Source organism: Paenibacillus sp. UMB7766-LJ446 (genome assembly GCF_030226665.1).
Taxonomy (GTDB): domain Bacteria; phylum Bacillota; class Bacilli; order Paenibacillales; family Paenibacillaceae; genus Paenibacillus; species Paenibacillus vandeheii.
In genome coordinates this window covers 173,015-230,685 of the sequence record NZ_JASOYM010000011.1, presented here as the reverse complement: position 1 = coordinate 230,685, position 57,671 = coordinate 173,015, and the positions used below count along the sequence as shown (strand labels likewise).

At 40.1% G+C, this 57,671-nt stretch carries 55 protein-coding genes (1 of these 55 cut by a window edge); 49 read left to right on the top strand and 6 right to left on the bottom strand.

Annotated elements, in window-relative coordinates; translation table 11 throughout:
• The first annotated feature begins 15 nt into the window (after positions 1-15).
• The 8 genes from QP794_RS24440 to QP794_RS24405 all read left to right on the top strand — a co-directional run bounded on the left by QP794_RS24440 (position 16) and on the right by QP794_RS24405 (position 13,419).
• Positions 16-1,146 carry a conjugal transfer protein gene (locus tag QP794_RS24440; RefSeq protein ID WP_285079347.1) on the top strand — a complete coding sequence of 377 codons (1,131 nt, stop codon included), beginning with the start codon at positions 16-18 and terminating at the stop codon, positions 1,144-1,146.
• Between the two features lie 21 nt (positions 1,147-1,167).
• Complete coding sequence (locus QP794_RS24435) at positions 1,168-1,479, top strand: hypothetical protein (protein WP_285079346.1); 312 nt, start codon at positions 1,168-1,170, stop codon at positions 1,477-1,479.
• A gap of 3 nt (positions 1,480-1,482) precedes the next feature.
• Positions 1,483-1,902, top strand: coding sequence for a TcpE family conjugal transfer membrane protein (locus QP794_RS24430; RefSeq protein ID WP_285079344.1), 420 nt, complete (start codon positions 1,483-1,485; stop codon positions 1,900-1,902).
• Positions 1,903-1,919: 17 nt separating this feature from the next.
• A complete protein-coding gene (locus QP794_RS24425; protein WP_285079343.1) occupies positions 1,920-4,562 on the top strand; it encodes an ATP-binding protein in 2,643 nt (880 codons plus the stop codon).
• Positions 4,534-7,233 carry a CD3337/EF1877 family mobilome membrane protein gene (locus QP794_RS24420; RefSeq protein WP_285079342.1) on the top strand — a complete coding sequence of 900 codons (2,700 nt, stop codon included), beginning with the start codon at positions 4,534-4,536 and terminating at the stop codon, positions 7,231-7,233. Before QP794_RS24425 ends, QP794_RS24420 begins: the two co-directional genes overlap by 29 nt.
• Before the next feature lie 17 nt (positions 7,234-7,250).
• On the top strand, positions 7,251-9,017 hold the full coding sequence (locus tag QP794_RS24415) for a glucosaminidase domain-containing protein (RefSeq protein ID WP_285079341.1): 1,767 nt from the start codon (positions 7,251-7,253) through the stop codon (positions 9,015-9,017).
• Positions 9,017-9,445 (top strand): hypothetical protein, encoded by a 429-nt coding sequence (locus tag QP794_RS24410; protein ID WP_285079340.1) that lies wholly within the window; start codon positions 9,017-9,019, stop codon positions 9,443-9,445. Before QP794_RS24415 ends, QP794_RS24410 begins: the two co-directional genes overlap by 1 nt.
• Before the next feature lie 212 nt (positions 9,446-9,657).
• Entirely contained in the window at positions 9,658-13,419 is a 3,762-nt protein-coding gene (locus QP794_RS24405; RefSeq protein ID WP_285079338.1) for a hypothetical protein, read from the top strand.
• 139 nt (positions 13,420-13,558) lie between these two features.
• Here the strand turns inward: QP794_RS24405 and QP794_RS24400 are convergent, their stop codons facing one another.
• Positions 13,559-14,098 carry a hypothetical protein gene (locus QP794_RS24400; protein ID WP_285079337.1) on the bottom strand — a complete coding sequence of 180 codons (540 nt, stop codon included), beginning with the start codon at positions 14,096-14,098 and terminating at the stop codon, positions 13,559-13,561.
• Positions 14,099-14,404: 306 nt separating this feature from the next.
• Between QP794_RS24400 and QP794_RS24395 the strand changes: the two genes are divergently transcribed.
• From QP794_RS24395 to QP794_RS24320, 16 genes are all read left to right on the top strand, one after another.
• Positions 14,405-17,350, top strand: a complete 2,946-nt coding sequence (locus QP794_RS24395) for a hypothetical protein (RefSeq protein ID WP_285079335.1) — start codon at positions 14,405-14,407, stop codon at positions 17,348-17,350.
• A gap of 13 nt (positions 17,351-17,363) precedes the next feature.
• Positions 17,364-17,822 (top strand): L,D-transpeptidase, encoded by a 459-nt coding sequence (locus QP794_RS24390; RefSeq protein ID WP_285079334.1) that lies wholly within the window; start codon positions 17,364-17,366, stop codon positions 17,820-17,822.
• A 373-nt stretch (positions 17,823-18,195) separates the two neighbouring features.
• Complete coding sequence (locus tag QP794_RS24385; protein ID WP_285079378.1) at positions 18,196-18,561, top strand: DUF4258 domain-containing protein; 366 nt, start codon at positions 18,196-18,198, stop codon at positions 18,559-18,561.
• 118 nt (positions 18,562-18,679) lie between these two features.
• Entirely contained in the window at positions 18,680-18,913 is a 234-nt protein-coding gene (locus QP794_RS24380; protein ID WP_285079333.1) for a hypothetical protein, read from the top strand.
• An 83-nt stretch (positions 18,914-18,996) separates the two neighbouring features.
• Positions 18,997-19,275 carry a hypothetical protein gene (locus QP794_RS24375; RefSeq protein ID WP_285079332.1) on the top strand — a complete coding sequence of 93 codons (279 nt, stop codon included), beginning with the start codon at positions 18,997-18,999 and terminating at the stop codon, positions 19,273-19,275.
• Entirely contained in the window at positions 19,275-19,613 is a 339-nt protein-coding gene (locus QP794_RS24370; RefSeq protein WP_285079328.1) for a hypothetical protein, read from the top strand. The genes QP794_RS24375 and QP794_RS24370 overlap by 1 nt, the downstream gene beginning before the upstream one ends.
• Before the next feature lie 5 nt (positions 19,614-19,618).
• The gene (locus QP794_RS24365; RefSeq protein ID WP_285079326.1) at positions 19,619-20,179 is read left to right on the top strand and encodes a hypothetical protein; all 561 of its coding nucleotides are present in this window, start codon (positions 19,619-19,621) and stop codon (positions 20,177-20,179) included.
• Positions 20,180-20,470: 291 nt separating this feature from the next.
• Positions 20,471-20,656, top strand: a complete 186-nt coding sequence (locus QP794_RS24360; RefSeq protein WP_285079324.1) for a hypothetical protein — start codon at positions 20,471-20,473, stop codon at positions 20,654-20,656.
• A gap of 301 nt (positions 20,657-20,957) precedes the next feature.
• The gene (locus tag QP794_RS24355; protein ID WP_285079322.1) at positions 20,958-22,319 is read left to right on the top strand and encodes a hypothetical protein; all 1,362 of its coding nucleotides are present in this window, start codon (positions 20,958-20,960) and stop codon (positions 22,317-22,319) included.
• A 64-nt stretch (positions 22,320-22,383) separates the two neighbouring features.
• Positions 22,384-22,899 carry a hypothetical protein gene (locus tag QP794_RS24350; protein ID WP_285079321.1) on the top strand — a complete coding sequence of 172 codons (516 nt, stop codon included), beginning with the start codon at positions 22,384-22,386 and terminating at the stop codon, positions 22,897-22,899.
• A 620-nt stretch (positions 22,900-23,519) separates the two neighbouring features.
• On the top strand, positions 23,520-23,987 hold the full coding sequence (locus tag QP794_RS24345; RefSeq protein ID WP_285079319.1) for a BC1872 family protein: 468 nt from the start codon (positions 23,520-23,522) through the stop codon (positions 23,985-23,987).
• Between the two features lie 292 nt (positions 23,988-24,279).
• Positions 24,280-25,098 (top strand): type II toxin-antitoxin system SpoIISA family toxin, encoded by an 819-nt coding sequence (locus QP794_RS24340; protein ID WP_285079318.1) that lies wholly within the window; start codon positions 24,280-24,282, stop codon positions 25,096-25,098.
• An 850-nt stretch (positions 25,099-25,948) separates the two neighbouring features.
• A complete protein-coding gene (locus QP794_RS24335) occupies positions 25,949-26,980 on the top strand; it encodes a nucleotidyltransferase domain-containing protein (protein ID WP_285079317.1) in 1,032 nt (343 codons plus the stop codon).
• 17 nt (positions 26,981-26,997) lie between these two features.
• Positions 26,998-28,809 carry a ThiF family adenylyltransferase gene (locus tag QP794_RS24330; RefSeq protein ID WP_285079316.1) on the top strand — a complete coding sequence of 604 codons (1,812 nt, stop codon included), beginning with the start codon at positions 26,998-27,000 and terminating at the stop codon, positions 28,807-28,809.
• A 1-nt stretch (position 28,810) separates the two neighbouring features.
• Positions 28,811-29,323, top strand: a complete 513-nt coding sequence (locus tag QP794_RS24325; RefSeq protein ID WP_285079315.1) for a Mov34/MPN/PAD-1 family protein — start codon at positions 28,811-28,813, stop codon at positions 29,321-29,323.
• Positions 29,324-29,342: 19 nt separating this feature from the next.
• Positions 29,343-30,446, top strand: a complete 1,104-nt coding sequence (locus QP794_RS24320; RefSeq protein WP_285079314.1) for an SAVED domain-containing protein — start codon at positions 29,343-29,345, stop codon at positions 30,444-30,446.
• Between the two features lie 214 nt (positions 30,447-30,660).
• On the opposite strand, the gene QP794_RS24315 is transcribed toward QP794_RS24320, so the two are convergent.
• From QP794_RS24315 to QP794_RS24305, 3 genes are read right to left on the bottom strand one after another with little or no spacing between them, the layout of a single operon-like run.
• A complete protein-coding gene (locus QP794_RS24315; protein ID WP_285079313.1) occupies positions 30,661-31,029 on the bottom strand; it encodes a hypothetical protein in 369 nt (122 codons plus the stop codon).
• Positions 31,010-31,465, bottom strand: a complete 456-nt coding sequence (locus tag QP794_RS24310; RefSeq protein ID WP_285079312.1) for a fascin domain-containing protein — start codon at positions 31,463-31,465, stop codon at positions 31,010-31,012. Before QP794_RS24310 ends, QP794_RS24315 begins: the two co-directional genes overlap by 20 nt.
• Entirely contained in the window at positions 31,438-32,181 is a 744-nt protein-coding gene (locus QP794_RS24305; protein ID WP_285079310.1) for a fascin domain-containing protein, read from the bottom strand. The genes QP794_RS24310 and QP794_RS24305 overlap by 28 nt, the downstream gene beginning before the upstream one ends.
• Before the next feature lie 226 nt (positions 32,182-32,407).
• Between QP794_RS24305 and QP794_RS24300 the strand changes: the two genes are divergently transcribed.
• From QP794_RS24300 to QP794_RS24230, 16 genes are all read left to right on the top strand, one after another.
• On the top strand, positions 32,408-33,538 hold the full coding sequence (locus QP794_RS24300) for an AlbA family DNA-binding domain-containing protein (RefSeq protein ID WP_285079309.1): 1,131 nt from the start codon (positions 32,408-32,410) through the stop codon (positions 33,536-33,538).
• Between the two features lie 249 nt (positions 33,539-33,787).
• Positions 33,788-34,621 carry a hypothetical protein gene (locus tag QP794_RS24295; protein WP_285079308.1) on the top strand — a complete coding sequence of 278 codons (834 nt, stop codon included), beginning with the start codon at positions 33,788-33,790 and terminating at the stop codon, positions 34,619-34,621.
• 222 nt (positions 34,622-34,843) lie between these two features.
• Complete coding sequence (locus tag QP794_RS24290) at positions 34,844-35,674, top strand: DNA adenine methylase (protein ID WP_285079307.1); 831 nt, start codon at positions 34,844-34,846, stop codon at positions 35,672-35,674.
• Between the two features lie 33 nt (positions 35,675-35,707).
• The gene (locus tag QP794_RS24285) at positions 35,708-36,118 is read left to right on the top strand and encodes a hypothetical protein (RefSeq protein ID WP_285079306.1); all 411 of its coding nucleotides are present in this window, start codon (positions 35,708-35,710) and stop codon (positions 36,116-36,118) included.
• 357 nt (positions 36,119-36,475) lie between these two features.
• Positions 36,476-38,209 (top strand): DNA cytosine methyltransferase, encoded by a 1,734-nt coding sequence (locus QP794_RS24280; protein ID WP_483311951.1) that lies wholly within the window; start codon positions 36,476-36,478, stop codon positions 38,207-38,209.
• 11 nt (positions 38,210-38,220) lie between these two features.
• Entirely contained in the window at positions 38,221-39,282 is a 1,062-nt protein-coding gene (locus tag QP794_RS24275; protein ID WP_285079305.1) for a hypothetical protein, read from the top strand.
• Between the two features lie 92 nt (positions 39,283-39,374).
• Complete coding sequence (locus QP794_RS24270; protein WP_285079304.1) at positions 39,375-40,793, top strand: DNA cytosine methyltransferase; 1,419 nt, start codon at positions 39,375-39,377, stop codon at positions 40,791-40,793.
• A 373-nt stretch (positions 40,794-41,166) separates the two neighbouring features.
• The gene (locus QP794_RS24265; protein ID WP_285079303.1) at positions 41,167-41,598 is read left to right on the top strand and encodes a hypothetical protein; all 432 of its coding nucleotides are present in this window, start codon (positions 41,167-41,169) and stop codon (positions 41,596-41,598) included.
• Between the two features lie 361 nt (positions 41,599-41,959).
• Positions 41,960-42,172 (top strand): hypothetical protein, encoded by a 213-nt coding sequence (locus tag QP794_RS24260; RefSeq protein WP_285079302.1) that lies wholly within the window; start codon positions 41,960-41,962, stop codon positions 42,170-42,172.
• A 196-nt stretch (positions 42,173-42,368) separates the two neighbouring features.
• Complete coding sequence (locus tag QP794_RS24255) at positions 42,369-42,950, top strand: hypothetical protein (RefSeq protein WP_285079300.1); 582 nt, start codon at positions 42,369-42,371, stop codon at positions 42,948-42,950.
• 217 nt (positions 42,951-43,167) lie between these two features.
• Positions 43,168-44,079: a DNA/RNA non-specific endonuclease gene (locus tag QP794_RS24250; RefSeq protein ID WP_285079299.1), complete on the top strand. Its 912-nt coding sequence runs from the start codon at positions 43,168-43,170 to the stop codon at positions 44,077-44,079.
• A gap of 231 nt (positions 44,080-44,310) precedes the next feature.
• The gene (locus QP794_RS24245) at positions 44,311-45,495 is read left to right on the top strand and encodes a tyrosine-type recombinase/integrase (RefSeq protein WP_285079298.1); all 1,185 of its coding nucleotides are present in this window, start codon (positions 44,311-44,313) and stop codon (positions 45,493-45,495) included.
• Between the two features lie 24 nt (positions 45,496-45,519).
• Positions 45,520-45,756 (top strand): hypothetical protein, encoded by a 237-nt coding sequence (locus tag QP794_RS33240; protein WP_350338895.1) that lies wholly within the window; start codon positions 45,520-45,522, stop codon positions 45,754-45,756.
• A gap of 27 nt (positions 45,757-45,783) precedes the next feature.
• Complete coding sequence (locus QP794_RS24240) at positions 45,784-47,658, top strand: tyrosine-type recombinase/integrase (protein ID WP_350338894.1); 1,875 nt, start codon at positions 45,784-45,786, stop codon at positions 47,656-47,658.
• Entirely contained in the window at positions 47,651-48,046 is a 396-nt protein-coding gene (locus QP794_RS24235) for a DUF6262 family protein (RefSeq protein WP_285079297.1), read from the top strand. The genes QP794_RS24240 and QP794_RS24235 overlap by 8 nt, the downstream gene beginning before the upstream one ends.
• A gap of 216 nt (positions 48,047-48,262) precedes the next feature.
• Positions 48,263-48,625 (top strand): hypothetical protein, encoded by a 363-nt coding sequence (locus QP794_RS24230; RefSeq protein ID WP_285079296.1) that lies wholly within the window; start codon positions 48,263-48,265, stop codon positions 48,623-48,625.
• A gap of 155 nt (positions 48,626-48,780) precedes the next feature.
• Here the strand turns inward: QP794_RS24230 and QP794_RS24225 are convergent, their stop codons facing one another.
• Positions 48,781-49,275: an arsinothricin resistance N-acetyltransferase ArsN1 family A gene (locus QP794_RS24225; protein ID WP_285079376.1), complete on the bottom strand. Its 495-nt coding sequence runs from the start codon at positions 49,273-49,275 to the stop codon at positions 48,781-48,783.
• 154 nt (positions 49,276-49,429) lie between these two features.
• Here QP794_RS24225 and QP794_RS24220 point away from each other — a divergent pair, with 154 nt between their 5' ends.
• The 9 genes from QP794_RS24220 (at position 49,430) to QP794_RS24180 (ending at position 56,687) form a co-directional block, all read left to right on the top strand.
• Complete coding sequence (locus tag QP794_RS24220; RefSeq protein WP_029881702.1) at positions 49,430-49,858, top strand: MarR family winged helix-turn-helix transcriptional regulator; 429 nt, start codon at positions 49,430-49,432, stop codon at positions 49,856-49,858.
• A 64-nt stretch (positions 49,859-49,922) separates the two neighbouring features.
• On the top strand, positions 49,923-51,335 hold the full coding sequence (locus QP794_RS24215) for an NAD(P)-binding domain-containing protein (RefSeq protein ID WP_285079295.1): 1,413 nt from the start codon (positions 49,923-49,925) through the stop codon (positions 51,333-51,335).
• Positions 51,336-51,411: 76 nt separating this feature from the next.
• Positions 51,412-52,440: a flavin-containing monooxygenase gene (locus QP794_RS24210; RefSeq protein ID WP_285079375.1), complete on the top strand. Its 1,029-nt coding sequence runs from the start codon at positions 51,412-51,414 to the stop codon at positions 52,438-52,440.
• A 28-nt stretch (positions 52,441-52,468) separates the two neighbouring features.
• On the top strand, positions 52,469-52,696 hold the full coding sequence (locus QP794_RS24205) for a hypothetical protein (RefSeq protein WP_285079294.1): 228 nt from the start codon (positions 52,469-52,471) through the stop codon (positions 52,694-52,696).
• Positions 52,697-52,828: 132 nt separating this feature from the next.
• Entirely contained in the window at positions 52,829-53,158 is a 330-nt protein-coding gene (locus tag QP794_RS24200; RefSeq protein ID WP_285079293.1) for an ArsR/SmtB family transcription factor, read from the top strand.
• Positions 53,155-54,591, top strand: a complete 1,437-nt coding sequence (locus QP794_RS24195) for an arsenic transporter (protein ID WP_285079292.1) — start codon at positions 53,155-53,157, stop codon at positions 54,589-54,591. The genes QP794_RS24200 and QP794_RS24195 overlap by 4 nt, the downstream gene beginning before the upstream one ends.
• Before the next feature lie 2 nt (positions 54,592-54,593).
• Complete coding sequence (arsC, locus tag QP794_RS24190) at positions 54,594-55,019, top strand: arsenate reductase (thioredoxin) (RefSeq protein WP_024634603.1); 426 nt, start codon at positions 54,594-54,596, stop codon at positions 55,017-55,019.
• Between the two features lies 1 nt (position 55,020).
• Complete coding sequence (locus tag QP794_RS24185) at positions 55,021-55,458, top strand: protein-tyrosine phosphatase family protein (RefSeq protein WP_285079291.1); 438 nt, start codon at positions 55,021-55,023, stop codon at positions 55,456-55,458.
• A gap of 374 nt (positions 55,459-55,832) precedes the next feature.
• On the top strand, positions 55,833-56,687 hold the full coding sequence (locus QP794_RS24180) for a cupredoxin domain-containing protein (protein WP_285079290.1): 855 nt from the start codon (positions 55,833-55,835) through the stop codon (positions 56,685-56,687).
• Positions 56,688-56,954: 267 nt separating this feature from the next.
• Here the strand turns inward: QP794_RS24180 and QP794_RS24175 are convergent, their stop codons facing one another.
• Positions 56,955-57,671: the end of a heavy metal translocating P-type ATPase gene (locus QP794_RS24175; RefSeq protein ID WP_285079289.1), read on the bottom strand. It continues 1,413 nt past the right edge of the window; only the last 717 of its 2,130 coding nucleotides appear in the window; its start codon lies beyond the right edge, outside the window; it ends in the stop codon at positions 56,955-56,957.

Below are 57,671 nucleotides of genomic sequence, written 5' to 3'. Positions count from 1 at the left end.
GAGTGGGGTGTTCCTTTGGGATTCCTGTCAAAAAAACCATCAAAACTAGATGGAGAACAAGGAAATGAAGAAAGCATAAAAAAACAGCGTAAGTTTGAAAAAGGTTTGAAACCTAAGTCGCCAAAAAGAATTGCAGGTAAGCGATTCGTTCGTTACCTATTCTGGACGTTCTTATTATTCCTCATCATAAAAGGTGCAGTGTCCTATGCTAAGGGAACTCAAATAATTCAAGAGGTCACAAATATAGGAACAAACCAAACAATTGTTGAGGACAGTCTCAAAGGCTTTGCAAGTGACTTTGCAACCGAATATTTTACATGGACAGTTAACAACGTTAATGATCGAGCAGAACGTCTTCAGCGTTTTATTAGTGGGATCGATCAGGATGCTGGCTTGAAAGGCTATGATATTAAAGGTTCATCCAATGTTCTTTCCGTCGAGATCTATGACACAGCACAGATTAGTGACACACAGTATGAAGTTACACTAAACGTTAGACGTGAAGTGGATATGGATTCATTGCAAGAAGCTCAGTCCCCCAAAGATAAAAAAGGTAGTGTAATCAAAAAAACCTACATGGTTGTACCTGTAACTGTGTCCCCCTCAGGATATGTAATCCAGTCTCACCCGCGTTTCATTGGAAATCAACTAAAAGGTGCGTCTGACTCCATAACACCAGGGGAATTGAATACGAATGTTGACCTCATTAATCAATCAACCGAATTAGCAACTAACGTACTTCAAGCTTACTTTGCTGGAAATGTTAATCAGCTTAAGTATTTCTACGAAGACAGTGCTAACGCGCCTGCGAGCTTGAGTCAAAGTGACTTTACATTGAACAAAATCGAAAATGTTTCCCTTTATAATATGCCAAGTAGTGACGTCAGTCCTGAGCATATTCGTATGGAGACATCCGTTTTGGTTCAAAACGACATTGGAGAAGTTTTTACAAACCGTTGGATTCTTAATGTCTTGAATAAAGGGGATCGGCTTTATGTATTGTCCATTGGGGAGCCTAAACAAGAATCATTAGAATCTACCGAAGTGATAGACATTAATCCTCAACAACAAACAAATGATGAGAAATCTAGTGAAGAGATCTCTACATCGGAAGAAAATGATTCATCCACTACTTCAACAGAATAACTGAGAGGAGTAATTTACTTTATGCGTTTAAACAAGTTTATAAACAAATCCTTGCTGATTCGGGTTTCTCTTATGGTCTTTACTGGAATATTGATTGCTTTACCTGCATTTGCTGCCAAAGATCCTGGTGTCGAGGCTAACTCTTGGATCGTTCGAAATATCGGTGCTCTAATACCTGGTGTCATTATTATTGGGGCTGTCATATTCCTAGTTACTCGTGACTGGATGAAAGCTTTGAGTTTCTTTGGCTTGGTGCTGTTAGTTGCGGTGATTTCTGATTGGGAAGCAATGAAAGGTTTTGCCAAATCTCTCTGGTCCACCATCTTTGGTTGAGATATGAGTAATAAAAAAGAAAATCCTAGGATCACCGTATCTAACTATTCAAAAATTTGGACACTAGATTGGGTGATCTATGCCATTGAGGGAAAGAAACTGCCGCTACCAGCTAATCTTCGTATTGTGGGAATCTTTTTTGCATGTCTAATCTTTTGGGCTGTATTGGGAAAAATATTATTTTTTATTCCCGGTGTTTATACCTATGCCTTCCTACCTGGCGTATCCGCTTGGATTATCGCTAAACAAAAGCTCGACGGTAAGGCCCCACATAAATGGCTATTGGGCATGATTCTCTATTGGATGCGCCCGAAACATTTACATAGGTACCGTAAAGTTGAGCACAATCACCGGTATGTTTACAAAACCAGAATCACATACCGTCGCAATAGAAGAGAGAGCGAAACTACGCTCTCTTCTTAAATAAGGAGGACGACCCATTGTCCACGCTTGGAAGAGTGCAGAAAAAAACAAACAAAATCAATGTTGAGTTCCCGATCGCCTACTTCGAAGGAAACCTCATTTTTAATCATAACAAAGAAGTCTGGGCTATCTACGAACTGAACTCCTATATCTACGATCATCTCAGTGACCAGCAAAAACTAGATCGACTCTTAACACAAACAGCTTCACTAAACATGCTCACAGACCGATTCCATATCCTTTGGCTACCCAAGACCCATGATATTCATGAACATCATGAAAACCTCAGAAATAAAAGGGTATCCGGTCCACTAAAAAGCAGAGCGCTTGGAATCATTGATATGATGGAAGATTATCTTATTGGAAATTACAATGCCGTTGATGGAGCAAACAACGCCGACTACAAAGCATACCTAGTTGTCTATCTTCCTAGCAGCGATAGTAAAGATTTGGCCGAAGAACTGGGTACACTCGCCATTGAACTTAAAAAGTTCGTCCTAAATCCAAAGAGAGCTATTGAGAATTTTGCAGGTTTAAACGATCCTGAAATTTTTGAACATGAATACTTAAGTTATCAATCCAAGGAACGACAGATTTTCGAACGACTATCTCGTCGATTAAAGATTAAGCGAGGTACAGAAGCAACAACAGAATGGCTGATCCGTCGGAATTTCTGGTGGGGAATTGCCGAACCTCCAATGCGTTCAACCGAAAAGGATCCTTGGTCTCCAAAAAAGACGAAAGGTATGAAGCAGGGAAAACGATCTTTCTTATATGACTCGCGACAAGTTCTTACCCTCACCGAGGCTGACATCGATACCAGTCATCCGCGGCGTATAACGATGACACAACTTCATGAGGGTATCGATAAATCCATTCACCATGCGTACCTTTCACTGTCAGATTTACCGGAAAACATGGATATGCCGGGGAGCGAATGGCTCTATAGTGCAGCAACCCTCCCATTCCCAGTATCTATGAGTATCAAGGTAGACATTCTGGAAGCAAGAGACGCGCTTAAGAAATTGAGCCGTAAGCGAATGGACATAGACAACCAGGTGAAAAACATCCATGAAGCACGAGCTACAGTTCCAGTAGATCTTCAAGAAAAACAAGAAAATGCCATGTATCTGGAAGATGAATACAAGAAACGTAAGAATCCTACCTTCATCACCCAAGTTACCTATGGGCTCTATCATACTGACCTTGAATTGTTAAAGAGTAACGTCTCCATATTGACGGACCACTACCGTGATTTCGGAAATATACAGGTTGAACTACCCAGCGGCGATCAATGGCTGTTGTTTAACGACTTCATACCGGGTTCCCCTAAATATGTCACCGACTATATACATCGGATCCCCCCAGAATTCTTAGCTGCAGGCATGGTGGGAGCTACACAGGAACTTGGTGATGGTAAAGGACTATACATTGGTACAACCGGTTCATTGGAACATCCCGTATATTTGGACCCGGCTAACGCCAGTCAAGAAAACCGAAGTCCTAGTATGACCGTTACAGGTACATTAGGGGGCGGTAAGTCTGTTACTGCAAACCTACTTGGATATCAGAATGCGATTCTGGGGGGCAAAACGCTCATTTTTGACCCGAAAGGGGAGAGATCCAACTGGCCTGACGATCTACCGGAGCTTGCCGGTCAAATCCAAGTTGCCACCCTATCTACAGAAAAAGAAGACATGGGTAAACTTGATCCATTCGTCATGCTTGACGATATTGAAACGGCTAAAGAGGCAGCTGTCGAAATTTTGGCATACCTGTCTTCTACGAAAACGAACTCTGTGGAGTATAGCTATATCTCCCAAGCTGTGAATATTGTGGCCAAAGAGCCCGATCCCTATCTCGCAAAAACCATATCCGTCCTTTACGGAATGGGTGCTACTAAACCCCAGGCTATGATTCTGGCTGAGATATTAGAAAGCTTCGAGACCCTTTCATTTGCGAAATTGTTGTTTGGGACCGGGGGAGAATCTACGATCAAAATGGATTACTCCATCAACATTATTCAAATTCAAAACCTCAAATTGCCCTCTCCTGAAAAAGCCCAAGAGAACTACTCCTTGGCTGAAAAAATGAGTGTGGCATTGATGTTTGCGATTGCCCGATTCACCCACAAGTTCATATATCATGATACCTCCATCTTCAAATTTGTCTTAATGGATGAAGCGTGGGCCTTGCTGGGAACCGAAGCGGGTAAAGCATTGGCGGATACTATTGTCCGTACCGGCCGAAGCCTCAATGGTGGTGCCGTGTTCATTACTCAAAATGCCACGGATGTTGCTGGAGATCTGGCAGGGAATATCGGTGTCAAGTTTGCATTTCGTGACCAAGACAGCGACAAAATTAAAAACACTCTTGCCTATTTCGGCTTAGAAGCTACTCAGCAGAACATTGATATGATACGAAATCTAGAAAATGGCCAGTGTTTGATGCAGGACCTTTACGGGCGTATTGGTCTAGTCCACATTGATGTCGTATTCCAGCACTTGTTTGATTGCTTCGATACCCGTCCTCATGCCAAAGAGGAAGAGCAAGCTCAGGAAGAAAACGCCAATGTGCTGCAGCGTTTCCAAAATTATTATGATGAAGAGTACGGTGAGGAGGAAGCAGTCATTGAGGAGGAACAAAAAGTTAAAGCGTAGCTTTACGTGGCTTCATCACCCGAAATGGCTCTCCTTGGGGATGGCTTTAATCATCCTGTTCACCAGCTTGCTAAACAGTAACGTTGTAATGGCAGATTCGTTGGATGAAATGATTCCCCAAGATAGTCAATCAGAAGCCAATTATAACAAGTATGGTGTATCACACTACTCTTTCCAAACCGTTGCAAAGGACCGTCATTTTTGGCAAGTCGGTGCGAAAGCACAGGATGGGATAGTCCGTGCTTTTGATGCCATGTTGTCCATGGTTTTCTTGGCCAATGTAATGATTGCCAAATTTACGAACTACGTTATCCGAGAAGCTTTCACCTTTAGCTTTATGGACGAGCTAATTGATGCGATCGGGGAAATGATTCAGAACATTACCGGTATAAAGAATGGCATGATTACTTCCGGGAGCTTCTGGGACACCATGGGTGGCATGCTCGTCATGATCACAGTAGGGTACATTCTTTATCTTATGGCTCGTGGACGTATTATCGATGGTTTTTCCCAAGCCGTCAGCTTTGTCTTAGCGCTATTAGTATCCATCGCATTCTTTTCTCAAGCAGCGACGTTTCTAAAATTCTCGAATAGCCTAGTTACTTCCATAGGAGATTCCATTTATGTTTCTCTTGCAAAAACCACCGGATTAAAAACGAATGCTCAAGATGGGGTTACCATCATTTCCGAGCAGGTATGGGAAGAGCTCGTATTACGTCCATACACAATGCTTCAGTTCGATGACAGCAAAATCGGAGAGAAAGACCCTCAACTCCTGGATAAAGTGCTCACGACTGCAGCATTTTCAGATGAACGTGAGGAAGCGCTAAAAGAAGCTGTAACCAAGTATCCCAAAGTGGAACAGGAACGTTCGGCCTCGCAAGCCATTATTGTTCTGTTTAACTTGCTCTTTTCAATCGTTATATTAGGTCTTTTCTCGTTTTGGGCCATATCCACCGTATTTATGCGCCTTAAGACACTTATTCATGCCGCCATAATGTCTATCACTCTACTAGCCTCGTTGCTTCCTGGTAGAGAGGCAGGTGTATCCGTTCTTCGAACTCAGTTCATTAAATTGATTGGTACCCTCATTATGACGGCTATGACAATGATCTTCTTACACTTCTCATTGGTATTTGGCCATTTGGTATACGAAATTGTTGCTGTGAAAAGCAATAAAGGCTGGTTTGCCGGCATGTTTATGGAAGCCATCGCCATCTTTATGGTATTTAAATACCGATCTGAAATTAATGGTGTGTTTAGTAGAGCAGCTGGTGTTATTCCTCAGATGCCAAAACAAAAATCGACTGTACTGGATAGCGTGCAACGGAACATTACCCGTTCTATCTATAACGGTGCAACAAACAAAGTAACAGGAATGTTTAATCGTAGGGAACATGAGGGGGTACCCCGATCCTTTAACCCAAGTTCTATTACCCGGGCCGACAACAACCTCAATGATGCAACATCTGCCAGTATGATGCTGCGTTACCAGCGTGAAAAACAAGCTGCAGAAGACGTTGCTGTAGAAAATGGTGAACCGGTTCAATACACGCCATTCGTGAACAAAGTCAATGAAAACCTTAGGAATGGAACAACTAACCCGTTCCGCGGGATGGACAAGGAATGGAAAGATGAAAAAACGCGGCTGAAGGAGATTAAGGACGATGGTGGGGATGTCAAACAAGCCATCTTGTCCCAAGGTGTTCGCGAAGATATGAATGATCAAGAGGTGGCAGCCACGGTATATGGCAATGAGAATGCCATTCGTAAGGCATCCACATTTATGGTTCAACGTCCGCAACGTGCCGTGGATCAGATGCAAAGGGTCAAATCGTTAAATCGAAACCGCAAATTGCAAACGGCCGTCGACGATTTTTGTATGATCCAACTGTTTGATCGGTACAAAGTAGAATACAAGCAAGCGGTAGATACCTCTAATATGACGGACCAACCGGTCCAACATACCGACTTTGTGAAAGAAATGAATGCTAGATTCAAAGAATCTGGTTTAAGCACGAATCAAAAGATCAACGATACGATGCTACTCCGGTCTGGGAGAGTTTCTATTGCTTCCAAATTCGAAGGAATGGAAGAATTCAAAACTTACAAAATGCAATTACTGCAAGCTAATGAAGCATTCCGGAAAGTTAACGTGCCTCAAGAAGGCATTGTTGCTCCTGGACCACAAGTCCGTGTGGCTGCTCCAGCCAATCCGAAGACCATTCTGAAGTCTTTACCACCAATGCCGAATAGCCAGATTCAGGCGACAGCACAGACGATGGAGCAGAAGGCCGCCGTATTACTGAATGTAAAACATTCAGTAGAGACACATTTTGCCCCAAAATCACTCAATTTCAATAACCAGGAATTGAAAGCAAAAATGGATGACTCTGTAGGTAGGCTCAAAGCAGGCATGCGGCCAGAGGATGTAAAAATCAACGTCGACGCTGAAACCAACCAGCGCGTAGCCGTTAAACTTAAAGGGAAGATCTCTACAGAAGTTACGGACGGGCTCCAAGGCGAACTTAAACATTTGAAAACAATGCAAAGGGCGAGAACTGCACCCGTTAACTCGACAGTAGAGAATGTTTCACAACAGATCCAACGAAAAGCTCGCTCAGCACGTACACAATCACTGAAAGCTAAACCATCCGGAGACGAGAGCTAATTTGATGTTTAAGGGAAGTGATTATCCTGACACCTGATACTACTCCTTCGCCTGGCGCAGGCGAAATGCTCAAAGAGCACATTAAGCAGCAGGTCAAAAACAAAGTCAATAAGAAAGCGAAGGAGATCATTGGTAAAACCTTGCTTAAATCCCCCGTGTTTTGGGGGATTATTCTCGGTGTTCTCGCATTCTTTTTAATCTTTTATACCCTAGCTGCAGCTGTTTCATCCGCACAAGAGGTTGCTGAGGAAACCCAGATTTTCGAGGGTATTCTTCCTCCAACCATATACGTACGAAATTTCGAGCAATCGATTACCAGTGATTTTGGGAAGCGCACACACCCCGTAACCGGAGTTGTTGAGTCATTCCATCAAGGAATTGATATCGGTATCCCGGTAGGAACTCCCGTCACCAACTCCTTCGATGGAATCGTGACTAAGGTTAGTTACCCCCGGACCACTGACCCGGATTCCACACAGAATGCTGGCATTTACGTGACCGTGGAAAGCACCAACCCTGAAATTGGGATGAGCAGCCGATACCTTCACCTTAGTAATGCACTTGTCACCACAGGACAACATGTTCGAGCAGGCGACATTATTGGTTTATCGGGTAACACAGGAAGATCCACCGGCCCTCACCTTCATTTTGAAATGATGCCGCAAGGGGAAGAGGCGATTGATCCTAAACCTTATGTGATGTTAATGTCCAAGGTAACGGAGACGGCAAGTATAGAAGCATTTGATATAGCAAAAAAAATCAAGTGGACAAACGAGAACACAGAAGGTTCGGATTTTGTTTCTAACAAAATGATGTACATCAGTAATGTGTATATGACCAGTGCAGCTCCAGGGTTTAGCGATCAGGCAACGACATACATTCGTGAACTTGTATCGGGAGGCACCAACGTTCTCGAGATTCTTGCACCTGATGGAAGTACCATTGAACCGGAAGAATCTCCTCCTGTTCAATTACCACCTGAAATTGGAGGTATGACCAACCCCTTCTTCATTTCTTACGCGGCTGCTGCCCAGGAAGAGGAACGGCGTAGTGGTGTGCCAGCCAGTATTACACTTGCTCAAGCAGCTTTGGAATCGGGATACGGGAAGAGAGCTATATGCAATAATATGTTTGGCATAAAAGCGAATAGTAGCTGGAAAGGGGCTACCTGTATGGCTACAACCCATGAGGAAATTGGCGGTGTAAGCGTGCAGATTCAAGCTAAATTTAGAGCATACAGTAGTCCTGCAGAGTCATTTGCCGATCATTCGAATTTCCTTCTGAAAAATAGCCGATACAAAAGGGCGTTACAGATGGAGAATCCTTTTGACTTCGCAAATGAACTGCAACGTGCAGGATATGCTACTGATAGTCAATATGCCAACAAATTGAAATCGATCATGATCGGCCAGAATCTAATCGCTTTAGATATGAACCGAGGTGTTGATCCAGTCACCGGGGAACCGTATGCAAGTAATCCATTCGGGAGTGGGCCAAGCTCGGGTTTAGTAGACTCGATTACGATCACATTTGGGTTAAGACAATACTACGGAACTCCTGCAACGCTAGGGAATTCAGACAGTCCTTTTAGAGACCCGGACAACGGAAATACGATTGTCAATTTGGAAAATTATAATCGTGTGGTAAACTTGGGATATGGGGATTTAAATCCTCCTAGAATCTATATGAAAGACATTCCGGAGGCTATAAGCGTCACTGTTAATTCATCCGATAAGGATGCTTTACTCGTAACTAATGTCCAGTATATAAAGGGGAAATACTGATGAGATCACAAACGGTCGATTTAAACTTTAATTTCTTCATGATGAACTTTGAGATTACATTCAACGGAGTCCGTGCCTGGTTAGAAATGGCCGGCCATCCCATGACAGATATAGAGCTGTTTCAATTGCTACTGTCCCCCGAACAACTCACAGAATCGGATGAGTCTGAAATTCTTCGTACGCTTATTTATCGGTATGAAGATGTTTTCTTTCAAGCCAATCGTCTCTCCATGAATGAAGATGTAGATGTACCGGTTACCGATACGGATGAACCCTTGCATCAATTGCTACTTCGCATACTCCAATACAAGACCCTTCACGGTGAGCAAAATGCACTTATTGAACTATATTTAATACTACAAAATGATAAAATTTCAGATGCCCCTTTGTATCCTTCACTACATGATTACTTCGGACTTCATTTATGATAATCGGAAGAGCCCCTAAAAAGGGGCTTTTTTGTTTCAACGGCATCAGATAAATGAATTATAATTCATTTATGATTCGAAGCTGAAAAGAGATTTTACAAGTTAATTCTAGTAATTATTATGCAACATTAATGGTTTTAATTAGGTGTTTATTGAAGTCTTATTTAGTATACTTGTCTTAAATTAGAACTTTAAAGAAGGAGAGATCACTTTTGAATTCTAGATTACTGGTTGATGCAACTGATTTAGTCCAATGGGCAGATAGACGCGACTCGCAATCTGTACTCCCTCAGCTTATTCGGAGTTTAATACTCTCAAGTAGTGACCATATTGAAAAGATTAGTTTTGCTGCAGGGGAAGGAGTAAGCCTAGGAGGTTGGGATGGCGTTACTATTGCGGAGGAAAGTGATAGTTTTGTCCCAAAAGGTACAACGGTGTGGGAAATGGGTGTAAACAGATCCGTCAAAGGAAAAGCGGATGACGATTATGAGAAACGAAGTCAGAATCCTTTATATATGATTCCCGCACAAACAACCTATATTTTTATCACACCAAGGCGATGGAGGGATAAAGAAATATGGACTGTCGAGAGGAAGAAAGAAGGAATTTGGAAGGACATACTAGTCTATGATGCTGATGATCTCGAAACATGGTTAAGACAAAACCCTACTGTTCATGTTTGGTTATCTATACTTTTGGGTAAGCACCCCCAGAATTGTACAGATTTGAATAGTTATTGGACAGATTGGTCAGAGGAAACTCAACCTAACATCTCACCAGAGATGGTTTTAGCTGGACGTGAGCATATAAAAACAGAAATAGTACATTGGCTAAAAAATGCACATGCCCCACTTAGAATACAAGCAGATACACGTGATGAAGCTATAGCTGTATTTGCTGCCTCCATTAGTCTACTTCCCAAAGTTGAAAAGGATTTTAATCTAACAAAGGCAATAGTTGTAAACACTCCAGAGGCGTGGACCTATCTATCATCTTCACAAAATCAACTAATACTTATTCCTGCATTTGATTCCGAAGGTTTAAGTCGTGCAATTAGGAACGGCCATCACATCATGATACCTTTGGGACGATCAGATAGTACAACGTCAGACACTATACAGATCCCTCGTCTTTCACGTGATAGAGTGACATCCATTCTTATCGACAAGGGATTAGATGAGCACCAATCACGTGAACTTGGACTTTTAGCTCGAAGAGGACTTACTACATTCCGTCGACGCACGGCGCTTAGTCCAGAGATCAGGCAGCCTTTATGGGCCCGGCCAGGTGAAGCGCGATCTTTGGTTCCACTTTTATTAGCAGGTGCTTGGAACGAAACAAAAGATGGTGATAAAGAGAGCCTTAATGAGTTAGCACAATGTCCATATGATGAGCTTAATGAAGTGCTAGTAAGATGGGCAAACGAGTCCGATCCTCCTATACGTCGTATAGGTCACGCATGGTACGTAATTTCAAAGGAGGATGCATGGTCACTTTTGATTCGTTCTATTACACCAGCTGATATTGATAAATTTAGAACCGTGGCTATTAAGGTTCTTAGCACAAGTGACCCTGCGTTTGAACTGCCTGTTGAGGAGCAATGGATGGCAGGGATCCTTGGTTATAACGCCAACTACTCAGGACTTTTTATACGCAATATAGCAGATACACTAGCATTTATGGGGTCAAGGGAAGATACTTTTCATAATGGTATTATCTCGTTGAGAGTTACTGCCTCCAATATTATTTATGAATTATTTAGTAATTTGAAGGGGAATTGGCGAGCATGGTCTACATTATCTTCTGTTCTCCCACTTCTAGCAGAAGCAGCACCGGCTCAGTTTCTTGAAGCACTGGAAAATGAAGTACTTAATGAGGATTCAATTTTAAAACTATTCAATGATCAAAAGGACTCTCGGTTTGGTTCTTCTCCACATACTGGGTTACTTTGGGCACTGGAGACACTCGCATGGAATCCAGAACACCTTGGTAGGGTCGCTTTTTTATTAGCTAGGCTAAGTAGAATAGATCCTGGTGGAAAATTATCCAATCGGCCTAATAATAGCCTTCGTGAGATATTTTTGACTTGGAATCCCAAAACTTCTGCTTCTATCGACCAGCGTATACAAATCTTAGAGATGATTATACAAAGAGAGCCGACCGTTGGCTGGGAATTATTATGCAGGTTACTACCAGAGTTTCATGGAGTTGGACGCAGCACGACCAAACCAAAATGGAGGGACTGGGCTCCAGATCAAAGGAGAGATGTCTTAATAGCAGAGTATGACAGAATGACACATGAGATTGTAAAGATTTTATTAGCAGAAGTAGGGGAGTCCGGTGAACGTTGGAATGAAATCATTCAATCTTTACCAATGTTACCTTTAGAGGACTTTGAACTTGTATTAGACGAACTTAATAGACTAGGTGATACTGGCATCGGTTCAGAAGATAAAGGGCTTATATGGAACTCACTCAGAAAAATAATATCAAAACATCGTTCATTTCCAGATGCAGACTGGGCTCTTCCTGCAAATTTTGTAGACCGTATAGAGGAAACTTTTAATAAATTCGAACCAGTCGAAACCTCCTCTCGTTTTAGTTGGCTCTTTAGCAATTCACCTGAATTGCCAGAGGGGCGTGAGAGGGAATGGGAAGAACGTTTGCAAAAGCTTCATGAAGCAAGAACATCTGCATTGACTAGTATTTATGAAAGAGGTGGAATTAAGGAAATTATTCACCTCTTAAATAATGTAGAGCAACCCTATCAGTTTGGTTCAACACTTGGGGAACTCCGCCTGATTGAAGAGGAAGAGGATAATCTTCTTTTAGAATACTTGGACTCTGCTGATAACAAACTGGCTCAATTTGCTCGTGGATATATGCTAGGTAGTATCAAGTGTCTTGGAAGTAGTTGGGCTCTAAAAAAATTGGAAATTCACAACAATTGGGAAGCGAATAAAAAAGCAGAGATTCTAATGTTCCTACCTGCTAATGAGAGTACTTGGAGTTTGCTCGGCAAACTAGGTGACGAGGTTGAAAAAAAATACTGGTCGCTAGTCTCTCCATATTCTATAAATGAGAAAGACTTAGAAACAGCCGTTACTAAGTATATACAATATGAATTGCTATTTTTGGCAATTGAATTACTAGCTCTTCAAAAAGAATATGCCAAACCTAATCAAATAACCGAGGCCTTGACAAAACTTCTCTCTCTATCTCCAAACGACAATTTACCATCCAATTCGTTCTCTTACCATATTTCTGAGTTGTTTAGTAAACTTGAGAGTTGTGAAGATATTGACGAGGGAGAATTAGCATCATTGGAGTGGGCATACTTACCTGTTCTAGATCAATATGGCCATACTCCTAAGCTTCTTCATCGCGAACTATCCCGTAACTCAAATTTTTTCTCAGAAGTAATATCGCTGGTTTATAACTCAGAAAATGAGGAGTTAAAAGAACCTACCGCCGGAGAGCTTCAGCGTGCATCACAAGGTGAAGACCTCTTAAAATCATGGCGTACTTTACCAGGATTAAAGGAAGATAATTCTGTTAATAAACAAGAGTTATTTGATTGGGCAAGCAACTCTCTTCAAGCGACTTTTGAATCCGGAAGAGGTAAGTATGGGGCTAGGTATATTGGTGAAATCTTAAGTGCATCTATTGTGGGAGAGGATGGAGGATGGCCTCACGAAGCTGTTCGGGATGTAATTGAACAATTTAGCAATAAAGATCTTGAATTAGCGTTTACTAGAGAATTGTATAACAGTAGGGGAGTTGTTACTAAACAGGTAAATGAGGGAGGGTTACAGGAAAAGAAACTTGCCGATAAATACAATGAGTACGCAAAAATTTCTGGTTCACGTTGGCCACGGACAACTGCACTACTCCGTTCTATCGCTGAAACATACAACAGAGAGGCTCAACAGGAAGATATGAGTGCCGAATTAAGAGAAGATTTAGATAACTAATGAATTATTAGGCCCGAGGTTAACTTGGGCCTTTTTATTTCCACAGGAATAAAGACTCGCAAGAGATCAAACGACTGGTATATTAATAAGCTTCCTAACTCATTTAAAGTTCTTTCCACCTTTCGACCCCGAAAACTGCTTATTTATCTTTATCTATACGCTTTTTACTCTTTTGACTTTTTTGTTCACGTTCTAATATCTTTGGCTCATAGAAGGTACGCATCACAATTTCATGAACCTTTATGTACCTACCCGTACTTTTTATCAGACCCATTTCCTCAAAAACCTTTAACTTTCCTAAATGGCGATCCTGTTTAATGGTCCCTGGACGTAGTCCCCACTTTGGCTCAGCTTCGTTTGTTACCATTACTTTGTCCATTGCTGACAAACAATTCGTACAGAGGGTCATATGAGTCGGCCGCATTCTGTTGTATTGATAATTCAACATCACTGGCTCCTCATGTTCCTTAATCCAGTTATTACACTCCGTACATTGCTTTTCCGTCTTCAAGAAGGTGAACCGTTCGAGCCGAAAACGTAAATCATTCAACTGGTGATTCAATAAGCTCTGCACTATATAGTTAATTTCTGACGGGAGATTTTCACTAATTTTTTTATAATCCTCGATGGTTCCTTCAAGATCATCAATCTTTTTCCGCATATCTTCAACGATGGACAATTTGATTCCTCCAAAACACTAATAATAGACTAATTCGTACTTTATTATATACTAATTCGGCTATTTATTTCATTCGGACACTTAAATATGTTCCTGGTGGGTGAGATAGTTCATGAAATTAATCGTTTATAACCTTTTTTCACACGGAGAAGTTAAACCCCACACTCCCTCTCAATAAACCCTTAGTAACAAGAGCCCTTTTAAATATTGATTCTATCCGTCAAGCCTCCTCAATTTATACAAAAGGTGCATAAGTAAAGAGTATTTAGGGAAAGTCTATCAATAATTGCGAATGGAGGGTGTATCATGATACTGAGTGAATTGGAAAATGTATTGAGATCCGGAATAAATGGGACGGATTTTACTTTACCTGTACGCGAGGAACTAAATTCAATTGCAATACCTAATGACCTTCAATTTCTTGATTTGCACGGGGTAACTTTAAGCGAAGCTTCACTTGAAGTATTCAACGAGAAAAGTATTGTTATTCGTGGATCCAGACAATTGGATATGGGTTCAGTCACCGTAACGCTCGAGTTTTTTCTTATAAATGATTCCCCTCAAATGACTTGTACCGTGAAATTTCTAACCGGATGGAACCCTTCTGGACTCTCATCCTGGCTAAACCACAGCCTATCACTAATACAAGCTTCCTTCACTCTAAATGATATTATTTTTGTGTTCGCTTCGGAAAATTCTTCTCCAGTACCTTCAGACATATCTAAAATTGCTCCTCAACTTGCCAGTCTTGATAAGGGAAGTCATCTGTTTGCTTCCTTAGACATCAACGGTGGGGTATTTTCAACTATTCAAAATTTCCTTGGAAATCTAACACCACTGTATTTCTTTGTACCTTGGACATCAAATGAATTCAATGGACCTATAGAAGCGCTCTTGCCATTTGAACTCCCATCTTCAGGCATAGTTAGGTTTGTAAACCCAAAAGTGAAAATCGGTTCAGACAACTTTGGAATTGAATTGCAACTTCAATTGGCAATGCAACAAGATATTTTATTACTTTCTGGAGGTAGTTCAGTTCATTCAGATAGTAATGTTTCATTTGAATTTTTGTTGATTGGTGTTCAAAAACCTGGTCAAACACCCTCAGAATCGTCAGAATGGGCAGATCCTTTCGGGTTTAACGGCTTTACCATCCGGAAATTTGGAGCACGAATTGAAGCAGGTAATCAAGGAACTGAATTAAGCATTTCCGGAGAAATTATGTTGGGAAATGAAGGAGATCCAGACACGATCATTCTTGCTGCAGGTGCAAGTTTTTTAATCGGGCAGGCTCCTAAAGCGCTAATGGCATCTATTCGAGAAGGATCTGATTCACCGGAAGGATTCCCACTATCTCGGTTTGTGGAATATTTCACGCGACTACCTGTCGGTAACTTTGTTCTTCTTCAACAAATTCGTATTCGAGAACTGAGCTTCTATATCGTCTCAGATCCAGAGGGCTTTAGCCCACCAACAGAACCAGAAAAAACATACTTTGGACTTGCTATGAAAGCGTCTGTTTCGTTGTTTGGTATTTCCTGTAAGGCCGCTTTAGAGTTCCAACAAAACAAGGGCTTGAAGGTAGAAGGTGAACTTGGAATCATTGAACTTGGGGAAGTCCTTCGGATTACAGATCATTCCGGTACGAGAGGACCCATTTTTATCGTTGATACAACTCAACCTAATGAAGCAACCGAAAATAACGGTTATGTGTACCTTTCAGCAACGGTATCGCTATTCGGTATATCTCAGGGAGTACTGATAAAAGCACTCGAGGATAGCTTTGTGTGTGTGCTTGACTTCAAGGTTGCTGGCATTTCAGATTTTCAATTTGCGTGCAAACTTAATAGTACAGAAAGCTTTGAAGGGAGGGCTAGCTTCTTCTTTGATTTCAGTTCACAAACAATTGAAATCAGGGCTTATGATCAGGTTGTTGCCTCTTTAAACTTAGGTTTCCATGTAATTGCGGATATGGCTGTTTCTATGAATCAACAGGCATTTTCTCTAGATCTCAGAGCGGGACTTAGGCTAATGGGTATTCCAGATATATCTATATCCCTAAACTACAATAGGCCTATTCCCAGCTTAACTACACTTCCTGAGGCAGTCCTGGATTCCATTCAAAAGCAGGCCGAGGAGGTATTCCTTACATCATTCAGGGATCCTAAAATACTCTTAGGACTTGCCGCAAATGGTACTCTTCAATTAGCCAGGGAGGCTGGTGATCTAATTAAAAACGTGTATAACAAATCTTTTGAGGAAGCAGCAAAGTTATTTCTTGATGTGGGGCTTGATTTAGAACAAACAACAACCGCCTTCGTCGAAGTATTTAAAATCGACCCTGCTGCTTTGGGCCAGAAACTAAAAGATATAGGGTATCCAATCCAAAAAATCGCCACTATCTGGCAGAAAGCTTCTAACAAGACTTCAGACCAGATGGTTCATGATATTCTAAATTTGGGTTTTCCATTTTTCGAAGCTGCGACTGCATTAAGAAGTCTAAATGTCGATCCTGATTTTTTCGGCAATGTGTTAGGTGAGCTCGATTTCACCGCTGAGGACATTGTGTCAGGTCTCAGAATTATGAACTGGCCTGGAAATAATGATGATGCTATCACTTTAAAGTTAAAACAATTGGAAAGACCAGCTCTAGAGATTGCTGAGGCATTTAAGAATCGGCTTGGCCTTGATGAAATAGAAGTTGGTAGAAAGCTAAAATCAGCTGATTTTAAGCTAGAGGATATTGCTAATGCACTTGTACGGGCTTGGGATATCGTTCCGGATAATATGTGGCGAATTTTATGGCAGTGTCAATATGACATACCGAGTATTAGTAAGGGCATTCAAATTGCGGCTATTTTCGATTTCCATAAAAGAGGAATACAAGATCTTGACCTATCTTTAACCCTTAACGCTGTGGGTAAAGCCTTAAAACAATACTATAATAATATGGATGATATTACCATTGGTATTGATAGTGCCTTTGATGTCCCTCGTGAAAGACTTGCCGTATTATTTCATGAGATTGGATTTCCAGATGATGCGATAGCTTTACAAGCCCGCCTAAAATGGAATTGGAACGCCCAGCATGTTTTCGATATATTTACGCAGCATATGGAAATCAATCCATCTGTTCTGGGGGAGATTTTGACTAAAGCCGATTTCCCAGACCGAAATTCAATATCAATGGGAGATGCACAAAGAACTTTAGGTGATATTATTTCGAGAGGTGGTGATATCCTTGGACTATAATTATCGAATATACGTGGAATTTCCGAAAGAACGCAACACTAAAGGACAACTAAAACTTACAGACTTTTCTGGCACATTGAAGTGGGGACCGGTAGACGCGCTTGGTCGTGGATCGAATTGTGAAGAGAACGGCAAAAATCATTCCAACTGGATGAACAAATATGCAGATATCCCTACTGGAGAATATGAGACTTCAATCGCAGATGCTGAGCCAGGCACTACATTCGGACCCAATAAAAGGGTTTCTCTTCACCCCGCTTTGAATGGAAATGCAAAACTTGCAGAAGAGGCAGGTCGAGATCAAATAATGATCCATGGCGGAGAGTTGGCAAAAGATCCTTCCACCCCATGGTATCCACTTAAACCGACATACGGATGTATCCGGCTCTTTGATACCGATCAAGAACAATTGATTAAGGAGATTGAGAAGCTTGGCGGTGGAAAAGGTATTATTACCATTACCGATGTGTGACCAGAAACATTTGGTAAATCAACAGGTTAGGGATAACTATTATCCCTAACCCCCCACAACCTCAATTAGATAGTATTATAATTGAATTATAAATATAATCCCCATCTAAATTCAGTGCAAATTCTAGACATAATTCTCTTCTCCTATTGTCGATTGTTTCCAATTCCTTTATACTGTGAATATTACGATTAACGATTAATTTTCTCGGCTGAAGTATTCAGCTGCAGACGGAGAATGTTGTCTACCAGACAACTCATAGAAAATTGCCTTGGAGTAAATAAGAGTATGGCTATTCGGTCATGCCTTTTTTAACATCCAGGGCTTTTTTGCGTTCATAAAAAATACTACCTAGGGGGCTACAGCATTGGATCACATGCAAAAATTTTGGTTGGATGAAATGGAACGAATTCTTAAAGGCGTTAATAAAATTGATGGGTACATCACAACGATTTCTCCTCACTATATCAATGACCGTTTAAACAATCCGGCTTATCCTAATCGGATCTATGACGAACTTGATATTGTATGGGCAATCGCTCATGGAAAAATCGTTGAAGGTTATGATTCAGGGGAAAAGGGTAGAAATCCTGAGCCTGAGCGAACCGTAATGGGGCCGGCTACATCCGGAGATTGGATTGTCATCATTGTGCTGATGAAAACAGATAAACGCTTCATCGTAAAAACAGTTTATCCTGTGAACAACAACCCAAGATATACGAAGTACATACCAGGGTCTTAGAAAACCTAACTCCTGGTAAAACCTTTGGAGAAAATGAAGTCTCATGATAAAATAAAGGTCATAGGAGGGATGCTGAATGAGCTCTCAATGTGACCGGTGTAAAAAGGAGATTATACAAATGACAACAACAAGCGAGCGCCCATTTAACGGTGGGACATTAATTGTTACGGATGTGCCTGTAACAAAATGTGGTTGTGAAGAAGAGGTGCCTCTTGCCGATAGTGCGTTGATGGCTGGCTATGCCAGAATGCTGACTACGCACAACATCGTCGGTAATGTTACCGTATCCCTGAACGAAATTGCGAAGAATTTTTCGCTTCAGGATTTCTTGCCACGTAACGCTGCTTTGTAGAACGTCAATTGAATCTGGAGATTAAAGGATACTGCCTGCGGCAGTGTCCTTTTTTTATTGCCTAAAAACAGGAGGGATCCCACGTGATCATTAAAAGAATCGATATCAGATTGAACGGAGAAAATCTCTTTGGCGGTCTAGCTTTCGTCAAGTTTGAGGAAGAGGACACGGAGCTTTGCTTTGATTTCGATGTGGTTATCCGTAATGGACTGCTCGTGATCGTTGGTAAACAAAAAAAGATTCCGGAGAAGACAATTACTCAATTGGAAAAACAATTGAAAGTGTTATTCCGAAAAAAGAAAGTCCCTCGCACCATCGGCTCATACACATTCAAGGCGCCAACAGTAAAGGAGGCCATCTGATGCGTAGCATCCAGAAAAAGGTCTGTCTGGTGGTCAATATGGGCGATTTCGAACGGCATATGGGGGAGAATCTTACCCTGGCTAAACAACATGGCCAGCAAGTGTTCACCCTAACCGGCGATGGAATGGCAGATATCGAAGAAGCCCCACGAGTACCGGTAAACATCATGAAATTGACGACACCGGAACTTCAAATATGGTCTTCCTTGATTAATGAACAGATAGTTGAACTTGGTATTCGCTCTGAAGATATGGTCATTTTCGCAGTTGGTCAATCATTTCGAGGGATTCTCCCGATCGGAACCATGATCAACCATGACCTGCGAATTGGAGCGTGAAACAGATGCGAATTCGAACTATTGCATTCAAATGGCATGTGGAAGCTCCAATCGGAGCCGTGGAAGCTGTTATTCGTCAGCTTGGATTTCAGCTAAAAAAACAATCTTGGGAGAGAAAAGTAGGGGGGCATGTCTTGGCCATCGAGCATCGTGCTCGCATGAGTAGTTCAGAACGATCCTATTTCTGGCTACGTTTCTACCAGCCTGCTTCATCTGCAGACAAGACATTAGTCAGTAGAGCTTTATCGGAGTGGTTCTATGCCATGAATGGGCATTTTGTTACAACAGTCAACTGGTTCCAAGTGGCCTTTGACACAGAACCGATTCGTACCGTTCATGGCTACAAACAAAGTTCCAACAGTAGCATATGGACCAAAGTAGATAAGGATTCAACTTGCTTTAGTGTATATCCCCTTTACGATTACTTTCTCTTCGAAGTAAGAAACCTGGATATCCGCAACGGCATCCGTCACCAACTTTATGCCAAGTGGTTGGACGAAGTTGAATTCAACATCCAAGGAAACGAGAAAACAGATGATCAGATTGGCTTTAATCTCGTAGGTTAGAGAGCAATTTACATGAAGGAGTGGGTTATGATGGCAATGTCCGAGGTTGAACATGGAAACATTCTAACATATGTGAGCAACTTACCTTCGGATATCAAAGACAACATCATCCAGTGCATGAATAAATGGACTAATGGGGAACAAGCATATGGATACATTCATCCTGTACAGGTTTGCAGCAATCTACTAGCTTTACAAACCAGAATGCCTTTTCTCAGCGACCAACAGACCATGGATCTGACGATCCTGAAAATGCACTTACAACATAAGATTCAGTAGGAGGATTCAATAATGAGCAAATACTTGGGACAGTTAGTAACCGTTTTTTCGGGAATGAACGGAGCAGAATTGGCTAAAGGGAGAGTCGTCGCATTTACAGAAGGAACTCATACCCTATATGTGATGAACCCTCAAACAGGACATGAAACTTCCATAATGATTCAGGAAGATACCCTGGTGAAGGTTTTGACGAACTAATCACATGCCAGCCGCGTACTTGCGTCTAAAAATACATTAAATCAGAGGAGGGAGTCCTTCTGCCGAGCAATTGAGGCAGATGCCTCCTCGGTTTGGGCGATAAACAATGAACATGAACAACATTCGAATGATGAGATTACAATACCAGGCTGCGCGCCGTAAAAAGCTACTGTCTTATACGGTGATTGGTCGTATCCTTTCTCGGAGTTAGTTGACTGTTATTCATCATGGAGCTTAAGAAAGGGTCTCGATTTAACCGGGGCTCTTTCTTTGTATTTAAAGAACAAAAGGAGACTGTCATATGAAATTACTTCGCATCGTTATCAAGGGATATAAGAATTACGTCAACCATACCATGGATCATGTCTCGGACCCGATTACGTATTCAAAGGAGATTTGTGAAGCGATCGTGTGGGCTGTAAAAGGCTGTGATTTGCAGGGACGAACCAGAACAAAAAAAGAATTTCAGTGGAATACAAATGAAACCTGTGTAGAAACAACCTGGATGATCCGTGAAATACCTGTAACGATTATGCGTTCAGTGTCTCCGCGAAAGTCTCATCTCAAGGTGGACGACTCGTTGGTTACGCAGAACGATGTGGATAAGTTATTCGGTCCTTCCGATTTATTCTTATCTATTTTCGTCCCAGGTTTTTTCGTTCAATGTTCCCCCAAACGGCAGCGTGCCACCCTTATGTCCTTATTACCGAAGGCTGATGGTGCAAACGTTCTGCAGCTTATGGATCCTCAGCAGCGAGAATGGATTACTAACCATTCTGATCCCGGAGTACATCTGCAGGATCTGAGGACGGAATACCAGGAATGGGAGGAATATATACAGGACCGCCAATCCCAAATTAAAAAGTTGCGAGTAGCAAGCCATTTAAACAATCAAGATTGTATAACAGAACTTGCTGCACTAAAAGACAACCTTCAAACGACTATTGCGAAAAGTGGGCCGAGTAAGCCTGACTGTTTGATGGAATGGGAAGAGGAGCTGAAGAAGTTAGGGGACAGATATCGGAGTGAACATGCTCAGTGGCATAAACTCTATTCTTGGCGCCCTATACAACATCAGGACATGGAAAAACGAATTCGTGTACTGCAGGAGAAAAAGAACTCGTGTCAAGACTTGCTCAATGCCGGGAAACAGCTTAGGAAAGACATTGAGCGGGTGCGCCGACAACATGGAGAAGATCTCTCCTGTTTTGCCAAAGAGAAAGCAGAAGAGATCAAACATCTCGAAAAAGAAATTCACCGGCTACAATCAAAGCAGGCGATGCATGAAAGTGCCCAACGGGCTCAAAAAAAACTTCCCGAACTGGAGGAAAAGCTCCACGAGGCACATGAGGAACTTGCACATCTTCGTATTCAAATTGAAGCCTACGAAACGTTTTTTTGGAGATATGCAGAATTTCAAGTTAGTTCAGCCAACAAGATTATGAATTTAGCTGAAATTAAGATACAAAAGCGGAAGTTACGCGGTGAAACGGTGTTCCAGTACAAATTATTGTACGAAAGAAGAGATTATGATTTTACATTGTCTGATCTCACACAAATTTCCCAAGAGCTTTCCCGTTTGGAGCAAAATAATGTGGGCTTCCACTACCCGGTATTCAACCTGGTAGAACCAGCTCAACATGTTAAAAATATCATAGCGTAAGTAGATTATAGGGATAGTAGCCTCCAGCCGCTGTCCCTATTTCTATTACAAAGGAGGAAATAAGATGGAATTATTATTGGTGAGTGTTACCGCGGTGATTGTGTTTGTTTTGGCAATCATCCTGGGTTCCCTGTTGGTGTCATTGAAAAATAAGATTAGAGGGCGCTACCTCAATCGTTATTATGCTGTCAGTTACAAAGGTGAGGGTGTCTACGAGTTACACTTCACCCCTGTACTTGGGTTCTATTATGCATCCCCCCCCAAGTACTTCCATTTAAGAATGGCAGCAGAGCAGAAATTCAAAATCCTGTACCCGGATATGAGTCTTATCTCCATTACTGTAACCCTGCATAGATACTATGAAAAACGCGGTATTCACGGTGCTCTGATCAGTCAAACCCGTATTTCCCGCTTCGTGAACAGACAAATGAATTACTTTATTGTTCTGTGCAATCTTGCAAATTACAAGAAACGGACAAATTCTGAGGAATGGAGATGGCTTCATCTATTTAAGCGGATACGGAATAAAACACCACGGAAATATTGGATTATCGATTGCCGTGAACACGAGGAGAGCTAATATGCAGATATTTAAGGAGCTGATCCAAAGTTTGGTCCAAGCCATAATCAACGTATTTGGCTTGGCCTGCTGGGTCAACGTATATAGCGTTACTAGAGCGTTTGGTGGTACTGACGAAGGAGGATCTTGGTATTATCGACAATATGCATGCCTTTATAGTAGACAGGTTTGGATCTGGGAGTCAGACGCCACTCTCTTGATGCTTAGGCGACAATATGAGAGGCTCGCTTGGGGACATGTTACATCTCGGACACAAGGTTCTGAGATAGAGGTAAAAGTAGAGCATAAAAAGGCAGCGCAACAATACATGACGCGGTCATTATGTAATCCTCACCATGTACCTCTGCCAAAGCCCGAGGAATCAACAGGCCTTTCTCGCTCAGATATTCGGCCTAAGCCAACTATACATGGCGGTATTAGAACTAAATCATCTGCCGCGGGGAAAAGGAAGCTACGTAGTTCATTAACGTACGAGCGCAAGTGTTCACGCTGTAAAGGATCCGGAAAGACACGATACAAACACGTTGAACATGGCATTTGCTTTCAATATAACGGCCACGGGAAGATTAGATACACTAAACAGGCGATTGCCTATTAAGCAATCATAGGGGGTATTCTAGGTGTTTGTTGAAAATCATTTTCAAAAGGATGTATATGAAATAATGAGAAGAGATTATTTAAAGACATTAACGAAAGATGAACTTAGACGGTCTCGAGTACATTGTCAGGAGATACTGTCTCGGTTTGATTCGATGCCCGCTCATGATAGAAATCAGTTTATTGCAGCTGAAATTATGGGATGGTCGTTTCGAACTGAGAATCCTCATTATTACATGACGCAGGAAGGGTATCTTAGAACGGAGGCTTTCCAGCCGGCTGAGGACCTTGCATCAGCATTCCTTGTCTTTGAATATATTCTCATCGAAGATAAGACTGTACTTATGCCTTGTGGATCCGGCAACGGGCGGTATTGGGCAGTCTATTTTGAAGATGTATTTCTAGGGGTAGGGAAGACCAAAGAGACAGCGATCTGTAAGACGTCCATCATCATTAATGACGCAGTCGTCATGAAAATGAATACGGAATAATGAGAAAGACCCTCTTTAGAGTATTAGATGTCGACTCATATCGCATCCATGCCCTGGAGAGGCCTTTCTTTTACTGGACTTGAACAAATCGAGGGAAGTCTACCATCAGGGCTACAGTGCTACATCTGGCAGCTCTGGGATTAGAAAGGTAGTATGACATTCAAACAACGATTGATATGTTTGGTTGATACTACGCAATAGGTTTGAGGAGAGGTATAATAAGGAGACTTGGGGAAATTTATACTTTCTATTGATCAATAGATATCGTTATAGATGGAACAGGAGGAGCAGTATGTTTTATTATGGTTGGATGGTTATCGGGTTTATGAGTATAGCGGGCTTGGCTACCATGCTACACTGGTGGAAACCTAATTGGTATTCTGCGAATATAGTTAATATCCGGAAATCATCCTATGCTATTATGGCACTAACTTATGGGGGAATGATTCTAGCTGGCCATATTCTACTTAATGACTGGGTAAAGGCAGTTCAATTCGCAAGTATTGCTATTTTTATTGACCTTGCCATTCTAGAGACACCCAGCATCTCGAAGATTGGAAATACGGAATTCAAAAAAAATGATCTTGTTATTGCTTCAGTAATTGAGAACAGTACAGACATAATTACTGCCTATTCTCACAAAGTAGATCAATTCACCACAGTAGTACAGTATACGGAGCATCATTTTTCTGAATTTACGGAGGAGCAAATCGAGGAACTGCCCAATTGGGAGATATACTCAGTTTTATTAAAGGAGTACCTCAGTTTATATACGGATACTTTTGGACTCCGCATTTCCACGAAGAATTTCACTTATTCAAGTGATGTTGAAATTCGGAAGCAAAAGATACTTGACCTACTTACCCCCATAGAACGGATGAATAATTTAAGCATATCTGGTGATTTAAAAGAAACCATTGCCGCTGAATTGACTAAGGGAGCATCTTTTGTCTTAGAAGAAGATAAGGTAGTATTGGCTCCATTCTATGGAACTACTAATAGCTTTATCGTGACCATTCAAGCACATGAGACGAATGCCGTTGTTTCTAGTATGGATGTCAAGAATATCATCAATCTAGTCCAAATCTTTGATTGGTTCGTAGACGAATAGTGTGGTATATTAACTATAAGAGGTGATTACAATGACACTTTTTAAATCGAAGTTGAATCGGTTAAATGTTATGAAATATAAAGAAGATCGTCCAAAAACAAAGATTGAATCAAATGCGGAATTGGAGAAAATAATAAAAGCTAACGAACGTGCTCTCCAATTACTAAAAAATAGATAATTACTCTAGAACTTGTCTAAGGTGTTCCTATGATCTATTCATAGGAACACCTTTTTTATATATTGTTACATCGACTGGTAGACGGAAGGTATATCCGGCTTTCTTCTTGAGCAATATATTAATAGAAATCAAGGAAGAGAGCTGATTACCATGAAAAAGCTTGGAAAAAGGAGTAGTTCCACTTTAAAACCGAAAACGTCGATTCCCGACTGGACTTTGAAAAAGATTCTTGAGCAGAATAAAAAGGCGCTGGACATCTTGAACAAGCGTAAGTAAATATAAGATGCTTAGTCACAAACACAGTAGATAAATGATAATGTAACTCAAATGAATAGGTGCCTTTTCCAAGTTGAATTTCGGAAAAGGCACCTATTCATTTGAGTTACTTTTAATTTGATTGGAAATTAAAACACAGAAAACATCAACATATAGTATAATACAATTAAGATAAATACTACATAAGCTAAAATAGGATCAGGTGTTCGCAAAAAAACTATTGACTTTTTCCAACTGCAGGATTACGATTGTATAGGAAAATTGATCCATGGTAATGATTAACCAATTCCTATTACTCTGCACAGCAAGATCAGATCGGTAATTATAGATTTGTCTACTTTTTTATAATTTGCTCAAATAATGAATATATATGACATCGTGAGAGGATGAAGTTTTATGCCGCATAATCAGAGCCAATTCGAGGGTTTTCATGATGCAATCAAACTAAGCGACGAGTCTACCATCTTAAAGGAAAAAAGAGATATCATTATCGAACGTCTATCGGAAAAAATGCCAGCAGCTGCTAAGTCATATACAACATTTAATCAAGGTAGCTATGCGATGAAAACTGGTATTAAACCTTTAGACGGAGAAAGTTACGACATTGACCTAGGACTTTATTTTAAAATGTCAAAGGAAGATGCGAATCCTCTTGAGGCAAAAACTTGGGTCTATGATGCACTTGTGGGTCACACAAATAACGTCGTAATGAAAACCCCCTGTGTAACTGTTACATATGCTGCTGGGTATCATGTTGATGTAACAACATATGCATCAGAGAATAACGATGGAAAGGTGTATTTAGCAAAAAGCAAGTTAGGAAGTACTCTAGAAAAACAAAGTTGGGATGAATCAAACCCTAAAGATTTAATTAAAGAGATTAGAGAAAAATATTCGGACCAAGATGACAGAAAACAATTCCGTAGGATTGTTCGTTATCTTAAACGTTGGAAAGATGTTCAATTCAAAGGAACTACCTATGGTAAGCCTACTGGTATTGCTTTAACCTCCATTGTGTATCATAATATGCAAGTTAAAACAGAGATTGTAGACTTTTTTTCTGGAGAAAAAAAATATCGTGACAGTGAAGCTCTCGTCCATCTTATCTCTACGTTTCTTTCAACTTTCACCACTAAATGGGAGATTGAAGAGGGTGAGATTGTTCAATATCCATATGTTGAAGTAAAGTTACCAGTTGCTCCTTATCCTAATTTGCTCGAAAGAATGACCCTAAAACAAATTAAAGCATTCAAAGAGAAGTTAGAGAACCTTCTTGCTTGTCTTATTGAGGCAAGAGATGAGGTCGATAGCGCAGATGGGGCAACTATACTTAGAAAACAATTCGGAGACGATTTCCCTGTGCCTTCGAAAGATCCTGGGCAAAGAGCTGCAGTTCCAGCTATAATTCCGTCAACTGAGTCAGCGTAAGAGAAGAGGGATGTGTTATGAACATATTTGAAAAGACTATAGACTACATCAAAAGATATGGACAACCATTTGTAGAAGATGTAACTTTGATTCCCGAATCGTCCCTCAAACAATACCGACGTAATATAAAATATGCTTTTCGAATTCAAATTGAAATATTAGAGGGGCCGGCTACTCTTGTAGTCGGTTTACCTTTTGATTTCCCATCCTCTATGCCTCACTTCTATGATTCTCAAAAACAATTTGGTTTTATCCCCCATCTTGAAGATGATGGGTTTATCTGCTTTACACAGAACGAGAATTTAGTCATTGATGAAAGGTATCCTGGTAAAGTTGTCTTAGATTGTTTAGAAAAAGTAATCTCTGTCCTTGAAAACGGGGAAACTACGTCTGAAAATCATGACTTCCTTGAGGAATTTGAAGTATACTGGGCAAAGAACTGTAATAAGGAAGCGCATACAATTGTTAACGAAAATAATGAGACGGTCCGCGAGTTGGACATATATATGATACCCAAAGACGGAATCACCTACTTTATCTGCGAAAAAAATTATAGTGCAATACACTATATGCAAACCACATTTCATTTACCCAAAGAGGAACTAGTCAAGAGAAGATGCATTTATATCCCTCTAAAAAATGGAACATTCACCTTACCACCAAGACGGGGCCAATTTTGGAGTTTTAAGGATTCAAAAGATTTCATCATGAAAAATCTTGATTCAAAAAACAAAAATATTCTATTAAAATTGCTGGGTAGTACCCCAAAAAGCAACAGTAACTATGACTATTTCTGTCTAGGGTTACCTATCGATACCGAAAAAAAAGCTATGTTCGGCATGACAATAAATTATCCAGAAGGCATGGTTCGTAAAGGAAAAAAAACAGTACATCCATTTGTTCAATGCCCCGTGAAAATAGAAGTGCGTCCATTTAATATTTATAGACACCAAAAAGAATTCTTACTTCAAAGAACTGGGGGAGATACAGGTTTCACTAACAAAAATGCTGTCGTTATTGGAGTTGGTGCTATAGGGAGTTTAGTTGCAACGGGATTAGCAAAGGCAGGATTTCAAAGGATAACGCTTATCGACCATGACTTTTTAGATGTAGAAAACATATACCGACATGAACTTGGGTTTGACCAGGTATTTGACAATAACGAATCTAAAAATCTCATCCCTCAATTTAAAGTGGAAGCCTTAAAAAAAGAATTCGAACGTAAATATCCTTTTACAGAGGTAGTTACTATCCCCAAAAGAATAAATACAGTACTCACTGAAAATCTAATTGATTGGAGTACGGTTAACTATGTTATTGTCTGTATCGGTGCGCCGAACGTAGAAATGTCTATTAATAGGTATATGCACAAACTAGATAATTCCCCTCCTGTTATTTATTCTTGGGTTGAGCCCTTTGGTATAGGAGGACATGTCCTTGTCACTCTAAATAAAGAGAAAAAGGGCTGCTATCAATGCCTATTCCGACCTCTTAGTAATGAAGAACCAATAAGAAATCTATCCTCTTTTGCAAAACCCGGCCAGTCATTTACTAAATCGCTTGGTGGATGTGGTACCTACTTTACTCCATATAGCTTTCTTGATAGTGAAGAGACAGCAAATAAAGTGCTGCGTACTGTTTATCAAGTTTCTCGGGGCCAGATACAAGGAAACCCAATATTATCTTGGAAAGGGGATTCAGCCTCCTTTGTAGAACGTGGCTTTCGGGTAAGTAGTAGATATGAAATGTCTGAGGAAACATTGACGAAAAATAAATTACTTTATCATGATCCTAACTGTCCTGTCTGTTCTAAAAAGGAGTCACATTAAGATGTCAAAGGCTATATTTCCTTTACCCTTACCTGATAATCGAAAAATTAAAATAAGTGATGACGTACTACAAATGCTGTTTTCCTTTGCTCAAGATCATAAGAATTCCCCGGAATCCGGGGGTATTTTAATTGGAAGAGTACTTGATTGTGATGCTCATATAGTAGTAGACCATGCATCGCGACCTATGGAAAGCGATAATCAAACGAGACACCGTTTTGTTAGAAAAGCTGCTGAACACCAGGAGTTTTTTAATCAGATCTGGGAAAGTAGTGAAGGCAGATGTTTCTATTTTGGTGAATGGCATACACATCCTGAAACACATCCAACTCCTTCTGCTATCGACAAGCGTGAATGGAGAAAATTATTAGAAAAATCTATACAGGATCAAAATCAATTGTTCTTTATCATTGTTGGTACTACAGAGCTAGTTGTATGGTATGGACAAAGACAAGCAAACAAAGATACTTTCCTTAAAATTGGGTCATATAAACGGAACGAAATTCAATACTAATATCAATGGAGGTGTTGTAATGACTAGAAGAAATCTTTCATCTGCGGAAAATTACCATTTATGGATGGTGAGCGGGGGGATTTGTACATTCGATGGATGTAATGAAAGATTAGTAGTTAATACAAAAGGGAAACTGACAAATTCAGGTATTAAAGCACATATCATTGGTCATAAAAAGGGGGCAGCTCGGCACGAGTATGCAGAAGAATTTGGGTACTCTGATGGCAACTTGGAAGATATCTCTAATTTAATGCTTATGTGTTACACACATTCTAAGCTAATTGATGATCCTCACACAAGAGACTCATTTCCACCAACTTTATTATTTGATATGAAGAGTAAACATGAAGAATGGGTAAGAAGTTGGACAGATGAGAAGAAGAAGAGTCTTGCTATTGTTCATAAGAGGCTCGGCCCACCACTTACGACATTACCTTTAACCGAACACTCTCCTAATATCATGCTTGAAGCTATTGAAAGTCAAGTTGAATTCACTAATTTCTCTCCTGATGGTTGGGAGCAAGGAAAAGCTGATAACGAGAAACTCTACGCAAAGTTTGTCACTCGAATCAATAAAGGAAAGTACGATGTAGCTGAAGTTTATGCCATTTCTCCAATCCCCCTTTTAATTCATTTAGGGAAACTAATTTCAGACACTGTTCCTTTAACAGTATACCAATATGATAGAGAAGGAGGTTTCTGGGTTAATAAAGCACCGGATAAAGCTTTGTTAGAAGATTTGAAGCCTACTACGTCATTCACAGATAAGGATTCTAATGAGTTGGTTGTAACAATTTCAGTTAGTGATACGATTACAGACGAGGATGTTCATGCAATTTTGGGAGAAAACCAGGATCGATATGACATTTTGATTGAGAATCCTCATGTAAAACGATTACTTTATTTTGAGCAAGTACAGCAAATTCAAAAGCTATTTAAGGATAATGTTGAAGCCATCCACCGCCAAAAAAAGTATAAATTAATTCATTTATTGTATAGTGGACCAGCCGGGTTGGCCATTGAACTTGGACGGAGCATCAATGAAAATATGTGGCCAGAAGTAGTGGTGTACGAATTTAAGTATCGAGGGGCTCCACGCTATCAAAAAGCTTTAAATATTTAAATATGAAATGACATTGTTACTTTATCGAATGGACGTTTCCATTTTCATCACTCCAAGAATTCTGACTCGTGGTGCTACACCAAACAAGTATGGAGAAGCCGCGGCTCAACAAAAAACAGGATATAAAAGGAGTCAATAAGTATACAGCCCCCTATTGTCTCCTTTTTTTATATCGACCTATTCAAGTTGTGTGCTCTATAACGCTTTAAGCCATCTAAAAATGGGGCCAGCTTATTCCTCCTGGAAGTCTGAACTCACCAAAAGATCCCGTTACACCAACTCGGTCTAAAAATCTCTTAACTTCATTAAATGTATCCCCAGGAAGACGAGCAAGTTTCTCCAAATCATCCATAAAAGCTTTATCCAGTCTCTTATCGCTAATAGGCCATTTCACCAATACTTCTTGAACCAATGAACTTCCGGGGACTTGAGATAATCCTTTAGCAAGTCCACTAGCTTTTAGATACTCCTGATCAAGTCCTGGTGATCCAAGGCTCTTAAGTAAATCATCCGTGAAAAAATTACAATTATGGTTTCCTAAATCATACCGTGTTCCATCCCACCTATTTCGAACTTCTTCCAACACAGACTTTACTCTGTCCTCGTTTCCTGATACGATTACTAGTTTGAAAATAATACTCTCTCTCCCCAATAACAGTTCCAGTATGCCAAAAAGGTGCTATAAGGATCTTATAGACATTGACCATGATCTGTGTCTGTTCTTCTACAGCTACACTTGTGGGGTCAATTAATTTAAATGCTTCCCACATTTTTGGAACATCACGGTTCGCCTTCAAGATACCGTATTCTTCTGCACAAAGGTATTGACCATTGTGAGCCTTGAAAGCCACAAGTCCGTTCTGATCCATCGAAATCTGAAATGTTTCCCACTCTTTAGGTTCTGTACGATTCGCTACGATTAAACTACCACCACCATTTTCAGCACATAAATAGTGACCGTTGTGTGTTTTTAATGTTACATGTTCTTCGTCTAGACGGTACATTTCAAAGGTTTCCATTCCTTGGCCACGGGGCGATTCACAACTACAATATTTCCTCCACCGCTTTCAGCACAAACGTAAGTTCCCATCCATGATTGTAAACATACCTTAGATATTTCCCCTATGTTCGGTACTAATGAGCTGCTCATGACTGGTGTACAGAATACCTCTTCATAAAAGGACATGTTTAGTGCTGACATAGGAACTTCACGTAAGCCACCAGCTTCGCCTTTTAACAGATAGGTACCATAAACCAATCCCTCACCATAATTGGCTTCATGAAAATTTGGAAATGCCCCGTTGTACGGAAGCTTTATACTATAATCGTTCGCTGCTCGAAATCTTTCCGATATCCCTGAGGGATTTCCCAAATCCGAAGCTTTAACGTCCTGCCAATCTACATATCCTGGCTTAATGAAGTAAAAACCATACAAATTTTTGCTGCGATCGTGATGTAAGGAAGGGATGGCAGCGGGGTATCCTTCTTCCGAAGCAAGGTTCGAAGCGATTCTAAACATTTCTATAACATCTCTCCTGTTAGGATTCCCGATACGTTCCCCCGAGATGTCTTTGAAATCAACAGCTTCACCTTTTATCAGGAAGATGGCAGTAACCACACCATTGCCATGATCAGCTTGATGAAAGTTCGGGAATCCCGCAACATACCCTTCGCCCTGCAGTTCTCTTCCTACATAAACCATCGCCGCATTGATGCGTGCAGCCTCAATACACATTTCATCATCCCCCTAAACAGAAATATGAACTGACCGTATTTTCCTTCATTCATTAAATTTCTATACCAAGCCTCTGTTTCAATGCATCCCCAGAAATACAAAAACCACAGTAGGCGAATTCTACAGTTCCAGTTCGATCACCTCTTTAACACACTTGATTTTAATTTAGTGGTATTCTTTACTAAGGGCTTATAGTGGTACAAATTTAGCGTAGGGGGCGTAAACCATGAGTACTATCGAGAAGAATATCACAGAACTAACCATCCAAGATCTGAATGAACTTATCGAAAATAAAGTAAGAGAATCTGCAACTATTGAGTATAAATCGCAAATGCCCCGGCCAGAGCAAGTTTGTGGTGCCATCTCTTCGTTAGCCAATACTTTCGGTGGAGACTTTTACATAGGGATAAGTGAAGAGAGCGGGGAGCCTACTGAGCTAGTTGGAATTAATTGCGAAGATGTAGATAAGTTGGAATTACAGATTAACGGATGGCTGCAAACTGGTATTGAACCCAGACTGGCAAGATATGATATAACTAATTTTCAGTTAGAGGAGAATAAACATATTATTCTCATTCGTGCTTATCGTAGTTGGTCAAGACCGCATCGTGTAAAAGAAAATCGCCATTTTTACTCTCGTAAATCAAACGGAAAATTTCCTATGGACGTTCATGAGATCCGAAATATGTTCCTAGGAACGACTGAGTTCTCAAAGATGTACTCAGACTTCAAAGAGGAAAGAGTTCCGCATCATGCATCACAATTCGCTGATCAACCATTTTGTCTGTTGCATTACGTACCTCTTTCCAGTTTCGAGAAACATTTCAACTTAGATTTGAGTTTAATCAGCAGGCTCAATCTTATACCTCTAGCTGGAGCTGGTGTTAACCCTAGAATTAACCTGGATGGTATTTTTTCTGAATCAAGATACACTAATGTAAACTCCAAAATGCAAATATTCCGTAATGGAATTATTGAGCAAGCAACAACTAGATTAATAACAAATAATATTATCGCTGCAGCTCAGATAGAGCGATTACTTATAGAAAATATTCAACATCAAATGTTCAACTATGAAAAAATGGGTATAAGCGAACCATTTTACGTAATATGTTCATTCTATCTTCAGAGTGAAGTTCTAGAGATATTACTGCCATATGAAGACACAGGGTATGCATATTCTGATAATAAATTGGTTCTTCCAGAAATTCTTATCGACCCCAATAATGTTGAAACTGAAACTCCAAAACTTTCAGTGGGCCGGATGCTCAAACCTATGTTAGATACCCTGTGGAATGCCTTCGGCTTACCTGAAGCCAAGCTTGAAGTCGAAGAAAGTTACCGTCCACGGCATTGAAATCATAATCATCCTTCTGTTAAAATAGTTACATTATGAAACACCATTATTTTTCCTTGCCGATTATCTAATCAACAAGGATGGAGGAGCTCCGGCTCAACAAAAATCGGATATCATTTAAGGAGACAATAGGTATACGGGACCCGTATGCCTTTTTTTGTCTCCTTTTTTTGTATCCACATAAGGAGGAGAATACTTATTAAAAGGATCGCATTGATAACGGAGTCATCTGCAAGGCCCGATTCCCCGATGCCAGCGTATCAATTTTATCAAGGCAAACAGAGTCGCTGGATCAATTCTGTTATTCAGTACATGGAGGCTCGGGAATTCCCTGCAGAAGATATTTATTTCCTTTCGTTTTATGAGCAACGGATCATTCCGTACAACAAAGTCATTGAACCTTACCCGAAACAGAAATTCCATCCACGTGCGACTGAAGCAGCAACGTTTGCCAAAGGAATTCGTGAATTCATTTCTACTCGTGGGGGGGATATCTTTGTTGAAATTCATGCCGGCAGGACCATTGCCGATCCATTACAGCATGAATTGGAGGAACACCAAGTTCCTTATCGCATTTATGGAAGCGGGGTACCTCTAGGTACTAAACCAAATTACTATGAGTCCCTGATCGATGAAGAATTAAAAGAACGAAAAGTAAAAGAGACCCTTACAGTAAAAAGAGACATTATTTCTGACCTGAAGGAGTTAAGTCCTGCAGAAGCGAGTGAACTGGTGAACAAGTATAGTGTTAATGCACATGTATACGGTATTGAGCAAAACGTCGAGGAATTGAAGGTTTTACTCGGGACCCATCGCCAGAAAAGAAAAGATGCAGACAAAGCGCTTCAAGCTTTTGAGGCATCACTTCAAGAGGAGGATCATGATGGAGAGCTGCGGTCTTTTGTTGAAGGTATCGATCTATCTAGGCTGTATAAAGACACTCAGCTATCTGAGATGAAGCAAAGGTTTGGGAAGACTATATCAAAGCTTATCTATTACTTGATTAAGGTGAACTATGTCCAATTAGCCGAAAACAAGCTACGCGAGGCTTTATTTCGTACTCAGATTGCATTAATGAAGTAGAAGGGGTTATAGATGAACAAACAAAGTGTCGACCATACTCTCTGATACCAGGTGCGAGAAGGAATGAGTTTTCTCATTTAGCGGTTCATTGTAGCCCCCTTCATGCGAGCTCCCAATGGGATAAGTAGCACTTGCGTGGTCATCGAGATAACGCAAGAGGGCAAAAAGAGCCCTGCCTATTTCCGGATCGATCAATTTGATACGGAAATAGGAGAGATGGTCATGACCCAATATGTAGATAATTATCGGATTTCGAGTGTGCTTCGCTGGTTTGGAGGCAAGCATTTTTTATCAAAAGAACTGGTTCCTTTACTTCCACTTCACCATTGCTGGGCCGATGTGTTTGGTGGAGGCGCCCATATGACTGTAGCAAAAAAGAAGAGCACTGTTGAAGTATTTAATGATACGGATAATGAGCTTATCAATTTCCTTTTGGTGTTACGTTCAGAGAAATTAGAACTCATTCATGCATTAGAATCACTGCCAACCAGTAGAACGTTATTTGAATCTTGGTTGTATGCTGAATCACCTGTGGACCCATTTGAAAAAGCGGTCCGTTGGTACTATTTGCTTCGCCAATGCATTATACCTGCTAATGGCATAAAGAGTGGCTGGCGATCGGGAAAAATTAAGAATACAGCCAAGGACTACCAAAACTCGATAACGAAGTTAGATGCCTTTGAACAACGCTTCCGCCAAGTAATGATTGAATGCTTGGATTATAAGGATCTCATTACCCGGTATGATGGACCTGAGACATTTTTCTTTGTTGACCCCCCGTATTGCGGCCGAGAAAACTATTATAAGGGAAATTTCAAAGAGCATGAAAAGCTGGCAGACATGCTGCACAAAATTGACGGAAAGTGTATGGTCACGTATTACGGAGATCCGTTGATTCTGGAGTTATATAAAGATTGGAATCGCCTCACGTTTGACTCCAAAGTGGGCACAGTGACGAAAGCTCATTTAGGACAAACTCGAAGAATCGAAACAGAGTTTGTATTCATGAACTATGATCCTCCACAGGAGAGTAAACAAATCTGTTTGTTTTGAACATAAATTCATACCGCCAGGAGGAGTATTAACATGCCAACATGCTACTACTGTAGAGAAGAATTAGAGCAAGCGGAGTATCTTGAGTCAGAGGCTAGCTTTGAATCCACGGAAATTTGTACAAACGAAAATTGTGAGATCCAAAACATTGTAAATTTGTACTTCAAGCCATGGGGTCTTTCTCAAGTAGAGATCGAGAAGCGTCTGATCGGCATAGAGGGGCTTACCTGGAGCTTTTCTGGGAAGTTCTACTTCCTAGTAACCCCCGTTACATACTACGCAGTCCGGTCCAAAATTGTCGGACTGTGTAGAGAAAATGGATCCATGCTGCAGGAGTCTTCGATTAACTTTGTATCCATTTGTGATTCTTCGGCTGGCAAAGGAAGCCATACTCCATGGAGACAAAAAAGAATAACTAAGCATCACGAAACCACTAATTTATAGGGAAGCTATTCAAAATTTTAATACTTAAACAAGGGGAGGCGAGGCGGGATTTTAATCCAGCATCCCATTCACTATGAACGGTATGTTCAATAGTTATAATTTTTGATACTATTGTAAGTAATATAAAGCTACATTTTAGCATTTTCATTGGGGCCTTTGAGCAGCCAATGATGGAGAACTACGGTTATAAAATATAGAGTCAAATATAGGGTGATAAAAATTGGTGTACGGGAGACGTATGCCTATTTTTGTCACCTTTTTTTTGTCTCAATCGAAGGAGGAGTCCATCTGGGACTAGCTTTAGCGGATAAACCACCTGCCCGGATTAAGGTAAAAAAGCGTAGAAGATTCATTTGTATTGATCCTTCCCGAGAAATTATCGTCGATAATTTTGCAGGAGGAGGAGGAGCCAGCACAGGGATTGAAGAGGCAACTGGCCATAGTGTACATATCGCAATTAATCATGATCTCGACGCGATCGCAATGCATACAGCCAATCACCCAAGCACTGAACACTACTGTGAATCAGTTTTCGATGTAGATCCCATTCAAGCTACACGGGGAAGACCTGTCGCCTTAGCTTGGTTCTCTCCAGACTGCAAACATTTTTCCAAAGCAAAAGGGGCTAAACCCGTTTCAAAAGAAATTCGGGGATTAGCTTGGGTTGCCGTAAGATGGGCATCTCTTGTCAGCCCTCGAGTAATCATGCTGGAAAATGTAGAAGAGTTTATCACTTGGGGCCCCCTTATTGCCGCAAGAGATAAGAAAACCGGTCGCGTGCTGAAGAAGGTCATTACAGCGGATGGAGATTTGGACTATGTTCCTGCAGAACCGGGGGAAGTAGTACCTGTTGAATTGCAAAGCATGGTACCGGATCCTAAACGCAAAGGACGAACTTTTGTGTGGTTTGTACACGCGTTAAGATCCCTCGGATACGATGTGGAGTGGCGGGAGCTGCGTGCATGTGATTTTGGAGCACCAACCAGCCGAAAACGTCTTTTCCTCATTGCTAGATGCGACGGACTTCCCATTGTATGGCCAGAGCCAACTCATGGGTCACCAACTAGTATTGAAGTAATGGAAAACAAACGTGCTCCGTGGAGAACAGCTAAGGACATCATCGATTGGGATATTGAGTGCCCGAGTATCTTTGAAAGAAAGCGCGAGCTTGCGGATAATACAAAACGCCGGATTGCCCGAGGAATTTTTAAATTTGTCCTGAATAATCCTAAACCATTCATAATGCGTGTAAACCATTCAGGGTCGAATCACCACTACTGCGATTCGATCGAGGAGCCTCTAAAAACAATCACCTCTAAAAATGGCTGGGGACTGGTTACTCCCTATATTGCTCGAATTGGACAGACTGGTTTTGCCGGTGATCGACTACAATATCCAATTGGAGACCCCCTTACCACAGTAACCACAAAAACAGAGCATCTTCTGGTGGCACCTACATTAACCCCTATTTCAAAATTGGAGAAAGTGTCTTCATTCATGGCAGACTACCTGGGAGAAGAAGATTTTCAGCTACCTATCCCAAATACAGCAGATTTCAATGATGAAGACCCAGACAAACAAGACATTCTATTTGCAAGCCATTTGATTAAGCTTCGCGGTACCTGCAAGGATGGTCAACAGGTAACAGAACCCATGCCCACTATTACAGCCGGTGGTTTGCACGTAGGAGAGGTTAGAGCGTTCCTGGTCAAATACTACGGTTCAGCAGATAATGGCCAGCATATCGATCACCCCCTGCATACCATCACAACAAAGGATCGATTTGGACTTGTCACCATTCATGGTATCGATTATCGCATTGTGGACATTGGGATGCGAATGTTGAAGCCACATGAGCTATTTGCTGCTCAAGGTTTTCCATCCAACTACATCATCAACATCGATGCTGATGGTAAAAAGTATCCGGAGCATGCCCAAGTTGCTCGCTGTGGCAATGCGGTACCACCGCCATTTGCGAAAGCTCTCGTTAGAGCAAATCTACCGGAGCACTGTGTTGGATCCGGAAACCATTTATCTCTGGAACGCTATTCAGATCAAGTTGACGAAGGACAATTGGCATTCAGCATGTAGGAGGAGTTACCGTGGAAGAACAATTGGATTTATTTGAGATCGGTTTTTCTGATCATAGAAAGTTTATTGATGGTGTTTTTAAAACAAAAGAGCAGCTGGTAGACCAATTTAAAGAAGAGGGTCGCTGCAAAATTTATCATGTCTTGTCCTTTGGTGGGGGTACTCAATCCACTCATTTGCTTGAACAGCATTTACAGGGGCAGATTCATTATGACTATGTTATTTTTGCCGATACTGGGGCAGAGCCACAGTTTATCCATGAGCAAGTAGCATGGTGGCGTGAAAGACAGAAAGTGATGGGAAATACAACCCCCTTTCTAATAACGCATCACAAAAGCATGGAACGTGGATTAGAAGAAATGCTGATGCGATATCTTTTTACTGACTATCAGCGTTTTCAGCTCCCTGTGTACTGTAACAAAGCTGACCCCCTTACAGGAGAAATTTTACCGGGAGGATTAATGCCAAGGCAATGTACGGTGGACTTTAAAATCGTTCCTGTCAAACAACTTGCCAGGCAGATGATCCTGCAGCTGCATGGACTCGGACCGCGACAAAAAATGCCTGATCACATCGGGATTATTATGGATATAGGTTTCAGTTTAGACGAGATTCGCCGGGTGAATACATACCAATCACCCCAGTATGAGTACATACGTCTTGCGTATCCACTCATAGAGGAAAACCTGACTACACAGGAAAGCATCGATTTTCTGAATGATCATGGTTTCCCCAAGCGGCGTTCTCGCTGTTATTTATGTCCATTTAATTGTTCTAATCCGGAATCCGGCATGGATTGGAGAGAAATCATTCGTGAGGAACCTTTTTCATTCATTAAAGCATGTTGGTTTGATGAGCAGCTTCGGACGATCCAAGCGACAGGTTCCAAGATGATGAGGAGTATCCCGTATCTTCACTTCTCGCGGCGTCCCTTAAAAGACGTTTATCCAGAATACGCTGTGCTCAGTCAACGGTACAAGTCACAACTGAAGACATGGCTGAGTGAGTGGGAAGAGTACATTACAAATAGATGGTCGGCACGAGAAGCTACTACTGTTAAAAATGCGGGCTAAATGGACCGGTTGGAATAAAAAAATAATAGTATAAAGCGGAAAGGGCAGGCACCTGTTGGGTGCCCTCTTTCTTGCTCAAGGAGGATATCAAGTTGAAATTAATTTTGAAAAAGGTATACACCGTGAGTAATAAGAGAGACGAGCCACGCTTATGGCTTCAACACCTTGTTTGTGAATCAGCGGGATTAGTACCTGGTTCAGAACTCTATGTGGAAGTTAATGAGACAGATAAACGAATCATTATTCGAAACCGACCTCGGGAAGAATCACCAAATGTCTTTTCGGTCAGTGTCTCATCTCGTAAAAGTCGCACAAGTGGTGAAGCACGTCCGTTAGTGGATACATCGGGAGCGAAGTATTCCTCTATTATGTGTATCCAAGACAAAATTGAAATCAGTGTCTACAGAGATGGTGAGTATGCTGAAATTGAAGTTAGGCCATTAAAGTTCCGTCTGTTCGAAACGGAGAAGTTTAACACCCCTGACGAACGGATTAGGCTTCTAACCGTCTGTAGCGGTAGTGGCGTTGGCGCGTCTATCTTTGTTGATTCTAGTTATTATACTGCAGTCCAGGAGGTTGAGATTGCAGAAGACTGTGCTGATGTAATAAAAGCTAATTTTCCTCATTCATACTTGTTTAACGGTGATTTAAGAGATTGCAACACTGTGGCTAAAGCAGATGTGGCCTTCATCTCTTTAGATTGTTCGGAACACAGTAACATTGGCCAGGGTGACCAAGGATACTTTGATAACTTAGTTTTAGGGACTTATAAGATTCTTAAGGCTGCAGAGCCGCGTGTGATCTTTTCTGAAAACGTGCCGCAGTTCTATCATTCGGCTGTATTTCACGACCTAAAGGAACTACTGACGATAGATTACCCGTACGTGATTGGTCCGCTTACGATTGACAGCTATGATTTTGGATCGATTGCGCATCGAAAGCGATCATATATGCTTTTTATTCAAAATGAGGAGGATTTTAATCAGTTTCGCCAGCCTAAGATTCCTTCATTCCGTCGTTTAAAGTTGAAGGACTATTTAGATCCCAAAGGGACACCACATGAATGGAAATCTCTTGAAAAGTGGTGGGAGAGCTTTTCAGCAAAGAAGGAGAAAAATAACTCGTGGGCTAATCGTAGCACTGAAAAGACGTTTGTTGAACCGGAAACCTGCACCGAAATTCAGTGTATACCGGCGCGGTACCGAAGTTATTCTGCAAGTAACTCTTATGTTCTCAATGAAAGTGGGGACAGATGGAGGTTTTTAAGTATATCTGAACTCCGAAAAATATTCACTATACCGTCATGGTTTCATTTTCCTACTCACATCCCAAAGAATAGGATATATGAGATGATTGGGCAAAGCGTATGTGGTCGGGTGATCCGAGCCTTTGCAAATGAAATCAGCTCATTATTCTTTAGGAGGTTCGCTTCCACAGCCAAAAAGGATTTTAGCAAAGTGAACTTAGGAGTAATTAGAGAACAAGATGGTCAACTGGGCTTTGCATTCTAATATAACCGAGGTGAAGGTTTGAGTTTTACAGATTTTAACGTTCAATTATTTTTTATATTTTTCGTCCCGGGCATCTTTATTACGGGAATCATGATACTACTCAACATGTATCATGTAAAAAGGCATTCTGGTGCTAATCCAATTTGGGTTCAATGTATTATGACATTTGGAATAGTTGCCGCCATTTATGCACCTTTCGCTGCACTTGGAATTAACATCAAATAATACGACATTTAAATTTCTTATTCCTTTATGGAAGTACGTGCTTATTTTCAACATGTGCTTCCATTTTTTTGTTTTTTTATGATCTTTCAATATTTTATTTATGGATGGACATATTAAGATTACAAACTAACTAAAAGGAGTGGAAATTTTGTCCTTAGACATTAATAATGAGATCAATGAATTAAGTTTGAAATTTAAAAGGCTGTGTGAATATCTAGGAACTTGCCCGGATTTTCCTGATTTACCGACTCCATCTTATACTTACGTAACTGTGGATAGAAACGATGTAGAGGGAGTTTTTTTCGGTGAGAATGAACATTTTTATTGGGGGCAAGCTCGCTTTACTGATGTAAACCCAGGTAAAATTTATATCTTTGAATTTCCTGACGTTCCGGGTAGTGGTCCTGTATCTGGCTGCTTTTCTGAATGGGATCTTGAAGCAAGACGAGCCAAAACAGGTAGCGCGGTATTTAGATTAACTGGGGTAGAGAAGGGAGTATCTTCGGTACGCATCTCTGGCAACTATTCATGGGGAAGTAAATTACCAGTATGCATCGGCTTTATTGCTGCAAAGATCTAGTCTCAACTTCATTTAAGAGAAATATATGCAAAGGGTTACTTAGCTAACAAGTAGTTTGGCTTTTAATAAGACCAACAACTTAGCTCCTCATTGATTATTTTTAATAAAGCCGATTAATTAATCGGTTTTATTTTCTTTAAAGGAAAGATAGATTATCGAGCAAATAAAACTTTTTCGATCTTTCTATTCAAAATATTTTTCATTGGATTACTGCTTTTTTCTTCTTTGATAAAACCTATATAGATAATATACACTGGATCTATACTGGAAAGATTTTAGGTGTTACCATAACTAGTAATGGAACCTTATCCTTGACATGCTGATAGGAGTAACATACATATTACAGATGGGAGTGCATTGTGTGCGTAATCCAAATAGAATCCACCCCTTTATGGATCTGCTTCAAGAATGCTGGCTTTGTTTTCCTGACCTAAGATTTAATCAGTTGATTAGCATAATTTTCAAGGAATTCGATGATTCAACAGTTTTTAATATGGAGGAAGAAGAAGCAACTGATGTTATCCAGCGGTTTATGATTGAGTACAAGGATAAATATATTCATGGTGATCAATAACGCATTGATAAGCTGTTGAACAGATTGAGCTCGAACTGCTTTAAAAAGATAAGATAGCTGGAATAGTCGGCTGTCTTCTCCTAACGGGCAGTTTAATTGAAATGGGTACTACATTATATTTGATATAACAATTGTAGATTGTTAATCTTCTTAAATACAACATAAGTATTATCCTTATAATCAGAGGAGGTATAAAATGAACAAGGAAATACGTGAATTTCTTAGCGATATAGAGAAGCCCTTTATTCAGTTTCTATATAAACATCACACATATCCATACTGTTGTCATATATCTTCAAGTTTAATTGCAACATATTTAAGTTCACACACTGATCACGAATTTAAACATAAATATTATTGTGCACCATATTCAATAAACTCTCATTCATGGGTTCAATGTGGCGATTATATTTATGATCTTGTCTGGTACCAGGATAGCTTATTAACTAATACATATAAAGAATTTGAGAATGAGCTTACTACATCTAAACCAAAGTTATCCAGTTATCTTAAACATCTGCGTAAAATTGAGCGTCCTTGTGATTCAGTATTCAATCTTAGAAACAAAGAAGCGATTGATAATAATCCCATGACCTCCTACTACAACACGCAATCAGCAATTGAAATACCTAAACAAGAGAAATATAATGGTGGCTCTACGCTATCAGTAAATGAATTTATGAGATTTGCACGAGTATACTCAAAAAAAATAAAATCTAAGTTAACTGAAATAGAGGATCCTGTTAATGGATCAATGACACTAAAATGTTTGTTATAAACCGTGGAAAGGAGTTTTGTTCAACTAACGGGAAATTATAGCTTAATTATGACCCGAAGGTAGCCGATGACTAAGATCGGCTGCCTTCGCTGCGCTAACTATGGCAAGGTAATCAATAGGATATTAGTCTTTTATGGTAAGATTATGGAATAAGAAAAAAATAGTTAAAGTCATCGTTTTTAGAATGAACAGTATGAAATTATAGGAGAGTCCTAAAATGAAAAAGAAAATGAACTATTTATTCTTAATTTTAACGATCATCTTTATGGTTGGTTGTACCAACGTAGAAGATACATCCAATACAGATATAGAAACAAATTCACAAGAAATAACCACAAATACAATAACTAAGAATAGTGAAAAAAAAGCAGCTGTTAAAGCAGTTGTTGATGAACCACTAGGAGAAGAAATATCAATACAACCAAATAATGAATTGTTTTTAGGATACAAGCTTATCGAAGTCGATGGTGGTGATTTGTCTGGGTATCGTGAACCTAACGTTGTTGTTGACATTGGATACGGAGACCGTGAATATTGGGCATTTACTAATGAATATGGGCAATTAGTGCGTGTCCTTGCTGATGAAATTATTCTACAAGACGACCTTTACGAACCTGTACTATCGTCTGGGAGATACTACCCTGATGAGGCGAAGGTTCCTGGTGTCGAAAGTGACGTTTTAGATGAAGGACATATCATTGCTGATTCTCTCGGAGGGGTATCGAATGCATATAATATTACCCCACAAGATAGCACACTCAACCGACATGGTGATCAAGCTTATATGGAAGATGCGATACGTAAAGCAGGTGGAGCCACTAATTTTGAAGCAATTGTCACATATCCCAATACTGAAACCCAAATCCCTTCAAGTTACCAGTACACCTATACCTTAAAGGGTAACAAGATCGTCGATACATTTGATAATTTGAATCCTGATGAAGTAAATGTATCACTCGGATTAACAGGCAGTGAGCCTTCTGACTCAACTAGTTCAAATAAAAACGCTGACATTTCTAGTGTTGATACAAACGGTAATGGACAGGTGACGATCAAAGAAGCTAAAGCAGCCGGTTATAGCATGCCAATAACGAGTGATCATTGGTTAAATATAGGTGATAATTCATAGGATAGTTAGTCTATTATGAGGACTGGCTATCCCTTTTAATTACATAACAGATTAATTAAATAATGGTTGAAATTATAGTTTAGAATGTTTAATATGGATATACAAACAACGAACGTTTGTTTGCTTTAAGAGGACGTAGCCTCGGTGAGAGGACCTTAAAGATAAAACAATTTTGGTTAACATTACAAGTAGCAGCACTAAAGTAAATTAGAATTGGTTGGAGATGCTTTTATGAAGGTAGAACAAATATTGATTGGGAATAGAAAAGTATATATGCTTATTGATTCAAATGGATCGCCCATTGAACCCGTTGCGATGTATATGAAATTTCACTATAACAAGGAGAGTAGTAGCAATACTTTACAGACTTATTGTACGGCTTTGAAATATTACTTTACATACTTAGAACAAAGAGGAATTGATTATCAGCAAGTTAGCTTTCAAATAATATCTGATTTCGTTGGTTGGCTCAGAAATCCATATGAAAGCAATAAAGTAGTACCCCAAAAGGAAGTTAAGGCTAAACGTAGTGAAAGAACAGTAAACACTTACCTCACGGTAGTGACATCATTTTATGATTATCTATACAGAGAAGAATTTATTGAATCAAATGTTGTTGAAAAGTTGATGAAAAAGATGTTTCAAGGTCCAGGTGGAACTGGATATAAGGATTTTTTATATCATGTACATAAAGACAAACCACGTTTCAAAAATGTGCTTAAATTAGACGAACCTAGAGTAAGAGTAAAGATATTTACAAAGGAGCAAGTTAATGATATCTATAAATCCACTACAAACATTAGGGATAGATTTTTAGTAAGGTTACTTTTTGAAAGTGGATTTCGTATAGGGGAAGTTCTCTCCTTGTTTCTTGAAGACTTTCAATTTGACGCAATAAAAAGGAAGCACAAAATCCAACTAACAAATAGAGGGGAATTACCAAACGGGGGGAAGTTAAAGACTGGAGAACGAAAGATTGACATCTCTCAAGGGCTAATGGACTTGTATGATGATTATTTGTTCGAAGTGCTAGATGAATATAATCCTGACCATAACTTTGTATTTGTGAAGGTTTGGGGTAAGAACGCGGGTGAACCTCTAACATATTCTGATGTTTATGCAACTCTTAAAGAGATAGAAAGGAAAACTGGCATATATATTACTCCTCACCTATTTCGTCATACACATGGAACCATATTTTATCTTCAAACAAAAAACATAAAGGCAGTACAAGAACGTCTAGGTCATTCACAAATACAAACAACCATCGACCTATATGTTCACCCTTCTGAAGATGATATTCGTAAGGATTGGGAGAAAGCCTCACATGCTTTTGAAATTGGGCCAGGCGTAGAGAACAAAGAGGGAATTTTTCAATCAGGTATTCCTGACGAGGTACTTCCTTTTAGGGGCTAGATTAGTATTTTAGGAGGACAAACATTGGATAAAATCATACCAAATAATTCAACCCCCAAAAGTGAATATTGGGACTTAATCACTTCCACCCTATCCACTTACGAGGTTAAAGATATTTCCAACGATGGAAAAGTAACAAGAAGAGTTGTAGATGATAATTACTTTTTAGTAAATGATATATGGAATATACATGATATTGGTAAAATCCCTAATTTTGAAGAGCAATATAACAAAAGAAAAGGAATAGTAAATAACATTTAGTTCAACTGTGCAAATCGAAACATCAACATGGAGATTAAGTTTGTTTACTACAATCAAATTTTTTCAGACCGTTGGGGAATAAGGACTATATTTAAAAGTATATCAGGCTCGCTAAAAAAACTGGCTGAATATTTAAACGAAAGGCACTCAAATCTCACTTCCCTTCTTGATTTAGACATCAATAAAGAGCGAAAGCTTTGGACCTTTTGGTTGAATGGTAAAGGAGAAAAGACGAGTTACATCAAGAAGATGAGAGGGGAAGAAATCGTAGCTCGCACGGAAATAGATGGCTTTTTAGCAAGGGTTTATAATACACTTTTCCAATTAACAGATACCCGTGATGAATGGGAGAGGGATCGATGGGATGTACGGGTACTGAATAAAAAATATGGGATAGAGTTCAATGAATCAACTAGTTGTCATGGCATTGATTTTTCAAATATAGAGAATAAAAAATTTCGTAAAATATTTAAAGAATATATAAAAGGTCGTCTTATCAGCGGAAAAAACTTCACCTGGAGTACAGCTCGAAGTTATGGAACATACACTATTCCTTTTTTAAACTCAATTACAAAACAAAATCCTAAATGGAACGTTTTTAAAGAACTTGAAAGAAAGCATATAGAAACGTACATAGAAGAGTTAAAGGAGCATACTAAAACCAAATTAAACAAGAAAAATTCCAACCCTAAAAAATATGTTCGTCAAGCATTAAAGTGTGTTCGCGCTTTTATAAGAGATCTTCAAATTTTAGAGAAGTTCGAAGATTATGCACCTAAAGAAATGGTGTTTCGTTTAATATATCCTGAAGACTTTCCTACTGTCCCTAAAAAATCATTGGATGAAATTGATTACATACCTGACTACGTATTGGAACAACTGTTTAATAATCTAAATGACCTTCATCCAGATGTACAGCCAATTGTCTGGATCTCTTTCAAAACAGGGCTTCGCTTAAGCGATACATTGGAATTGACGCAGGATTGTTTAGGTAAAATAAACGGAAAATCAAATCTTACAACAGATATTGAAAAGACGTATGTAATAGGTCACAAAATACCCATTGATGATCATCTAGCAGATATAATTGCAGTTTTAATTGACCGTTCAAAGCAAAACAGCAATGATGATAATAATCCTGAAAGATACCTTTTTGTTCGCTACCGAGGTTCCCGTAAGGGAAGGACCTTTAGTCAGAATTTTGTTCGAGAAGAACTAAACAAATTAGCGTTAGAAAAAAATATTATTGATGAATCAGGCAATTTGTTTCACTTCAGACCTCACCAGTTTCGACATACTTTTGGAGTAAAAATGATAAATGGTGGAGCTGATATTTTAACAGTGCAAGAGTTATTAGCCCATGCATCACCCGAAATGACGTTACAATATGCTCGTCTATTAGATGATACGAAACGTAAAGAGTTCGAGAAGGTTGTGAAACAAGGTGTGTTTACATTTGACATAAATGGGGAAATTGGCAAGATCTCAGAAAGGGAAGATGTCCCTAAAGACATTCTTGATATGTTGTGGAAAGACGAGAAGTTAAATGCCTTAGATAACCCTTATGGGACCTGTCGTGCAAGAGTCAATGGGAACTGCCCATTAGCAGCAGAGCCCCCTTGTCTTACTGCAAACGATGGAAAACCATGTTTTGATTTAGCAGTAGGTATGTCAAGTTTTGATGTTAAGAAATACGAGCTTCTCATAGAAACAACGACAAAGTGGATTGAAGCGTCGAAAGAATATGGTCGTGAAGATATGGTTAAAGCAAACGAAAAGAACTTGGAAAGGTACCAAACTATTTACGAAACAATCAAAGATGGGAATGTTATTTTTGGTCGATTTGATCGAATGAAGAGACAATTAGAACGTGAGAAAAAGAAAGGTGTTAAACATGGCTAGTTTTGATCGTGAGGAACAATTAAGGCGGTTACATGAAAAGAGAAAGCAAGAAACTAAAGAAAAGGTTGAAGAAGCTATTAGACGCCTTACAAAGAGTTCTAAGGCTATTAACTTTAATAGTGTAGCTGAAGAAGCTGGAGTGAGTAAAGCAACCCTTTACAATCATACTGAGCTCAAAGAGCGTATCGATTTCTTACGAAATCAACAAAAAAATGTATTTGTGGATTCGAGGATTAAACGCGACGAGAACAATCAAAATGCAGTAATCGCTTCTCTAAAGAGAAAGATTGAAAAGTTGGAAAAAAAGAATAAAGAACTTGAACAAGAAAATAAACGATTACGTGAACAAGAAAATAAGAAGCTTACTGATTACTTTATGAAGATATAATTCTTATGCAACTCCCTCGAAATGATTCAGTTTCCTCACTCAGACTCATGAATTCGCAGGTAATTTCTTTAAAAACGATAGCTTAATAAATCTTAGGAGGCAACCGATCTACATTATTGGTTGCTTTTGTTCATGTAATGGGATAATTTAGTTCAAAACGTATCCAACTCCTCATTTTGGATAAAATAAAGTATTCCAACTATGAGGTGCTTGCTTTTGATAAAGATCATTTTAAGAACTGTTTTAGCGCTCGGTTTGACTTTGCTTAACCAAACTCCAGCTTTAGCTGAAGAAACTCAGTCAGTAACAGATATAAGTCAATGCTCGTCAATCCAGCAGGCGTTGATCATTGAATTAAATCCTCAAATAATGAGTGCTCTTCGTCAAAAGTACCGTGACAATTTTTTGTACGCGAATGTTCACGTGTTACCAATCCAAGGTTCGGATAATGTAGAGGCTGATTTTATTTTAGAAATGACAGTGATGAAAGGCGAGTGGCCAGAGACAGTTCAAATGGCGTTTAGACGAGATGGTCTTAATGGCTATAAGGTAGATGATATTAATGTGATTAATTCTTAGAAACAAGGCTACGCTAACGGTAAACATACAATTAAGCAAGCAGCTGATCCATATGATCGGCTGCTTTTGTAAAGCTAACGGGGCAGGTTAGTTTAATATATCGTGTTCAAGTAATACGTAAACCTAGGTACTATAAGATCAATACGGCTCGATGCTTATAATAATTTTTCCATAGCCATCACATCTACAAATTTTCCTTCCAGAAAGCCTTGATTCTGAAATACACCTACTTCTCGGTATCCAGCTTTATGATATAGGCTCTGACCAAGCGTATTAAATGGAAAGGTGAAAAGAACAAACTTATAAAAGTTATTCTGCTTACCGATTTTCTCTAATTTCTGAAGTAACTGTTTTCCGACTCCTTTACCGCGATGATCACGATGAATATAAATGGAGAGGTCACCGACACCGTTATACGCGCTTCTAGCGTTATATGGATTGATAGAAGCCCATCCGACCACTTGATCATTCTGTTCGGCTATAAGTACCGAGTAACGACCCTGGTGTTTGTTAAACCAATCAGATATGTAAGCTTCATTTTTTATATCTGTTTCTAGCGTGGCAATGCGGTCTTCAATACCTTGGTTATAAATAGTCAGAATGCTTCCCAGATCCACTTCGGCAGCTTGCCGCAGAATTACCATATTGATCACTCCCACAAGTTGTTTTTGTATATGTTTATATATCACACTGTAATTCGAAATGGGAAGGGGGATAGAAAAATAAAAAAACATTTGCATTTTGCAAATAATAATAGTATAACTATAACAAGAGGTGAGGTCATTGGAAAACAACGTAAGAGAGATGTTTCAGATCATGACACGACGTTTTGGATTATTGGATAAAAACTGTTGCACGGCAGGAGGGCTGGATATTTCGCTTGTTCAAAGTCATATCATTTATGAAATTGATCGCAAGCATAATCCATCCATTCAGCAAGTAGCAGATGCACTATCCATAGACATCACGACGTTTAGCCGCCAGGTCCAAAGTCTCGTAAAGTTGGGTTTGGTTCAAAAAACACCCTTACCTGAAGATCGACGGATTTACATATTATCCTTGACTACACAAGGTAAGTTTGTTGCTACGGTCATTGATGAGCAGATGAATGATTATTTAAAAGAAGTCTTTTCGCATATGTCTGAGTTTGAACGGGATATGGTCATCAACGCCGTCAAACTGCTAAACGAAAGTATGGCGAAATCCAGCGTATGCTGTACACCACTGGGATAATACTTATCCCATTTATTTAATATAATACTTGCAAAATACAACTAATTATAAGGAGGAAACTAAGATGATTAAACATATCCCTGTGAACCAAGTGAGCTGCTGCGAAGCATCAGTACAAGAGAAGGGCAAATTACCTGTTGCGATCATTGGAGCTGGACCGGTTGGTCTTGCGGCAGCAGCACAACTCATTTCAAAAGGTGAGCCGTTTGTGTTGTTTGAAGCTGGAGATGAAGTGGGGGCAAACATTCGGAAATGGGAACATGTACGACTGTTCTCTCCATGGCAGTATAACTTCGATAAAGTTGCTAAAGAGTTGCTGATAAAGACGAATTGGGTTGCTCCACAAAACGAAAAGATCCCGACGGGTAAGGAAATTGTTGAGCATTATCTAAAACCTTTGGCTGCGCTGCCTGAATTAAGTCCAAATGTGCATTTGAATACGAAAGTTACTGCGATCAGTCGCAAAGGGTTAAGCAAAGTGAAAACAAGTGGGCGTGAGAAACTGCCGTTTGTGATCCATGTTGAGCAAAACGGATCTTCGTTTATTCATGAAGCACGGGCTGTTATCGATGCCTCTGGGACATGGTCCAATCCCAACCCGCTTCGTTCAGACGGTATATTTTCAGAAGAGGAAAAAGCGCTTAATAGTCAAATTTCATACGGTATTCCTGCTGTATTAGGAAGAGAGAGAAATCGGTATAGCGGCAAGAAGGTGCTAGTTGTAGGAAGCGGACATTCTGCGATCAACACGTTGCTTGAACTTGCCCAGCTTCAAAAAGAGGAATCGGGAACTGAAATCGTTTGGGCTATTCGCAAGGCGAATATTGAGGATGTTTATGGAGGACGAGAATTAGATGGGCTTCAGGCAAGGGGTGAACTGGGTACTCGCATTCAAAAGGTGGTTGAATCCGGTGCCTTAAAGGTCCTGACAGGATTCCATATTGAAGAACTTCAAAAACAAGGGGAACAGATCCAGGTTACCGGAACCATTAAAGATGAAAAAGTGGTTATAGATCACATCGATGAAATTGTAGGTAACACAGGATCTCGTCCTGACTTATCAATGGTGAGAGAAGTTCGGGTATTAACGGACCCAAGCTTAGACTGTGTTTATGAGCTTGCACCATTGATTGACCCCAATGTACACAGCTGTGGTACAGTTCGACCACATGGCGAAAAAGAACTGCGTCAACCTGAAAAGGACTTTTATATCGTGGGTGCCAAAAGTTATGGAAGAGCGCCAACTTTCCTAATGGCAACGGGATATGAGCAAGTTAGATCCATTGTAGCGGCTTTGGTGGGAGATATGGAGTCAGCTCAAAAAGTAGAACTGGAACTGCCGGAGACAGGTGTTTGCAGTTTAGGTGCTAGTAGCACGGACAGCTGCTGTGAACCAGTTCAGGTAGAGGAAGCCACTACAAATTGCTGCTCTACTTCAAAAACGGAAAAGACAGGATCAGATTCTTGCTGCGGATAAATCAAGAATCCAGAGCTACTGCATCCGAATCGTGATGCAGTAGCTTATTATAGAAGGAGGGAGAAAATTGAAAAACATGATTTATGATTGTATCGTTATTGGTGGTGGTCAATCCGGTTTGGCAGCAGCCTATTACTTACAAGAAGCTAAACGGAACTTTATCATCCTTGAAAAAAATGAAGAGCATTTAGGATCATGGGCAAATTATTATGATAGCTTAACGTTGTTCTCGCCTGCACCGTATTCTTCATTGCCAGGACTCCCATTTCCAGGCGGAGCAAATGTTTATCCGCGTAGAGATGAGGTTGTTCAATACTTAAAGTCTTATGCGGCTACATACAATTTTCCAATACATACAGGGCAAGAAGTAATTAAAGTGGATAAGGAAAGTAATATCTATACAGTCCATACCTCAAGCGGAGAACAGTTTCGTACACGGTCCATCATTTGTGCAAGCGGGGCATTCGTAAATCCTCATATTCCAAACATTCCTGGCATGCATGAATTTAAGGGAGAAATACTTCATGCCAAGGACTACCGAAATGAGAAAGAGTTAAAAAACAAACGGATCATTGTTGTGGGAGCAGGTAATTCGGCAGTACAAATAGCGGTTGAACTGGCTAGGACGGCGCATGTAACGATTGCATCCAGAAGCCCGATCAAATTCAAGCCGCAGGTCATTGCAGGGAAAGATATTCACTTTTGGCTAACTATTCTTAGGCTTGATCAAACCAATTGGGGAAAACGATTATTGCAAAAAAGCAATGACGGTGTCCTTGATACTGGTATATATAAAAATGCTATCAATCAAGGTAAGCCGGATACCAAACTGATGTTTAAAGCTTTTCAGGAAAATGGGATAGTGTGGGCAGATGAGACTCGTGAAAATGTGGATACCGTTATTTTTGCCACAGGGTATATTCCGAATTTCGAATATCTTAGTGGATTAAACGTTCTTGATTCGTCAGGTGTACCTTTAAAACAAAGCAATGAAAATATTTATTTTGTAGGTATACCATGGCAGACCTCATTTGCTTCGGCGACGATTCGAGGCTCAGGGAAAGATGCGAAAAAAGTTGTACAATCTCTTGTGAAAAGATTGTGAGCTATTGAATCTCAGGAGGATGTTATAATTGGCGATTAAAACTATTCTTGAGGTGACTATAATGAAGGGCACACTTTTGTATACCGCAGCACAACTTAATGATGCAATCTTAAAACAATGGCATGTAGAGGTATATCAGCATGATGAATTATTAGATCAAGGTGGAGTCATTGAGTATCAAACGAAAGATATAGTTAAGATGAAAGACGGTCATTATTTTATCAAGTCAAAATGTGAATTTTTAGTCCGAGAGTAAAGTCGGTATCTTTATTACCGACTTTTTTGGTGCACTAAACTTCCTTATATTCGCCATTGATTATATAAGTGATTTATTATATGCTTATATCATTAAATAAAGCCGACAAGACTAATCACAGGGGGTGTACATATGGAACAAAGAATTCAGGAGATGGCTGAGGCGTATAAGTTATTAGCTGATAAAACACGTTTGACAATCGTTGCATTACTTAAAGAACAGGAACTTTGTGTATGTGATATCACAGATATTATTGGCATGTCACAACCAAACGCCAGTCAGCATCTTCGAAAACTAAAGGCAGCCGGTCTCCTTAATGAAAAGAAAAGAGGACAGTGGGTGTACTACTCTCTTAATCCAGATGCAGAAGCATATGTTCAGTGTGTGTATCCGTATCTGCCATCCATGAAAGATAAAATAGCAGGATTGAAAAACTGCTGCGGTCCTCAGGAGGAAGCATGACCATTATCGCGATTTTAATCTTTTTACTTACACTGACTTTTGTGATTTGGCAACCTAAAGGACTGAATATTGGATGGTCAGCGTCAGCTGGAGCTGTCCTCGCTCTTCTTTTTGGAGTTGTGAGTCTATCCGATGTAGCTACGGTCACAGGAATCGTATGGAACGCCACGCTTGCTTTCGTAGCCATTATCTTAATTTCGCTGATTTTAGATGAAATCGGATTTTTTGAATGGGCTGCATTACACATGGCAAGGCTCGCAAGAGGTAATGGCAAGCTGATGTTCGTTTATGTTGTGCTGCTTGGAGCAGCGGTTGCAGCGTTCTTTGCAAATGACGGTGCCGCACTGATCTTAACGCCCATTGTGCTTGCTATGGTCCGAGCGCTCAAATTTGATCAAAAGATGATTTTACCTTTTATTATCGCTAGTGGTTTCATTGCAGATACAACTTCGCTCCCACTCGTCGTGAGTAACCTCGTCAATATCGTTTCTGCGGATTACTTCGGTATTGGTTTTGTGGAGTACGCAAGTCGTATGATTGTTCCGAATTTCTTTTCAATATTAGCGAGTCTTCTGGTCTTGTTCTTGTTCTTTAGAAAGAGTATTCCAAGGAACTACGAAGTCAGTCAGCTCAAAAAGCCAGCCGAAGCGATTAAGGACAAGAAACTGTTCAAAATATCTTGGGTGATTTTAGCCGTATTACTGGTTGCGTACTTGATGAGCGAGTTCATTCAAGTTCCCGTGTCTGTTATCGCTGGGGTTATTGCAATCTTGTTTATATTAGCTGCACGACGGAGTCACGCTATTCAAACGTGGAAGCTCATTAAAGGGGCTCCATGGGCAGTCGTGATTTTCTCCATTGGTATGTACGTCGTCGTTTATGGACTGCGAAATGTGGGATTGACGGATGAACTTGGTAAGGTCATTCAAGCTATTGCCGACCAGGGGCTCTACATCTCCACACTTGGTATGGGTTTTCTGGCTGCGATATTGTCTTCGGTTATGAACAATATGCCGACAGTGATGATTGATGCGCTTGCTATTGATGGAACGAGTACGCAAGGTGTCATCCGGGAATCGCTGATTTATGCCAATATTATCGGCAGTGACTTGGGTCCAAAAATCACACCGATTGGATCGCTCGCAACACTTTTGTGGCTACATGTACTGTCCCGAAAGGATGTAAAAATCACTTGGGGAAGTTATTTCAAAATCGGGATTGTGCTCACCATCCCAACGCTCTTTATCACGTTAACAGGACTGTATTTGTGGCTACACTTGATTCATTCAACAAGCATAAACGTTTGGTTGATGATTGCCGTAATCACAGTAGCATTGGTTGTTATCGCTATGATCATAAAAACATTAATTAACTCAAAAATGGGCGAAGCGAAAGTACAAGTAAGCCAAACCAAAGATAAAGGAGATCAATAATCATGAACAACAAACCACTTGTTTACTTTTTGTGTACAGGAAACTCTTGCAGAAGCCAAATCGCCGATGGATTTTTAAAGGCGCTTGGTAGTGACAAATACGAGGTGAGAAGTGCAGGGTTAGAGGCGCATGGCTTAAATCCTCGCGCTGTTCAAACGATGAAAGAAGCTGGGATAGATATTTCCAATCATACATCAGATGTCATTGATCCTGAGATCTTAAAGCAAGCAGACTACATCATCACGCTTTGTGGTCATGCCAACGATAATTGTCCGGTTGTACGCAATGACAAAGCCGAAAGATGGCACTGGGGCTTCGATGATCCAGCTAAGGCGACAGGTACAGAGGAAGAAATCACTGCTACATTCGCCGAGGTCCGTGATTCAATTAAGGCTCGAATTGAGCAATTCTTGAAAGAAGGTAAGTAAGATGAATCATGCTAAAAAGGAGTACCATGCACTCGTTGCAGATAAAATCTTTATGGGCGGAGCTGCAGACGTAGAGGGAATGGTTCTTAACGAAGGTATTGAAGTCGTGGTGGATCTGCGGGGAGAAGCAACAGAATGTGCATATCCGGCAGCTCAAGTGAAGTGGATAAAGGTTCCGCTTGATGACAACACGAAAGAAAACGAAGCCGAACTTTTTAAACAAGCCATTCATGAGGTCGTCGGAGCGTATAATGCCGGCAAGAAAGTTGCCTTTCACTGTGGGGGAGGCAAGGGCAGAACGGGGACCGTTGCAGCTGGAACACTGTTAGAACTAGGGTTAGCCAGTACAATTGAGGATGCTGAGTTAAAGGCAAAAGGCATCAGAAATATCATCAACATTAAGCCAATGCAAAAGGAATTATTAAAGAAAATATACTAAAACGAGGCTTTTAATCGTTAAGCTAACGGGAAACTATAGCTTAATAATACAAAGATGCAGCTGATCCATGTGATCGGCTGCTTTTGTTCAACTAAAGGAGAAATTCGCATTAAGTAGGTTAATATTACATACTTGAAGCTTGCACATCAAATATCTAGTTTATCTCCCTGAGGACTATTTTTATGTTCTCGGAGCCTTTCTGGATATATTCTGTACCTAGAATAGACTTTCTTTTTTGAGCCGTTTGCCTAAATAGCACAGTAATTTTATGAACAATTACTGAATGTTTCGAATTTAAACTGTATTCTATTCATAAATACACTACAATGTGTAGTACATGATTATTTAAAATTTTATATATCGGGAGGCTTATAATGCTAATTACATTATTAAGTATAGTAATGATTATCGTTCTATCCGGATACATTGTGCTGAAAACCTATAGACGAAAAGATAGAGTCACAGGTATGCCTGGAATGATGATTGCTATGAGCATTGGGATGATGTCTAGTCTTGCCCTTGGTTTTCAACTAGGCATTGTGTTTGATCATGATTTGGCTGTCCCTACCATCATCGCTATTTTATTCGGTTTGGGGACCGGTTACTTTACAGGAAAGCCTGTGAGTGTACTGGCATCGTTAGATGGCATGTTAGCTGGAATCATGGGTGGAATGATGGGGGCCATGCTCGGATCTATGCTTGGATTTACTTATATCATGGCATTGTTTGTTGATATCGTGTTTATCCTTATATTTTGTGTTGTTCTTCAATTAACAAATTCAGATTCAGTTAAAACCAATAAAACAACGAGCAGTGGGATTAGCGTGCCCTTTATTGCAGGTATAATAACTGTTGCCTTTGGTACTGTTTCGGTGGGTTTGCTGCTATTTAATCAGTATCAAGAGAATCAAAACCCTGTAGTTAATGCGCAAACAAAAGAACAGAAATCTGTTCAAGAAAATGCAGGATATCAAGTGATTTCAGTAGATGTAAAATCGGATGGCTTTAGCCAAGAGAATATTGTAGTTAAAGCCGGTGTACCTACAAAAATTAATTTCCTTAAACCAACAGGTTATACATGTATAAGAAGTGTTGAGTCTGCTGATTTAGGTATTGATGTGTATCTTGAAAAGGGAGATAACTTTATTACCTTAAATGACTTAAAACCTGGAACATATCATTTCAATTGTGGGATGTATATGTATTTTGGGACTATTACAGTTGTATAATTGAGTTTTGACTGGGTACCCACATTTAAAACTCTCTCTTTAGAATTTGTGACTTAACCCAGTTTGGCGTGCAATGGCCGAGTTAAGAAATTTTCATGATATCTTTAATGCAACTTAGAAGCATAAGTTTGTTGTGAGATCCAATAGAATGCAATTAATTAAAGTAGACAGCAGACTAATTAGTCTGCTGTCTTTTCGTTAAGCTAACGAGTAGGGTAGGTAGTATAGTAGTTACAAAAAGGACCGCTTTTCAGCGGTCGGATCGTATTACTTTTCTTTTTGAATCTTTAAAAGTCTTAGGCTGTTAAGGGTCACAATCAAAGTTGCTCCCATGTCAGCCAGAATTGCAAGCCATAAGGTCAACCATCCGGGAACGATAAGTATTAAAGCTAACAACTTAATCCCTAAGGAAAAAGCTACGTTTTGTTTAATGATAGCCAGTGTTTTTTTACTTAAACGGATAGTGTAAGGCAATTTTCTTAAATCATCTGCCATCAGTGCAATATCAGCTGTCTCAAGAGCAGTATCAGTACCTGCGCCACCCATGGCTATACCCACAGTGGAAGCCGCAAGTGCAGGTGCATCATTTACTCCGTCACCCACCATCGCTACATGAGAATACTCTCCTCGGAGCTTCTTGATGTAATCCAATTTGTCTTGAGGTAACAGTTCTGCTTTAATTTCTGCTACACCTAATTGCTGCCCAATTGCGTTAGCTGTCGCTTGGTTGTCACCAGTGAGCATGATCGTCTTTTTTACGCCGATAGAATGTAATTCATGAATAACAGCCTTACTCGAAGTACGTACGGCATCGGCAACCGCAATTAAGGCAATGACTTCATGTTGCGTCCCCAGCACCATTACCGTCTTCCCTTGTGTCTGAAGCATGGTAATTTGTTCACGTATTGAAATGGATACCTCAGCTTCCAGTTCATCAAACAGTTTAGGGCTACCAATATAATATTGCTGTTGTCCGACCGAGGC

Excerpts from the sequence above, each read along its gene's own strand:
- QP794_RS24435 (WP_285079346.1), top strand. The coding sequence starts at position 1,168 with ATGCGTTTAAACAAGTTTATAAACAAATCCTTGCTGATTCGGGTTTCT.
- QP794_RS24430 (WP_285079344.1), top strand. The coding sequence starts at position 1,483 with ATGAGTAATAAAAAAGAAAATCCTAGGATCACCGTATCTAACTATTCA.
- QP794_RS24410 (WP_285079340.1), top strand. The coding sequence starts at position 9,017 with ATGAGATCACAAACGGTCGATTTAAACTTTAATTTCTTCATGATGAAC.
- QP794_RS24395 (WP_285079335.1), top strand. The coding sequence starts at position 14,405 with ATGATACTGAGTGAATTGGAAAATGTATTGAGATCCGGAATAAATGGG.
- QP794_RS24385 (WP_285079378.1), top strand. The coding sequence starts at position 18,196 with ATGCAAAAATTTTGGTTGGATGAAATGGAACGAATTCTTAAAGGCGTT.
- QP794_RS24380 (WP_285079333.1), top strand. The coding sequence starts at position 18,680 with ATGACAACAACAAGCGAGCGCCCATTTAACGGTGGGACATTAATTGTT.
- QP794_RS24370 (WP_285079328.1), top strand. The coding sequence starts at position 19,275 with ATGCGTAGCATCCAGAAAAAGGTCTGTCTGGTGGTCAATATGGGCGAT.
- QP794_RS24365 (WP_285079326.1), top strand. The coding sequence starts at position 19,619 with ATGCGAATTCGAACTATTGCATTCAAATGGCATGTGGAAGCTCCAATC.
- QP794_RS24360 (WP_285079324.1), top strand. The coding sequence starts at position 20,471 with ATGAGCAAATACTTGGGACAGTTAGTAACCGTTTTTTCGGGAATGAAC.
- QP794_RS24355 (WP_285079322.1), top strand. The coding sequence starts at position 20,958 with ATGAAATTACTTCGCATCGTTATCAAGGGATATAAGAATTACGTCAAC.
- QP794_RS24350 (WP_285079321.1), top strand. The coding sequence starts at position 22,384 with ATGGAATTATTATTGGTGAGTGTTACCGCGGTGATTGTGTTTGTTTTG.
- QP794_RS24340 (WP_285079318.1), top strand. The coding sequence starts at position 24,280 with ATGTTTTATTATGGTTGGATGGTTATCGGGTTTATGAGTATAGCGGGC.
- QP794_RS24335 (WP_285079317.1), top strand. The coding sequence starts at position 25,949 with ATGCCGCATAATCAGAGCCAATTCGAGGGTTTTCATGATGCAATCAAA.
- QP794_RS24330 (WP_285079316.1), top strand. The coding sequence starts at position 26,998 with ATGAACATATTTGAAAAGACTATAGACTACATCAAAAGATATGGACAA.
- QP794_RS24325 (WP_285079315.1), top strand. The coding sequence starts at position 28,811 with ATGTCAAAGGCTATATTTCCTTTACCCTTACCTGATAATCGAAAAATT.
- QP794_RS24320 (WP_285079314.1), top strand. The coding sequence starts at position 29,343 with ATGACTAGAAGAAATCTTTCATCTGCGGAAAATTACCATTTATGGATG.
- QP794_RS24310 (WP_285079312.1), bottom strand. The coding sequence starts at position 31,465 with ATGGAAACCTTTGAAATGTACCGTCTAGACGAAGAACATGTAACATTA.
- QP794_RS24305 (WP_285079310.1), bottom strand. The coding sequence starts at position 32,181 with ATGTGTATTGAGGCTGCACGCATCAATGCGGCGATGGTTTATGTAGGA.
- QP794_RS24300 (WP_285079309.1), top strand. The coding sequence starts at position 32,408 with ATGAGTACTATCGAGAAGAATATCACAGAACTAACCATCCAAGATCTG.
- QP794_RS24295 (WP_285079308.1), top strand. The coding sequence starts at position 33,788 with ATGCCAGCGTATCAATTTTATCAAGGCAAACAGAGTCGCTGGATCAAT.
- QP794_RS24290 (WP_285079307.1), top strand. The coding sequence starts at position 34,844 with ATGACCCAATATGTAGATAATTATCGGATTTCGAGTGTGCTTCGCTGG.
- QP794_RS24285 (WP_285079306.1), top strand. The coding sequence starts at position 35,708 with ATGCCAACATGCTACTACTGTAGAGAAGAATTAGAGCAAGCGGAGTAT.
- QP794_RS24255 (WP_285079300.1), top strand. The coding sequence starts at position 42,369 with ATGAACAAGGAAATACGTGAATTTCTTAGCGATATAGAGAAGCCCTTT.
- QP794_RS24250 (WP_285079299.1), top strand. The coding sequence starts at position 43,168 with ATGAAAAAGAAAATGAACTATTTATTCTTAATTTTAACGATCATCTTT.
- QP794_RS24245 (WP_285079298.1), top strand. The coding sequence starts at position 44,311 with ATGAAGGTAGAACAAATATTGATTGGGAATAGAAAAGTATATATGCTT.
- QP794_RS24240 (WP_350338894.1), top strand. The coding sequence starts at position 45,784 with ATGGAGATTAAGTTTGTTTACTACAATCAAATTTTTTCAGACCGTTGG.
- QP794_RS24235 (WP_285079297.1), top strand. The coding sequence starts at position 47,651 with ATGGCTAGTTTTGATCGTGAGGAACAATTAAGGCGGTTACATGAAAAG.
- QP794_RS24220 (WP_029881702.1), top strand. The coding sequence starts at position 49,430 with ATGTTTCAGATCATGACACGACGTTTTGGATTATTGGATAAAAACTGT.
- QP794_RS24215 (WP_285079295.1), top strand. The coding sequence starts at position 49,923 with ATGATTAAACATATCCCTGTGAACCAAGTGAGCTGCTGCGAAGCATCA.
- QP794_RS24210 (WP_285079375.1), top strand. The coding sequence starts at position 51,412 with ATGATTTATGATTGTATCGTTATTGGTGGTGGTCAATCCGGTTTGGCA.
- QP794_RS24200 (WP_285079293.1), top strand. The coding sequence starts at position 52,829 with ATGGAACAAAGAATTCAGGAGATGGCTGAGGCGTATAAGTTATTAGCT.
- QP794_RS24195 (WP_285079292.1), top strand. The coding sequence starts at position 53,155 with ATGACCATTATCGCGATTTTAATCTTTTTACTTACACTGACTTTTGTG.
- arsC (WP_024634603.1), top strand. The coding sequence starts at position 54,594 with ATGAACAACAAACCACTTGTTTACTTTTTGTGTACAGGAAACTCTTGC.
- QP794_RS24185 (WP_285079291.1), top strand. The coding sequence starts at position 55,021 with ATGAATCATGCTAAAAAGGAGTACCATGCACTCGTTGCAGATAAAATC.
- QP794_RS24180 (WP_285079290.1), top strand. The coding sequence starts at position 55,833 with ATGCTAATTACATTATTAAGTATAGTAATGATTATCGTTCTATCCGGA.